Raw genomic sequence first — 56,211 nt, forward strand, 5'->3', positions numbered from 1 at the left:
TTTTGGACATGTCAGATGCTGCCTCTTCTGCTCTGGATCTGTTTTTGCCTGCTTTTTCGCAAGCTTCTGCTGAAAACCGGGAACGAATCAATCCCTCATGACGAATCTGATGCCGCTGCGTGACCCATTTGCGCCGAAAAAGTGTTAATTCCGGCTAAAGCTGGACCGCCCGCAGGCATCGCTTCGCAGCGGTTGCGCTAACATGGCGGTGGTTGCGCTAACTGTGACAAACCCTCCTGTTCACACACAAATTTGCCATGCTATCGCGTTTGAAGCGGGGCAGTCCCGCGGCGATTTCGGGAGAGGAAGCGAAATGGATCAAGGTCGCGTCGTTCCACGCATGACACTGGCAGAACAGGGCATCGCGGGTCTGAGCGAGGTCTATTACAACCTCTCCGAAGACGAACTGGTGAAGACCGCAGTCTCCCGCGGCGAAGGGACGCTCGGCAAGGGCGGCACGCTGCTGGTCACTACCGGCAAGTACACGGGCCGCTCGCCGCTCGACAAGCACGTGGTGCGCAGCGCGACCACGGAAGAGACGATCTGGTGGGACAACAACCGCCCAATGTCCGAAGCCGGGTTCGACGCGCTTCACGCCGACATGATCGCCCACATGGCCGGGGGGGACTTCTGGGTGCAGGACCTCTACGGCGGTGCCGATCCCGCGCACCGGCTGGATGTCCGCGTGGTGACCGAGCTCGCCTGGCACTCGCTGTTCATCCGGCACATGCTGCGCCGCCCGCCCGAGGACGAGCTCGAGGGGTTCACGCCGGACTTCACCATCATCAACTGCCCGTCCTTCAAGGCCGACCCCGAGCGGCATGATTGCCGGTCCGACACCGTCATCACGATCAACATCGACAAGAAGCTGATCCTGATCGCTGGCACCGAATACGCCGGCGAGAACAAGAAGTCGGTCTTCACCCTGCTGAACTACCTTCTGCCCGAGAAGGGCGTGATGGCGATGCACTGCTCCGCCAACCACGCCCGGGGCAACCCGGTCGACAGCGCCGTGTTCTTCGGCCTGTCGGGAACCGGCAAGACGACGCTCTCCGCCGACCCGGCCCGCACGCTGATCGGCGATGACGAGCACGGCTGGTCCGATCGCGGTATCTTCAACTTCGAGGGCGGGTGCTACGCCAAGACCATCGGCCTCGACCCCGAGGCCGAGCCGGAAATCTACGCGACCTGCTCGATGCCTGGCACCGTGATCGAGAATATGGTGTTCGACCCCGAGACGCTCGAGCTCGACTTCGAGGACGACAGCCTGACCGCCAACATGCGTTGCGCTTACCCGCTCGAGGCGATCCCAAACGCGTCCGAGACGGCGCTCGGCGGGCATCCGAAGAACATCATCATGCTGACCTGCGACGCATTCGGGGTGTTGCCGCCGATCTCGCGCCTCACGCCGGCGCAGGCGATGTACCACTTCCTGTCGGGGTTCACCGCCAAGGTCGCCGGGACCGAGCGCGGCGTGACCGAACCGACGCCGACCTTCTCCACCTGTTTCGGTGCGCCCTTCATGCCGCGCCGACCGGAAGTCTACGGCAACCTGCTGCGCGAGAAGATCGCGCGGCACGGCGCGACCTGCTGGCTGGTGAACACTGGCTGGACAGGCGGAGCCTTCGGCACGGGATCGCGGATGCCGATCCGGGCCACCCGTGCGCTGCTGACTGCCGCACTGGATGGTTCGCTCGCAGAGGGACAGTTCCGCAAGGATCCGCACTTCGGCTTCGACGTGCCGGTGATGGTCGACGGTGTCGACGAAACCCTGCTGGACCCACGTCAGACGTGGGCCGATCCGGATGCCTATGACAAGGCCGCGCGGCGGCTCGTGGAAATGTTCGCCGAAAACTTTGCGCAGTATGTTCCGTTCATCGACGAAGATGTGAAGGCGATCGCAATAGGTTAGAAGCGACCTTTCGAAGACGGCAGATGGTTCCACCAAATCCCGTACTTTTTTTGGCGGAACTCCGCCGAAAAACCCGTTGTTGGGCGTTCAGAAGTTCAACAAATCGGGAGTTTGAACATGAGTACGTCCGGCAAGGCACTGCGCCTGACCACGGCGACTGCGCTTACCCTCAGCATGGCGTCAGTCGCCTCGGCGCAGACGACCATCCGTCTCAACGACGACGTGGTCGCAAACCTGTCCTCGGAATGCCAGGACCTCGCGGGAGAGGTTGAAGCAGCCGGGAACACCATCCCCGAAGATATCGGGCAAGATGTGATCGCTGCGCTGAACGCCGACGACGCTCAGGCCTGTGACAACTTCCGCGTGACGCTGACCGAGGGCGAGAGCACCGGTGGCGAAGACAGCACCGACCAGGCGAATGCCTCGGACGAGGCCTCCGACGCCACAGCGGAAGAAGGGGCGACCGAAGAAGCTGACGCGTCCGGTGACATGACCGACGAAGAGTCGACCGAAGAGGCCGACGCTTCGGGGGACATGGCCGAGCAAGAGCCGACCGAAGAAGCCGACGCTTCTGGCGACATGACCGACGAAGAGGCGACCGAAGAAGCCGGCGCGTCTGGTGACATGGTCGAAGAAGAGCCAACCGAAGAAGCCGACGCTTCCGGTGACATGGCCGAAGAAGAGCCGACCGAGGAAGCCGAAGCGTCCGGTGACATGACCGACGAAGAAGCGACCGAAGAAGCCGACGCTTCCGGCGACATGTCCGACGAAGAAGCGACCGAAGAAGCCGACGCTTCCGACGACATGACCGACGAAGAGGCGACCGAAGAAGCCGACGCCTCCGGTGACATGACCGAAGAAGAGCCGACCGAAGAGGCCAGCGCTTCCGACACCGACACTGCGACAGACAGCGAGACCGAGTCCGCCGAAGTCACCGAAGAAGTTGAGGTCGCCGAGGAAGCCGTGATCGAAGGCGAAGCCGTCGTCCGCGTGCCCCAGCCGGAAGTCGACGTTCAGGTGCCGCCGGCAGAGGTCACCGTGTCGACCGAACATCCGTCGGTCAGCGTCAACCAGCAGCCTTCGCAAATCGAGGTTCGCCAGGAACAGCCGACGATCTCCGTCGAAATCCCCGAACTGATCGTCCGCGTGGAGATCCCCGCTCCGACGATCTACGTTCAGACGCCCGATCCCGAGGTGAACGTCCAAAGCACACAGCCGAACGTCGAAGTGTCGCAGGGCGAGCCCGAAGTCACCGTGCGCCAGCCGGCGCCCGAGCTTGACGTCGATCTTGGTGTAGCCGAGGCCGATAACGCCGACGCGACCGAAGAAGAGCAGCCGACTGCCGAAGCGGACGCCTCGGAAAACGGCTCCAGCGCAGCGACCGAAGTTACCGGCGATGTCGAGACGCAGGACGACGGCGAAGGCCCGCAGGTGGTGTTCGAGCAGGCCGAGGGCGAGCCGGAGATCGAAATGACCTCCGCCGATCCCGAGGTGACCTATTCGGGTGCCGAGCCGAACATCAACGTGACCTTCACCGAGGACCCCTCGGTCGAGATCGCCAATGTCGGTGAAGCGAACGTCGTCTACGAAACGGCGGAAGAGCGTGAGCAGCGCCGTCAGCAGGACGCCAGCGCCACCGGAACCGAAGAGGGTGAAGCCGCGTCCGGCGAGAGCGAGGCTGCCGATGCCGGGTCGGAGGCTGAAGGTCAGTCCGACGTCACCATCGCCGACCTGATGGGCAAGGAAGTCATGTCGGCCGAAGGCGAAAGCCTCGGCGAGGCGCAGGACTTCGTGGCCTATGAAGGTCAGGTGCTGATGATCCTCGGCGACGGCGAAGCGCTCGGCATGTCCGGCTCCAACGTCGGCATTCCGCTCGGCTCCGTCATCTACGGCGAGGAAGAGCTGACGCTCACCGAGCTCGATGAAGAGGCGATGCAGATCGCCGAATCCTACGAGTACGACGAAGCGGATGCGGTCGATCCGTCGACCAGCGTTCAGCCGCAGTAATCACGACTGCTTCGAGATGAATACGGGCGGGCGCTTCGGCGCCCGCCCCTTTTTCGTGCGTGCCATTGGCGTTCACTTTCGGCCCGATTTCCCGAGAGGCGATTGACATGCAGGGCGGGGATGGCAGGCTTCGGCCAGCCGTCCCCGCCCGTCGCATTCCAGAGGTCGCCATGCTCCACCTTCGTGCCCTGCTTCTTCTGGCGTTGCCGGTGCCTGTGCTTGCGCAGGAAGCGGAGTCACCGCTCACGGTCGGGCCGATGATACGCTCCGCCAAGATCGGCATCTTCTGCGCGCCGGAAATTTTCGAGACGACCCCTGCACCGGACACGATCGCCGGAACCACGAATGTGGTCGTCGACGAGGTCCCGTTCCTGTCGGACTCCCACATCGTGCCGGCGGTCCTCGACGTCGGGTTCGGGATCAAGTCCTACGCGAAGGGGGACGTCGAGCTGACCGGTGTGACCGTGATCGTTACCCATCCGCCCGTCGGACCCGACGGCGTGCAACGCGAAAGCTACCAGACCACGATCTTCAGCTCCCGCGTCTCGCAGACGCTGTTCCAGTTCGATTATGAGTACGAGCTGGTCACCGGCCCCTGGACCCTCGAAGCGATCCACCAGGGGGAGACCCTTTTCAGCGCGACGTTTGAGGTGGTGGAGCCCGGGATGGTCCCCGAGCTTGCCGAGGCCTGCAACTACGCCAGCCTGCTCAGCTGAGGGTCAGCCCAGCAGACCGCGGCGGACGAGGTTCAGCCCTGCGACGACGAGCACGACGAGTGTCACCTTGCGAAAAACGCTCTGATCGACGCGGTCGTGGAGCCTGAGCCCGATCCACATGCCGACCATCGCCGGCACGATCATGAAGAGTGACAGCGGCAGCGTCGCCGCGCTCAGGATGCCTGACTGCAGATGCGCGCCGAACAGCGCGACCGCGCCGAGACCGTAGATCACGCCCTGCACCCGCATCTGTTCCTGCTTGGGCGTGTCGAGCGCGGTGAGGTAGGCCACCGTCGGCGGCCCCCAGACGCCGGACATGCCGCCGACGAACCCGGCGAAAGCACCGATCCCGGCCTCCACCCGCATCGAGCGGTTTGCGAGCTTCGGCGACCACCCCGCCAGCAGCATGATCGCGAAAAGGCTGATCGGCACGCCGATCATCAGGAACAGCACGTGCTGCGGCAGGACGGCAACCAGCTGCGCGGACGCCACCAGGAGCACGAACCCGACGCCGAGGAACACCCGATACCGCCGGACGGAGGCCCAGGCCTCGCGCCAGCCTTGCCGCAGCGCCTGCACGCCGTTCGTCATCAGCGTCGGCAGGATCAGCGCCGCGAGTGCGAGGTCCGGCGCCATCACCGTGGAGAGGCCGGAAATCATGATCATCGGCATCGCGAAGCCGACCATCCCCTTGATCGTTCCCGCCAGCAGCCCGACGAGAATGGCGAGCGCAAAGGTCGCTGGGGGAAGTGAGACGAGCCAGTCCATCGCTCTGCCTTTCGCAAATCGTCCCCACGCGGGACGCCCTGCGTCATGGATCATTCCGCGGCGGGGATCAAACCTCGATCAAGCGGCGTCCGGCGCCAGCATCGTCGCCGTTCACGAAAAAGAATGCGCCCGGCACCCTGCCGGACGTTGCGAATTCCGGCCCAAGGCTACAGTCTCCGCCGGCGGGAGAACTTTAATGCGTTTCATCTTGATACTTTCGATACTTCTCGGGCTGTCGGCCTGCGGGCGACGCGCGGAGCCGATCGCCCCGGTCCAATATTGGCAGCTCGCCAGCATCGGGGGTGTGCCGTTCGCGGCACCGGCAACGCTCGGTCTCGGCATCGACAGCTATACCGGTCGCGGCCCCTGCAACAGCTTCTCGGGGGCGCTGTCGCGCACGCCCTTCCCGACGCTCACCTTCTCCCCGCCCGAGACGACCCGCGCGTCCTGCGCGTCGCTGGCGTTGGAGCAGCTTTACCTGGGCCACCTGCAGCAGGTGAATTCGACCATTGTCCGGCCGAACGAACTGGTGCTTGTGACGTCGACGGGCGTGCAGCTGCGCTTCGTTCAGGTCGCCGGCGCTCCCTAACGGGCCAGCAGTCCGACCAGTCGTTCACGCACCGCCGGAACGGGCCGGTCGCCCAGCGCCGGCGCCAGCCAATGTTCCAGAAAATGCCCGGTGGTTCTCAGTCCGTCCAGGATCTCGTCGTCCGGCGCGGGCCCCTCGCCCCGGAGGGCGGCCGGAAGGGGCAGCAACCGCGACTTCCACTCCCCTGCCCCGGCCCGGCTCACCGCCCGGCCCGTGCGCGGAGACACGAACGCCAGGTCGGTCACCTCTCCCGTCGCCGCACAGCTCGTCAGGTCCAGCCCGAAGCCGAGCTCTTCCAGCAGCGCGAGCTCCCAATGCAGATAGGCCAGAGGCCATGCATCCGTCCGGCCCAGCAGGTCGAGGAGGGTGATCGAGCGTTCGTAGAGCGGTTCGTGCGCTTCGCGCTCCGGCAGGGCGAAGGCGAGAAGACCACAGATGGCATTTAGTCCGGCGAGGCTCAGGCGGTCGCCCATCACCATCGCGGCACGGCTGCGGATCGGCTCGACCCGGTAGGCACCGAGATGCTCTTCCAGCCGCGCGGTCCATGTCACGTCGATCTGTGCACCCGGTTGCAGAACGGGGGCGAGCTTCTGGCTCACCCCGCCGCGGACCAGCCCGGCGTGCCGGCCGTGCTCTTCGGTGAAGACTTCGATGATGACGCCGTTCTCGCCGTGGGACCGTCTGGACAGAAGGACGCCGCTGTCACGCCATTGCATGCCGGTTCACCCTTCGCCCTTCGGTGGCGTCCCCTTGTTGTCGACGCCCGCTGAACGGCGAGTGGGGCGATGCCGCAGGCGAGCGCCGAGCGGCGGGCTCAGAGCCGATCCGCGAGGTGCGCATCCAGATCATCAAGCCGGTCGTGTCCCCAGAACCGCTGATCGCTGTCGGTCGCGATATAGAAGGGAGAGCCGAACGCGCCGGCATTCACCGCATCCTCGAGATTGGCGGCATAGGTCTCCGCACCCGAAAGCAGACCGCTGTCGGCGAGCGACGCCTCGAACCCGGCATCGGTGAGGCAGGCGCGGATCACCTCGTCCTCCGCGATGTTCTTCTCTTCCGCCCAGCAGGCACGAAGGAGGCCGTGCGCGAGCGCGCCGAGGTCGCCGCCCCCCGCCGATTGCGCCGCGATCACCGCATAGGACGCCGGTGCGGCGTTGGTCGGCCAGTGCGCCGGTCGCAGGTTGAACCGCTTGCCCGACTTCTTCGCCGCCCGCTCGAGGTCCTGCGCCCGGTATTCCAGGCGACTCGGATGACGTTCGCCGACCGGTGTGCCCCCGGTCCTCTGGAACAGTGCCATGATGTCGAGCGGTTTGTAGCTGACCGTCGCGCCGTGCTTCGCCGCGATCTCCTCCAGCCGGGTCCCGGCGAGGTAGGTGAACGGAGAGATCAAAGAGAAATAGTAGTCGATATGTGCCATCGGATGTCGTTCTCCCTCTCCGTGCTTGCGCAAGCGTAGGTCTGTGCTAGGCGGTGTCAACGTCACAGGACCGTCATGTCTCGCCCCGAGGACCCAGCAGATATGCCCAATATCGTCGAGCCGAAACTCATTTCCGGCAACGCCAACCTTCCCCTCGCCAAGGCGGTCGCCCGCCGGATGTCCATGCACCGCGGCATGTCCGTCGGGCTGGTCGATGCCAGGGTTGAAAGGTTCAACGATGCCGAGATCTTCGTCGAGGTTTACGAGAATGTCCGTGGCGAGGACATGTTCATCATTCAGCCGACCTCGCGCCCTGCGAACGACAACCTGATGGAGCTGCTCATCATCGCCGACGCGCTCCGACGGTCCTCCGCCGCGCGGATCACGGCGGTGATTCCCTACTTCGGCTACGCCCGCCAGGATCGGCGCACCAAGGCGCGCACGCCGATCTCGGCCAAACTGGTCGCGAACCTGATCCACGAGGCGGGAATCGAGCGCGTTCTGACGATGGACCTGCACGCCGCGCAGATTCAGGGCTTCTTCGACATCCCGGTCGACAACCTCTACGCCGCACCGATCTACGCGCTCGACATCCTGCACCACTTCAAGGACGTCTCCGACGTGATGGTCGTCAGCCCCGACGTCGGCGGTGTGACCCGTGCGCGGGAGCTCGCGACCCGGATCAACGCTCCCCTCGCCATCGTAGACAAGCGCCGCGAGCGGGCGGGCGAAGTGGCCGAGATGACGGTGATCGGCGACGTCACCGGCAAGCGCTGCATCATCGTCGACGACATCTGCGACACGGCCGGCACGCTCTGCAAAGCCGCCGAAGTCCTGATGAGCAAGGGCGCGACCGAGGTCCACGCCTACACGACTCACGGCGTCCTGTCCGGCCCCGCTGTCGAGCGTGTCTCGAACTCGGTCCTCAAGTCGCTCGTCATCACCGACAGCATAGAGCCGACTGCGGAGATCAAGGCCTGCCCCAACATCCGCATCGTCCCCACCGCCCCGATGTTCGCGCAGGCCATCCTCAACATCTGGAACGGCACGTCGGTGTCGTCCCTGTTCGAGCGCGAGACGCTCGGCCCGATCTACGAGGGGATGTACTCGGCCGCGTAGGGGGAGGTTAAGGCTGTAGGCGCGCCGCTCGATAGGTCGGGCGGCATTCTCCTTGCGCATCACTCGACAACGAAGCTGTCCGTCAGGACGGCGAACCTATGCAACAAATCGTTGATGTCGACGCCTTCATGGTCGTACCGTGTCCCCGAGACGCGGTAGCTGTAGCCCCCGTCAATGAATTTGCAGCTTATGTACGAATCGCTACTCCTGTCGCACTCCGGCGGACGATCCTCCAAGGTCGATGCCGTGATCTCGAACCTGAGATCCTCACCATCGCGGGTATCACCGCCCGGTGTCAGACCATGTACCGATGATTTGATGACGAAACCGGTCCCTCCGGGAGCCTGCTCTCCGTCTCGAGGATCGTAGCGCCACGGTATCTCGTATTGCTGGTCACCAATCCAGTAGCTCTGGTGATAATCAAACTGCACGTATCGCGCGCCAAATTGGGCGCATGCGATCAGAATGGGTGAAAGAACAAGAACGATGGCCACTTTTTCTCGGCGCGAGATGAACGCGAATGCCACCAGCGGAGAAATTATGGCGAGAGCAGCGAATACGTATGAGTACCGGCAGCCGACAGTCGCCATGCAGAAGTTGGGGGCGTAGAAGTAAGTGACCGCATTCATAATTACTCGAAAACCAAACCAAAGCGCGGACAGCAGAGCACTCACGATCGCCGCAGCGACCCACGGAGATGGCTCGTAATACGGTGGTTCGACTGGTTCCGCCGATGGCTTGGCGTCCCTCATCCACGGCGGGTGACGATCCTCGGATCGTCGTTCAGCGACTGACTTGGCGCCCCTCAGCTGCGCTTCTTCCGGAAATTTTCGGCCCATCACGCCTCTACTCGTCAATCCGCGACAACGTACACCTGCACAACAAAAAGGGCGCCGCGAAGGCGCCCTTTCCATACTTGCTATCCCGATTCTACTCCGCAGCCGTCGCTTTCGGCGCATCCGGCCATGCGGTCGGGTCGGTATCGAGGTCGGGGAACTTCGCCGGGTCGAAGACCGGCTTCTCGATCCCTGCGGCAAGCTGGGAACGGAAGTCCTGGATGATCCTCAGCGCGATCGGGAACAGCATCATCAGCGCCAGCAGGTTCACCACCGCGAGGATCCCCATCATCGGGTCGGAGAAGTTGAAGACCGCCGTCGCGCCCGGCGCCACCGCGCCGAGGAACACGATACCGATGATGACGATCCGCAGGATGTGGAACGCCATCGGCGAGTCGGTCATGAAGCTCAGTGCGTTCTCGCCGAGGTAGTAGTTGTACATGATCGACGAGAAGCTGAAGAGCAGGATCGCAACGGTCAGGAAGTACTGCGCCCAGCCACCGACGTGGTCCACCATGCTCTGCTGGGTGAGCGCCACGCCGTCCACGCCTTCCGCGCCGGGCTGGTAGACATCGCCGAGCAGGATGACGAAGGCCGTGCAGGAGCAGATCAGGATCGTGTCGATGAAGACGGAGAAGCTCTGCGTGATACCCTGGCTCACCGGGTGCTTCACGTAGGCCGTGGCCGCCACGTTCGGAGCGGAGCCGAGGCCCGCCTCGTTCGAGAACAGCCCGCGCCGCAGACCCTGTGCGATGGCCGCGCCCATGCCGCCGGCGACCGCCTCGCGGAAGCCGAAGGCGTTGGCGAAGATGTCCCACAGGACACCGGGGAGACCGGTGATGTTGAGCAGGATGATCAGCAGCGCCATCCCGATATAGCCGAAGGCCATCACGGGGATGATGATGTCCGCCGCCTTGGCGATCCGGTGAATACCGCCGTAGACAATGAAGCCCGTGGCGATGGCGAGGACCGCGCCGGTCCAGACCCGCTGGATGCCCATCGAGTCGAGCGCCGCCCCGGCAACAGTATTGCCCTGGAACGCGTTGAAGCCGATGGCGAAGGAGGCAATGAGGCACACCGCGTAGACGATGGCGAGCCAGCGGTAGTTTGCGCCGAGCCCGTGGATGATCGCCCGCGCCGGGCCGCCGCGATAGTTTCCGTCGGGCTCCGTGCGCTTGTAGAGCTGGGCCAGCGTCGCCTCGACCAGCGCCGAGCACATGCCGATCAGCGCGATCGCCCACATCCAGAAGACCGCGCCCGGACCACCGGCCGTGATCGCAACGGCGACGCCGGCGATATTGCCGCCCCCGACCCGTCCCCCGACGGAGACGAACAGCGCTTCTCGTGCGCTGATCTTGGTGGGATCGTTATCCTCGTCGGTGCCCGTCAGGACGCCGAACATCCGCTTGAAGAAGCGGAACTGGACGAAGCCGCTGGCGACGGTGAAGAAGACGCCGAGCACGACGAGGAAGGGGATGAGCGCCCATCCCCAGGTCAGGTCGTTGACCGCGTTGAAGATCGTATCGAAGAAGCCCACGAGATGTCCCTCTCTTGCTAGTCAGGGGGCGTCGGGCAATGCCCGGATCGCCTTGGCGATCCTCGGACCCGTTCGCTCAGGTCGCTTCTGTCGGCCCCACCATTGGTCGATCAGGCCCCAAAGCGACATCGAATGCACCCCTTTTTTGCCATGCCCGTTGAGAAAATGAGATTTATCAACCTGATGGGGATTTCATGTGCAGGCCGCCCACGGGCGGTCCTGCGGTTGTCTCCGCCGCTGGAAAAGCTCCGCGCGTGCGCATCAGGTGCCGCGCGGCTTGGCACGCAGTGTCGGGTCCGCCTTGGTCGGGTCTTCTGGCCAGGGGTGTTTCGGGTACTGCCCGCGCATGTCCTTGCGCACGTCGGCGTAGGAGGTCGCCCAGAATCCCGGCAGGTCGGTCGTCACCTGTACCGGCCGGCGCGCCGGGGACAGAAGCGTGATCCGCAGCGCCCGCCCGGCGACGACAGGGTGTGAGGTCTGGCCGAACAGTTCCTGAAGCCGGACTTCGATCGAGGGGTGGTCACCGGCGTAGTCGATCGGGATCTCCCGGCCGAGCGGGGTCCGGAACTTGCCGGGGGCGAGGCGGTCGAGACGCTGGACCTGGTCCCAGTCCAGCATGGCGCGGAGCACGGGCAGCGCGTCGAACCCCTTCCATTGGTCGACGGTCACCACGCCGGCGAGGTATGGCGCCAGCCACGTCTCGAGGCTGCCGTAGAGGACCTCGTCCGTCATTTCAGGCATGTCTTCCCCTGCGCTGCGGAGAAGTTCGACACGTGTCCGGAACCGGTCAGCCGCAGCGCCGAAGCCGAGGCCCAGATCGCGGATACCGTCGCACATCGCGCGCGACAGCTGTTCGGGATCGGCATCGCGCCAGGGCCGGTCGTCGAGCACCAGCGCGCCGAGCCGCTCCTGCTGGCGGGCCAGAACGCGGCGGTCGCGGCGCGACCATGTGCAAAGGGTCTCAAGCGTGATGCGCTCCGCCGCGATCTCGCGGAGCTCGTCCTCGCTCAGAGGCAGGGCCAGCCGAATCTTCGCCTCCCGCGTGTCGCCGTCGAGGTCGAGCGCGACGAGGAACCGCTGCCCGGCAAGGGGGTCCACGTCGCCCATCACGGCGCCCTTCCCGCCCGAGAGCACGTAGCGCGGGGCCTCACCGGGCCGGCGCATGGCGATCCGGTCGGGATAGGCCAGCGCGGCCATCTGGCCGTCGCTCAGGTCACCGGCGGGCGGCGCGAGCTTCGCCAGCCGCTTCGACTCGCGTCTGATCCGGTCGAGCACCGCCTTGTTCGCCCGACTGTCGCGATCCCCGCCGCGCAGTGCGGCAAGACGGATCGTGGCATCGGATGAGGTGCCACGCATCGGGTCGCGCTCCGACAGCAGCGCGGCCAGCGGCGCGGCGCTTCGCCCGGCCTTCAGCAGCATGTGCGCGATCCTCGGGTGCGCGGGGAGCGCGGTCATCTCTCGGCCATGCGGCGTGATCCGCCCTTCGGCGTCGAGCGCGCCGAGATCGGTCAGCAACGCGCGGGCCTCGGCCAGCGGGCCGGGCGGTGGCAGCGTCAGGAACGACAGGTCGTCCGAGCCCCACGCCGCGAGCTCCAGCGCCAGACCGGCGAGATCGGCGGCCTCGATCTCTGCCGGGGCGTGGGCCCGCATCGCCCCCTCCGCCGCCTTCGGCCAGAGCCGGTAGCAGACGCCCGGCGCCACGCGACCGGCGCGGCCAGCGCGCTGCGTCGCCTCCGCGCGGGTTGCGCGTTCAGTGACAAGGCGGGACATCCCCGAGTTCGGATCGAAGCGGGACCGGCGCGCGCGACCGGAATCGACCACGACGCGGATGTCCTCGATGGTGAGCGACGTCTCGGCGATCGACGTGGCGAGCACGATCTTGCGGCCAGACGGCTCCGGCCGGATCGCCGCGCGCTGCTCGGCGAAGGGCATCGCTCCGAAGAGCGGACGGAGATGGCAGCTCTTCGGGAGGCGCCCCTCCAGACGCGCGGCAACGCGGCGGATCTCACCCTCGCCGGGCAGAAAGACGAGCACGCCGCCCTCCGTCTCGGCGACCGCCTCCTCGACCAGCGCCGCGACCGAAGCCTCGAGGCGCAGCGACGGGTCGGGGCCCCGCGCGAGCCAGCGCAGATCGACCGGAAAGCTCCGCCCGTCGGATGTGATGACCGGCGCGTCGTCGAGCATCTCGGACACTGGGCCAGCGTCGAGCGTGGCGGACATGACAAGCAGCCAGAGGTCGTCGCGCAGCGCACCGCGCACCTCCCACGTGAGGGCAAGGCCGAGGTCCGCGTCGAGCGAGCGCTCGTGAAATTCGTCGAAGATGATCGCCGAGATGCCGGGCAGGCTCGGGTCGGATTGCAGCATTCGGGTCAGGATGCCTTCGGTAACGACTTCGATCCGGCGGCCCGGCACCGACTCTCCGCGCATTCGGTAGCCCACGCGCTGGCCCGTCGTCTCGCCGAGCCCTTCGGCCAGCCGCTCGGCCGCGGCGCGGACAGCGAGGCGGCGCGGCTCCAGCATCAGGATCAGGCCGGGCACCTCGTCGAGCAGCGCCAGCGGCACGCGCGTCGTCTTGCCCGCGCCCGGCGGCGCCTGCAGCACAGCCCGGCCCTTCTCGCGCAGCGCGGCGACAAGCGAGGGCAGCACCTCGTCGATGGGCAGGGACCGGTCCATCCCGTCTGGTCTCCCGACACCGCCGTGCCGTCAAGGGCTCTGGACAGGAGCGGCGAACCCGGCGATCCCTCGGACATGACCGGGACCGACCTCCTCCAGCGCCTTGCCTCGGGCGACCGCCGTGCGCTTGCCCGCGCGATCACGCTGGTCGAGAGCGGCCGCGCCGACCACCGGGCGGAGGCGGAAGCACTGCTCGATGCGCTGCCGCCGAAGCCGGATACGCTGCGGATCGGGCTGTCCGGCACGCCCGGCGTCGGCAAGTCGACCTTCATCGAGACATTCGGGCTGATGCTCACCGGCCTTGGCCACAAGGTCGCGGTGCTGGCGGTGGATCCGTCGTCGTCCCGGTCCGGCGGTTCGATCCTTGGCGACAAGACCCGGATGGAGCGGCTGGCCCGCGATCCGAACGCTTACATCCGACCCTCACCCGCGCAGACGCAGCTCGGCGGGGTGGCCCGGCGCACGCGCGAGGCGATGGTGCTGTGCGAGGCGGCGGGCTTCGACATCGTGCTGGTGGAGACGGTCGGCGTCGGCCAGTCGGAGACCGAAGTCGCGTGGATGACCGACCTCTTCCTGTTGCTGCTCGCGCCCGCCGGCGGGGATGAGCTTCAGGGAGTGAAGCGCGGCATCATGGAGATCGCTGACCTCGTGCTTGTGAACAAGGCGGACGGGGATCTGGCGGCGCAGGCTACCCGGACATGCGCGGACTACGCAGGGGCGCTGCGCCTGCTGCGACGGCGCCCGCAGGATCCGGACGGCTTTCCCAAGGCGATGACCGTTTCGGCGCTCGAATCGACGGGTGTCGCCGAGGCTTGGGAGCAGATTCGCACGCTGTCCGGCTGGCGGCGGGAGGCCGGCATCCTCGAAGGGCGCCGCGCCGAGCAGGCCCGCCACTGGTTCGAGGAGGAAGTGCGGCGTGCGCTGCTGTCCCGGCTCGACCGGGAACCGGCCAAGGGGTTGATGCGTCAGCTTGCTGAGCGGGTCGGGGCGGGCGATCTGTCCCCCGCCGGCGCCGCGTCGGACCTTCTCGACGCGCTGCTCGGCAATCGGCCGGGTTGAGCCGCCGGGGCCCTTGACGCAACAGGGCGATCCGCCTATGGACAGCCGACCAGATTTCGGGCGCCGCAGCCGCGGTGCCTTTCTACATTGGCGAAACCGTCATTTCGCCCGAATCGAATGAGGATGAACCATGTCGCGTAAATGCGAACTGACCGGAAAAGGGCCGATGACGGGCAATAACGTCAGCCACGCCCACAACAAGACCCGCCGCCGCTTCCTGCCGAACCTGCAGGACGTGACGCTCCAGTCCGAGACTCTCGGCCGTTCCTTCAAATTCCGCGTATCCAGTGCTGCCCTGCGTACTGTCGACCACCGCGGTGGCCTCGACGCCTTCATGGCGCGCGCCAAGGAAGCGGACCTTTCGGCCGACGCGCTGAAAGTGAAGAAAGAGATCGCGAAGGCCGCCGCCTCCGCCTGATCCGTCTTCACGGACAAATTTCGAAAAGCCCGGCCCCTGTGGCCGGGCTTTTTCGTTGCGGCGTCCCCTCCACTTGCAATCGTCGCAATGGGCGGTATTGGTCAAAGAGCTTTACCAATATCGACCCGGAGGACCGCTCATGCCTGTCATCACCTCGATCGCGGACCTCAAGCGACTTCACCGCCGCCGCACGCCGAAGATGTTCTACGACTACGCCGAGTCGGGCAGTTGGACGGAGCAGACCTTTCGCGAGAACACGACCGACTTCGAACAGATCCGGCTGCGCCAGCGCGTGGCGGTCGACATGACCAACCGCACCCTGCGCACGCAGATGGTGGGAGAGGACGTGGCGATGCCGGTGGCGCTCGCGCCCGTGGGTATGACGGGGATGCAGGCCGCCGACGGCGAGATCAAGGCAGCCAAGGCGGCCGAGGCTTTCGGTGTGCCCTTCACGCTGTCGACGATGTCGATCTGCTCGATCGAGGACGTGGCCGAGAACACGACGAAACCGTTCTGGTTCCAGCTCTACGTGATGAAGGACGAGGAGTTCGTCGACAACCTGATCGAGCGTGCCCGCGCCGCCGGCTGTTCGGCACTGGTGCTGACGCTGGACCTGCAGATTCTCGGGCAGCGGCACAAGGATCTGAAGAACGGCCTGTCCGCGCCGCCCAAGCCGACGCCGCGCACGGTGGCCGACCTCGCCTTCCGCTGGCGCTGGGGGCTCGAGATGCTTCAGACGCAGCGGCGCACGTTCCGCAATATCGTCGGTCACGCCAAGAACGTCGGCGACGTGCGCTCGCTCATGTCGTGGACGGCGGAACAGTTCGATCCGAAGCTCGACTGGGAGAAGGTCCGACGCATCAAGGACAAGTGGGGCGGGAAATTGATCCTGAAGGGCATTCTCGACGCGGAAGACGCGAAGAAAGCCGTCGAAGTCGGCGCCGACGCGATCATCGTGTCCAACCACGGCGGGCGCCAGCTCGACGGGGCGCTGTCCTCCATCCGTGTGCTGCCGTCGGTAGTGCGTGCGGTCGGCGATCAGATCGAGGTTTGGGTCGACGGTGGCATCCGCTCCGGTCAGGACGTGCTGAAGGCCGTCGCGATGGGTGCGAAGGGGACCATGATCGGCAGGTCCTACATCTATGGCCTCGGCGCGATGGGACAGGCTGGCGTCACCAAGTCGCTCGAGATCATCCACAAGGAGATGGACATCTCGATGGCTTTCTGCGGCAAGCGGGACATCAAGGATGTCGACCGGAACATCCTGCTGATCCCCGAGGATTTCGAAGGACGTTGGCAGGCCTGATTTCCAGGCCATTTCCCCTTCCCAAACACGTAGAATCCCGCTAAGGGCACGGCTTCTGAACCGGGCGCACCTGTCGGCTGCGTCCATGTCGAAAAGTAGGCCCCGAACAGAACACGGGGTGTGCGAACTAGAAGGACTACCGAAATGGCTGGAGAGATCCCCGATCTCGTCGCTGAAGCGCGTGAGCGCACCGGCAAGGGCGGCGCCCGCGAAGCTCGTCGCAACGGCATGGTGCCGGGCATCGTCTACGGTGGCGGCGTCGATCCGCTTCCGATCAACCTCGAGTTCAACGCGCTGCTGACCCGCCTGCGCAAGGGCCGGTTCCTGTCGACGCTCTTCAACCTGAAGGTCGAAGGCCAGGAAGACGTCCGCATCATCTGCCGTAACGTGCAGCGTGACGTGGTGAAGGACCTGCCGACGCACGTCGACTTCATGCGCCTGCGCCGGACCTCGAAGATCAACCTCTTCATCCCGGTCGAGTTCGTGAACCACGAAGCCGCTCCGGGCATCAAGCGCGGCGGCGTGCTGACCGTCATCCGGAACGAAGTTGAACTCATCGTCACCGCCGGCGACATCCCCGAGAAGATCGTCGTCGACCTGACCGGGCTCGAGATCAACGACACCGTCACGATCTCGTCCGTCACGCTGCCGGAAGGCGCGAAGCCGACGATCGACCGCGACTTCGTCATCGCCAACATCTCCGCTCCGTCCGGGCTGCGCGCCTCCGACGACGAGGATGAAGGCGGCGAAGGTGAAGACGGCGAAACGACCGAAGAGACCACCGAAGAGTGATCTCCTTCGCGATCTGACGGATCAGGGGCCCCTCGCGGGTCCCTTTTCATTTGGCGTGCCGCCCCTTCCCCCGGCTCGCATCCCGCGCTAACTGACGGGCATGCAGCTTTTTGTCGGCCTCGGAAATCCCGGCGCGAAATACGCGCACAACCGCCACAACATCGGCTTCATGGCGCTCGACCGGATTGCCGCCGATCATGGCTTCCCACCGTTTCGCGCCAAGTTTCAGGGCGAGGTGAGCGAGGGGCGGCTTGGCTCGGAACGGGTCGTGCTGTTGAAGCCGACGACGTTCATGAACCTCTCCGGCCAGTCGGTGGGCGAGGCGATGCGCTTCTACAAGCTCGAGTCGACCGATGTCACCGTCTTCCACGACGAGATCGACCTCGCGCCAGGCAAGTTGCGGCTGAAGGCCGGCGGCGGGCATGCCGGTCACAATGGCCTGCGCTCCATCCATCAGCACATCGGGCCGCATTACGACCGTGTTCGCCTCGGCGTCGGTCATCCGGGCCGCAAGGAAGCAGTGCCCGGCTACGTGCTGCACGACTTCCCGAAAGCGGATGAGGCGTGGCTCGACGACATGATGCGGGGCATCTCCGACGGTGCCGCCGATCTCGCCGCCGGGGACGGAGGCCGGTTCCAGAATGCCGTCGCACTTCGGCTGAACCCGCCCCGACCGTCGACGGGCAAGCAGCCCCGACCGGCCGCTGACCCTGCGCCGCAGGAGAAGCCTGAAGCCGGGACCTCAGAGCCGGACAAGCCCGCCGAAGTAGAGGACACCCGCAGCCCACTCCAGAAGCTGAAGGACCGGTTCAGTTGATCGAGGACGACGGGCGGCTGCGCACCGCGTTCGAGATGCAGTCGAAGGCTTGTCACGCGCTTGGCTCGCCCTTCATGGGCCGGCTGATGTCCCTCTTCGCGGAACGCTACCAGCCGGGCACACCGATCGCTGACCGGCTTTTCGCATGGCCCGGCGTTGTGCACTACGGCGCGGCGTCCCTGCCTTTGCGACTGGCCGGGGCTCTGCACACGCTGAAACGACGGGGCAATCCGACACTCGAAGCAGTCTATCCGCCGCACGAGGTGGACGACGACACGCTTTGGACCGCCGTGACCTCCGTCCTCGTCGACCATGCGGGTGAGATAGACCCGATCCTCGACAGTTCGCCCCAGACCAACGAAGTGCGCCGCTCGACCGCGCTGCTGGCCGCGGCGCACTGGCTCACCGGGCGCTACGACATGCCGTTCACGCTCAGCGAGCTTGGCGCGAGCGCTGGCCTGAACCTGATGTTCGACCGGTTCGCGATGGAGACGCCTGCCCGGCAACTCGGGGCGTCGGACCCTGCCCTCGTGCTGACCCCCGAGTGGACCGGCGATGTGCCGGACGGCCCTGCCCCGAGAGTTGTGGAGCGACGTGGTGTTGATCTGCGCCCCGTCGATCTGGAGACGGAGACGTGGCGGCTGCTCGCGTATCTGTGGCCCGACCAACACGACCGGCTGGCGCGGACCGAAGCCGCGATCGCGATCGCCGAAGGGATCGTCGACCAGGGTGACGCTGCCGACTGGATCGAGGACCGGCTGTCGCGCCCGTGGCGCGGCATCCATATGATCTACCACACGATCGCCTGGCAATATTTCCCGGACGAGACGCAGGCGCGGGCTACCGCCGCGATCGAAGCCGCCGGAGCGCGGGCGACGGACGAGGCGCCGCTGTTCTGGCTTTCGGTCGAAAATGACGGCGACGGCGGTGCGCCCATCGTGGCGCGGCTCTGGCCCGGTGACAGTCATTACATGCTCGGGCGCATGGATGCGCATGGTCGCAAGATCACATGGACCGGCAGCCCGCTTTGATCCCCGGACGCCCCGCGTTAGGTTCGGGGAAGGAGGACAGCGACATGACACCCGATCCGTCCCTGAACGTTCACGGCGATGCGCTCGCCCCCTGCTCTACTGATCCGCTGACCGGCTTTTTCCGCAACGGGTCCTGCGATACCTGCCGCGAAGATCGAGGCAGCCACACGGTCTGTGCCGAGATGACCGCCGAATTCCTCGCCTTCTCGAAGTACGTCGGGAATGACCTGTCGACCCCGCGCCCGGAGTTCGGGTTCGCCGGTCTGAAGCCCGGCGATCAATGGTGCCTCTGCGCCGCGAGGTTTCTACAGGCCCATGAAGAGGGCTGTGCGCCCAAGGTGAACCTGTCGGCGACCCACATGGCCGCGCTCGAGATCGTGGCACTGGACATCCTCGAGGAGAACGCCGCCACCGGCGCGGGATGACGACGTGAAAAGGGGACCGACATTTCTGTCGATCCCCTGAAGACTGCGCGTGATGCGCAATCACATGTCGTCGGAGCTTTCCATCATGGAATCGCCTTCCATCATGGAGTCGTCCTCCATCATCGTGCCGCTTTCCATGCCGTCCATCGTGTCCATCTCGCTCATGCCGTCCATGGTGTCGGCGTTCTGAGCGGGCTCGGCCATACCGGGCGCGGGAGCGGCGGTGACCTGCGCCTCGGCGAGCGTGATGGTGCCGTCGTCGTCACCATCCAGCTGATCGATCACGCTGGCGGCGCCCTCGGGGCCGACAACCGCTGCCAGCTCCTCTTGGGTGAGGATGTCGTCACCGTTGGAGTCGACGTCGGCAAACTGCACGGTCTGGGCGATTGCGCCAGCGGCAGCGAAGGACAGGGCGGTGGTCAGTACGAGAGTGCGTTTCATGAGAAACCTCCGTTTTGGTTTTGGCGGCGGCCGATCTCGCGGCGCGCCATCCAAGTGCACAATGACCGCTGTGCCCCGATGTTCCATACGGCGCCACGCGCAGCCCTTAAGTGCTCATGTTCCTGCTCAGACGGCCGATTGTCTGATCTGATTTTCGCCTAGTATCGGGGGCTTGTCGGTTTGTCGCCGACGCTGTGCACGGCTTTTGCAGGGATGCGCCTGCCGGATGCGACAAGACCCCGCGTTCCTCACGCGGGGTCTTGAACAAAGTTCGATCCGACCGTCTGGCGGGGCGGTCGACGAGTCGCGTTACTCGATGTCCCAGCCAAGGGCACGGGCGACCGTGAAGATGTCCTTATCGCCCCGGCCGCACATGTTCATGATGATGATGTGGTCCGAGGGCAGTTCCGGCGCGATCTTCATCACGTGGGCCAGTGCGTGCGACGGTTCGAGTGCGGGGATGATCCCCTCGCATTCGCAGCAGAACTGGAACGCCTCGAGCGCCTCCTTGTCGGTGATGGAAACGTACTCGGCGCGTCCGATGTCGTGCAGCCAGGCGTGTTCCGGTCCGATCCCGGGGTAATCGAGGCCTGCGGAGATCGAGAACCCTTCAAGGATCTGACCCTCGTCGTCCTGAAGCAGGTAGGTGCGGTTGCCATGCAGCACACCCGGACGCCCGCCGGTGAGCGAGGCGCAGTGCTCCATCTTCTCATTCACGCCCTTGCCACCGGCCTCGACCCCGATGATGTTGACCGACTTGTCGTCGAGGAACGGGAAGAACAGGCCCATCGCGTTCGAGCCGCCGCCGATCGCAGCGATGATCGTATCGGGGAGACGACCTTCGGCCTCGTTCAGCTGCTCCTTCGCCTCCTTGCCGATGATCGACTGGAAGTCCCGGACCATAGCCGGATAGGGGTGCGGACCGGCCACGGTGCCGATGCAGTAGAAGGTATCGCGGACGTTGGTCACCCAGTCCCGCAGCGCGTCGTTCATCGCGTCCTTCAGCGTGCCACGACCGGAGGTGACCGGCACGACCTCGGCGCCAAGCAGCTTCATCCGGAAGACGTTGGGGGCCTGACGCTCGACGTCGTGTGCGCCCATGTAGACGACGCACTTGAGGCCGAACTTGGCGCAGACGGTCGCCGTCGCGACGCCGTGCTGACCGGCACCGGTTTCGGCGATGATGCGGGTCTTGCCCATGCGCCGGGCGAGAATGATCTGGCCGAGCACGTTGTTGATCTTGTGCGCGCCGGTGTGGTTCAGCTCGTCCCGCTTCAGATAGATTTTCGCGCCACCGAGACGTTCGGTCATGCGCTCGGCGAGGTAAAGCGGCGAAGGCCGGCCGACGTAATGCGTCCAGAGATCATTCATCTCGTCCCAGAAGCTCTGGTCCGTCTTGGCGCGCTCGTATTCCGCCTCGAGTTCGAGGATCAGGGGCATCAGCGTTTCGGACACGAAACGTCCGCCGAAGTCGCCGAAGCGGCCCTTCTCGTCGGGGCCGGTCATGAAGCTGTTGAGCAGATCGTCTGGCATGGCATCCTCCCCGGATGAAGATCAGTCTCAGGCCGTATAGCACGGCTTGCGCGTGGTAAAGTGGGTGGGATGACCCCGCGCCGCGAAGCGGTCTCTAAAGCCCTCAGCGCACCCTTCGCATCGGTCGGTAATGTCCGTTGGAGCGCGCGCGGGCATGGACGATCCTGCCGCTCTCGCAGAGGATGGGCTAGGCCTCCACCGCTGCGAGGAAGTCCCGGATCAGACCGATATCCTTCTCGCCCCGCGACCGCTCCACCGCCGAGGATACATCGACCTGGCGTGCTCCGGTCAGTCGGATGGCCTCACCGACGTTCTCTGCGGTCAGCCCACCGGCGAGCATCCAGGGCACGGACCAGCGACGACCCGACAAAAGGCTCCAATCGAAGGACGTGCCGTTGCCGCCGGGCAAGGCGCCCTTGGGGGCCTTGGCCTCGACCAGCAACTGGTCGGCGACCTGGCTGTACGCGTCGAGACTGGCGAGGTCGCCTTCGGACTCGATCCCCACCGACTTCATCACGGGCAACCCGGTCCGGCTGCGGACCTCCGCGATCCGCTCGGCCGTCTCCTTGCCGTGCAGCTGGATCATGTCGAGCGGTACGCCCTCCACGATCTCGTCAAGCAGCGCGTCGTCGGGGTCCACGACAAGCGCGACCTTCGCCACGCCGGGCGGTGCGGCCAGCGCGGCCTTCTGCGCTTCGGCGATCGACACGGCACGCGGGGACTTCGGAAAGAACACGAAGCCGACATAGCGCGCGCCGGCCTCTGCGGCCGCCTCGACCATCTCCGGCGTCTTCAGACCGCAGATCTTGGTTCTGATGCCCGAGGGCATGCCGCTACTCAAGGAGCGCGAGGACCTCGTCCTTGCCCTCGTGCTTTTCGGCTTTCAGGCGGTCGACCTCGCGCTGAAGCGCCTTGGCCTCGCGGTCCTTGCGGCTGACGGCGGCGCGGTGCTTGTACTCGCGGATCCACTCCCAGATCAGGCCGATCACGAGGCCAAGCGCGACACCCAGCAGGATCGCGACGAAGAGCGGGATTTGAACCGTCGGCGAAACGCCGGCCAGATCGGCGAGAGCGGACGGCAGAGCCTGCAGTTCCACCAGCTCGCGGTTGGCGAGGCTGAGGACGATGAGGCAGAGACCGACGATGGCCCAGAAGGCGTAACGGATATAGCGCATGTGGAAGTTCTACTTCCCGTTCAGCCGGTCCCGCAAGAGCTTGCCGGTCTTGAAAAATGGAACGTGCTTCTCTTCCACCTCAACGCTTTCGCCAGTGCGTGGATTTCGACCGACGCGCGCATCGCGTTTCTTGACGGAAAAGGCACCAAATCCGCGCAATTCGACACGATCGCCGCGGGACATGGCTGCGGTGATCTCTTCAAAGACCGTATTCACGATTTTTTCGACGTCGCGCTGGTACAGGTGCGGGTTCTCATCGGCGATCTTCTGGATGAGTTCAGACCGGATCATTCATATTCCTCCCCAGGGTCACGACGCTGTTATCTCTGACGAAGTCACCCTGAAGACTATAGGCGAAGTTCGCCAGAACTGGATAGCAACTTTCCCAAAATTACGGGGAATTTCGGGGCTTTGCAGGTGCAGAACCGGCTGGAAGCTGCCCGATCCGGGGCTCTCGCGGGGTCAAGGCAGTCGGCAAGTGCATCGAATTGTCAACGCAACCCGTCACTGTTTCGACGCGGCGCCGGTGCGATTCGCAGCCGCTTAAGCGCTGCCTGCCCGGTCTTGCCCGCCTCCATCCCGACGACTGACGACAGCAAACAGGCAAAGAAAAAGCGCCCCCGCCGTGAGGCGGGAGCGCTGTCATTCCGTCCGAAGACAGAAGTCTTTATTCGTCGTCGCCGCCCTTCAGGGCTGCGCCGAGAATGTCGCCGAGCGACGCACCGGAGTCGGACGACCCGTACTGCTGCACGGCTTCCTTCTCTTCGGCGATCTCGCGGGCCTTGATCGACAGGCCGAGGCGACGGGTCTTCTGGTCCACGTTGGTGACGCGAACATCGACGTGGTCGCCCGGCTGGAAGCGCTCGGGGCGCTGCTCGGAGCGGTCACGCGACAGGTCGGAGCGACGGATGAAGGACTTCATGCCCTCATACTCGACCTCGATGCCGCCGTCCTCGATCTTGGTGACCGTGACGGTGATGATCGAGCCGCGCTTCACGCCGCCGACGGCTTCCGCGAACGGATCGCTGTCGAGCGCCTTGATGGAGAGCGAGATGCGCTCCTTCTCGGTGTCGACCTCGAGGACCTTGGCCTTGACCATGTCACCCTTGCGATAGTCGCCGATCACGTCCTCGCCACGACCTTCCCAGGTCAGGTCGGAGAGGTGAACCATGCCGTCGATGTCGCCGTCGAGACCAACGAACAGACCGAACTCGGTGATGTTCTTGACCTCGCCCTCGACCTCGGTGCCTTCCGGATGGGTCTCGGCGAAGACTTCCCACGGGTTGCGCATGGTCTGCTTGAGACCCAGCGAAACGCGTCGCTTGGCTTCGTCGATCTCCAGCACCATGACGTCGACCTCTTGCGAGGTGGAGACGATCTTGCCGGGGTGAACGTTCTTCTTGGTCCAGGACATCTCGGACACGTGGACGAGACCTTCGACACCCGGCTCCAGTTCGACGAACGCACCGTAGTCGGTGATGTTGGTCACGCGGCCCTGATGCACGGAGCCCAGCGGGAACTTCGCGGTCACCGTATCCCACGGATCGTCCTGCAGCTGCTTCATGCCGAGGGAGATACGATGGGTCTCCTTGTTGATCTTGATGACCTGGACCTTCACGGTCTCGCCGATCGACAGGATCTCGGAGGGGTGGTTCACGCGACGCCATGCCATGTCGGTGACGTGCAGCAGACCGTCCACACCGCCGAGGTCGACGAACGCGCCGTACTCGGTGATGTTCTTGACCACGCCGTCGACCGCCTGGCCTTCGGTGAGGTTGCCGATGACTTCGGCACGCTGTTCGGCACGGCTCTCTTCAAGGATGGCACGGCGGGAGACGACGATGTTGCCCCGGCGGCGGTCCATCTTGAGGATCTGGAACGGCTGCTTGAGACCCATGAGCGGGCCCGCATCCCGGACGGGACGCACATCGACCTGCGAGCCGGGCAGGAACGCCACGGCGCCGCCGAGGTCGACGGTGAAGCCGCCCTTGACGCGGCCGAAGATGGCACCTTCGACGCGCTCTTCGTCGGCATAGGCCTTCTCCAGGCGGTCCCACGCCTCTTCACGGCGGGCCATCTCGCGGGAGATGACGGCTTCGCCACGGGCGTTCTCGACGTTGCGGAGATAGACTTCGACCTCGTCGCCAACGCCGATTTCGGGCGCTTCGCCGGGGTTCGCGAATTCTTTCAGATCAACGCGGCCTTCCATCTTGTAGCCGACGTCGATGATGGCTTGTCCCGCCTCGACGGCGATGACACGGCCTTTGACAACCGAACCTTCGTTCGGCGTGTCCATTTCGAGGCTTTCATTAAGGAGGGCCTCGAATTCCTCCATGGATGCGTTTTGCGCCATGTGGCTATGGGTGTCCTTTATTGGTCGCTATTCTGGCCGGGCGGTTGTCTCCGCCGGTCTTGAACGGAAAATTGGTCACGGTGTCCGAACAGCAGTTCCGGGAAAACAAAGAGGGCCGGTTGACCGGCCCTGCTCAATGATCTCGGTCGTGGCTGTTCCGCCACTTCGACGCGCGCGATATACGAAACGACAGGCCGGCAATCAAGGTGTTTCCTCAGGCGTGCCGGGCCTCCACTGCCCGGACGGCCTGTGCGATCGCCTCTTCGATGGACATCTCGGTCGTGTCGATCACGACCGCATCCTCCGCCGGACGCAGTGGCGCGACCGCCCGTTCGCTGTCGCGCGCATCCCGCGCCCGCACGTCGGCGAGGACCGATCCGCGATCGACGTCGAAGCCCCGCTCCGCCAGTTCGAGATAGCGCCGCTCGGCCCGGCATTCGGCACTCGCGGTAACGAACAGCTTGGCCTCGGCATCCGGGCAGATCACCGTTCCGATGTCGCGCCCGTCGAGAACGGCGCCGCCGGCACGTCGCGCGAAGGCGCGCTGGAAATCGACCAGTGCGGCACGAACCTCTTTGATAACAGCGACTTTGCTGGCGGCCTCGGCGACCTCCGCGGTGCGCAGGCGGTTCTCGTCGATCTCCTCGGCACGCAAGGCCAGCGCGGCTTCCACAGCGTCCTCACCGGACAGCAGCCGGGCGCCGACCGCGCGGTAGAGCAGGCCTGTGTCGAGATGCGCGAATCCGAAATGACGTGCGACGGCCTTGCTGATCGTGCCCTTGCCCGCGGCGGCGGGTCCGTCGATCGCGATCGTGAACGATTGCGCCATCGTCCCCTCCTCAGAACCGGGGGCCGGTGCCGACCCACATTTCAAACAGCCGGATCGCCGCGAGAAGCGCGAAGACCGCGATGACGATCCTCGCGCGCCAGGGCGATTTCGGCTGATCCGCCATCACACGCGCTCCAGCTTGGCGCCGAGCGTTGCCATCAGCGATTCGAAAATCGGGAAGGACGTCGCGATCGGCGAGGCATCGTCGATCCGCACCGGCTGTTCCGTGGCGAAACCCAGCACCGCGAAGGACATGGCGATCCGGTGGTCGAGCCGGCTTTCCACCGTCACGCCGCCCGGCACGTCACCGAAACCGCGACCTTCGACGATCCACCAGTCCTCGCCTTCCTCGACCGTGACGCCGGCGGCGCGAAGCCCCTGCGCCATCGCGTCGATCCGGTCGCTTTCCTTCACGCGGAGCTCCTTCACGCCGCGCATGATCGTGCGACCCCGCGCGAAGGCGGCCACGACGGACAGAACCGGGTATTCGTCGATCATCGAGGCTGCACGCTCCGGCGGGACCTCGATCCCCTCGAGATCGGGAGAGAACTTTGCCCGAAGGTCCGCGACAGGTTCACCGCCTTCGTCGCGCGGGTTCTCATAAGACAGGTCCGCCCCCATGTCGCGCAGCGTCTCGAAGAGCCCGGCACGAGTGGGGTTGAGGCCGATGTTCGGTACGAGAACGTCCGAGCCTTCGGTGATCAGCGCAGCGCAAACCGGGAAGGCGGCACTGGACGGATCGCGCGGCACGACAATGGTCTGCGGCTTCAGCTCCGGCCGGCCTTTCAGGGTGATGACGCGCCCCTCGTTGGTCTGCTCGGCCGAGACCTCGGCGCCGAAACCGGTCAGCATGCGCTCGGTATGATCGCGCGTGGGCTCGGGCTCGATCACGACGGTTTCGCCCGGCGCGTTCAGTCCGGCGAGCAGAACGGCGGATTTCACCTGGGCGGAGGGCATCGGCAGAAGATACCTAACCGGTACCGGATCGGCGGCACCGACCAGCGTGAGCGGCAACCGCCCGCCCGTCCGGCCATAGGCGCGTGCCCCGAATTCGGCCAGCGGATCGGTGATCCGTCCCATGGGGCGCGAGCGCAGCGAGGCATCCCCGGTAAAGGTTGCCGTCACGGGCGACGTCCCCATCGCACCCATGATCAGCCGGACGCCCGTGCCGGAGTTGCCGCAGTCGATGACATTGTCCGGCTCGGCGAACCCGCCCACGCCAACACCGTGGACGGACCAGGTGCCGTCGACTTCGGTCACTTCCGCGCCGAAAGCACGCATCGCCTTCGCGGTGTCCAGAACGTCTTCGCCGGCGAGCAGACCGGTGATCTTCGTCTCGCCGATCGCCAATGCGCCGAGGATCAGCGACCGGTGCGAGATCGACTTGTCCCCGGGCACGTTCGCCTCGCCGGTCAGCGGGCCGCTCTTGCTGGAGACCATGGGAACTGGTGTGCCGTGTCCGGACATGCGCGGCCTTTCTGCGAAACGTCGGGGCCTGATAGCGCGACTTCGGAGGACAATCCAGAAGGCCGGAGCAGCAACCGCTTCGGCGTCATCTGGCCGGAAATACCTCTCGGGGGTGAACGGGCCGCAGGCCTGGAGGGGGCAGACAGCCCCCTGACCCGTCCGCCCGTAGGGCGGGCAGGACCTGCGCGTGCGTCAGCACGCCCCGCGAGGTCAGGCCCGGATCAGCCGGGGCGACGCCGCTCGATCGCGTCCCATATCAGGCCCGCGCCGTTGGTGCCGTCAAACCTTTCGAGCTCCTGCAGACCGGTCGGCGAGGTCACGTTGATCTCGGTCAGCCATTCACCGATCACGTCGATGCCGACGAAGATCTGTCCCTTCTCCCGCAGGAGTGGGCCGATCGCGGCGCAAATCTCGCGGTCGCGGTCGGTCAGTTCGACCTTCTCGGCGCGCCCGCCGACATGCATGTTCGACCGGGTCTCGCCCTTCTGGGGGACGCGGTTGATGGCGCCGATCGGCTCGCCATCGACGAGGATCACGCGCTTGTCGCCCTTGCTCACCGCGGGCAGGAATTTCTGGGCGATCAGCGGCTCGCGGCTGAAGGTCGAGAAGAGCTCGTGCAGCGAGGCGAGGTTGCCGTCGTCCTTGTTCAGCTTGAATACCCCGGCGCCGCCGTTGCCGTAGAGCGGCTTGAGGATGATGTCGCCGTGCCGCTCGCGGAAGCGCCGAAGTTCGGCGAGGTCGCGGGCGATCATCGTCGGCGGCGTGAGGTCCGGGAAGTTCAGCACCAGCAGCTTCTCGGGGTAGTTGCGCACCCAGAAAGGGTCGTTGACGACCAATGTCGTCTCCGCCAGTCGATCGAGCAGGTGCGTCGTCGTGATATAGCTCATGTCGAACGGCGGATCCTGCCGTAGCCAGACCACATCGAAGTCGGAGAGATCGACGAGCTGTTCTTCGCCGGCCGTGAAGTGGTTGCCCACTTCGCGCCGAAGCACGAGCGGCCAGCCCCGCGCGACAATCCGGCCCTCATCGAAGGTGAGCCGGCCGGGGGTGTAGTAGAACAGTTCATGCCCGCGATCCTGCGCCTCGATCGCGATGCGGAACGTGCTGTCGGCTTTGATGTCGATGGGTCCGAGCGGATCCATCTGGATGGCTACTTTGAGCGGCATGTTCCGTCCCTGTGTCTGCTTGCGACCCTAGATGGCGCAGCAAGTGGGCCGAGACAATGGGGCGTCCGGTGCATCAGGGCGAACGACACCCGCCTCTGACGCGCAGGACCTTAGCGGACGATAGGCCGATCAGTACCCGGCAAACGCGTTTTCGACGATCCGGACTTCACCGTGCGCATCGACCGTCGCGATGTCGAACCGCATCGCGGTGAGCAGGCCCTTCGGCATGGCACCGACGAACTCCGTCGCGGCATCCATGATACGTTGCGCCTGTCGCCGGGTGACCCGCCAGAGCGCGGCATCGTGGGTTTGCGCCTTCTTCACCTCGACGAAGACCAGCCCGTCGCCATCCGCGGCAATCAGGTCGATTTCACCGCCCCGGCCGCGCCAGCGACGTCCGACCACCGGGAGTCCGTTTCGACCGTAGTGACGTTCGACGGCCGTTTCGGCGGACAGGCCCGCCATGTAGTTTGTTCGTCCACGCTCGCGTCGCTGGTCTGTCGGCATTGGCATCCCTCGGCATCATCACCTCGTTCTGCCACCGAACTACCAACACTTTCCTAATCCCGCTTCATCTCCAGCGCCTTTTGGTAAACGTCGCGTCTGGGCAGACCCAGCGCTCCGGCGACGGCCGTCGCGGCATCCTTGATCCGCATCGTCTCCATCGCTTTCCTGAGCGCCCCCTCGACATCCACCTCGTCCGCCTCGCCCGCGACGGGCGGACCGACCAGCATCACGATCTCGCCCTTCAGGACGGCGCTTTCCAGCCGCACGGACATCTCCCCCAAGGGTGCCTCGATGACTTCCTCGAACTTCTTCGTCAGCTCACGGCAGACGGCGGCAGGGCGTGCGGGGCCGAGGACTTCGGCAAGGTCGGCGACCAGCGCTTCGATCCGCTTCGGGCTTTCGTAGAAGACGAGGGTCGCAGGGACGGAGCCGAGCTCGGCGATGGCAGTCCGGCGCGCACTCTGCGCCGGCGGCAGGAAACCGGCGAACAGGAAACGGTCGGTCGGCATACCGCCGACGGCGAGCGCGGAGAGCAGCGCGGAGGCCCCCGGAACGGCCGTCACCACGCCCCCTTCCGCACGGACGTCGCGGGCGAGCCGGAAGCCCGGATCGGCAAGCAGCGGCGTCCCGGCCTCGGAGACGTAGGCGACCGAGCCGGCAAGCGCCGCATCAACGAGCCGGGACCGGTCCGCGGGGCCGCTGTGATCGTGGTAGGCCACCACGTGCCGGCCGTTGAGCGGGACGCCGTGGATCTCGAGCAGGCGGCGCGCCGTCCGCGTGTCCTCGGCAGCAATCGTCGTGGCCGCGGCCAGCACGTCGAGCGCCCGCAGCGTGATGTCGCGCGCGTTCCCGATCGGCGTGGAGACAAGGTACAGGCCGGGGTCGAGGGGACGTGCTTCGAAATTCATCCCTAGATCCTCCGGCTTCGGCCACTATGATGCCGGCGTTTACGAGGGTTCGTTTGAACAGCCTCACACCGACATATCAAGAGGGGGTCCCCAGTCCCATGTCCAGCCCGGTCCGCTTCGCGGCGCGCCTGTTCGCGCTTCTGTCGCTCGTCGTCCTGTCCGCCTGCGGGAACCTCCCCGTGCCGGGCGGCGCGTCCGGCGGTCCCCGAATCGATCCGTCGCAACCGGTTCAGGTGGCGCTGCTCGTTCCCGGCGGCTCGCAGATCGGCGGCGACGACCTGATCGCCCGCGATCTCGAGAACGCCGCGCGCATGGCGGTCTCCGACCTGCAGGGCGCCCAGATCGACCTCCGCGTCTATAACACCGGTGCGTCGCCGCAACAGGCGTCGACCGTGACCAGCCAGGCCGTGGCGGACGGTGCGAAGATCATCCTCGGGCCGCTCCGGGCCGATGCCGCCGTCGCCGCAAGCGCCGCCGCGGCAGCCCAGAACGTGAACGTGCTGGCCTTCACCAACACGACCTCCGTCGCGGGCGGTAACCTCTTCATCCTCGGGCCGACCTTCGAGAACACGGCGCGCCGTCTTGTCGGGTTCGGCCGGAACCAGGGCCTCGACCGCTATCTCGTCGTCTATGGCGACGATGCGCAGGGCACTGCCGGGCGCGATGCGATTTCCCGCGCCGTGCAGACCTTCGGCGGCACGCTGCTGGGCATGGAATCCTACCCGATGACGTCGCAGCAGTCGGTGATGGAAGCCGCGCCGCGCATCGCGTCGGCCGCACAGGCCAACGGCGCGCAGGCGATCTTCCTGACGGGCGGCGTGAATGCCGACCTTCCGATCATCGCCACCGCCCTGCCCGAGGCCGGCCTCTCCAACTCCGACGCGACCTTCATGGGGCTGACCCGCTGGGATGCCGTCCCCGAGGCGCTCAGCCTCGGTGGGCTTCAGGGTGGCTACTTCGCCCGCCCCGACACTGACGCCCTCGCCGCCTTCGAAGCCCGTTACAGCGCGACCTACGGGTCCGATCCGCACCCGCTTGCCGGGCTCGCCTATGACGGTGTCGCGGCGGTCGGCGCCCTCGTCGCCGCCGGCAATGCCAACGCCCTCACCGGCGGTGCCCTGACGCAGCGCTCCGGCTTCCAGGGCACGTCGGGTATCTTCCGTTTCCGGTCCGACGGCACGAACGAACGTGCCCTCTCGGTCGCCCAGATCCGCAACAATCAGGTGGTCATCGTTGACCCAGCCCCATCCAGCTTCGCCGCTGCAGGCCTCTGAGGCCGGCTCTCCCGGCGAAGACGTCAAGACCCCGCTTCCTGAAGCGCTGATCTGCCCGGCCGGGGATATCCTCGACCGGGCAGAGCTCGAATCCCGGATCTCCGCGCTGCTCGACGCGGCGGAGGACGTCCGTGCCGCGCGGCCCGAAATCGTCGCCGCGCTGAACGCCGCACGCACGCACGGGATGGAAGTGATCGCCGCCGCGTTCACCGAGAAACCCTTCGAGTCGCGCAAGGCGAAGCACTCCTACACCTGGCTGGTCGATCAGCTGGTCACGATCATCTTCGACATCGCCTCGCGCCGGATGCATCCGCTCGCCAACCCGACCGGGGCCGAGCGGCTCTCCCTGATCGCCGTCGGCGGTTACGGTCGGGGCGAGATGGCTGCGTTCTCGGACGTCGACCTTCTGTTCCTGACTCCATGGAAGATCACGCCGTGGGCGGAGAGCGTCATCGAATCGATGCTCTACATGATGTGGGACCTGAAGCTGAAAGTCGGCCATTCCAGCCGGACGGTGAAGGACTGCATCCGGCTGTCGAAGCAGGATTTCACGATCCGCACCTCGCTGGTGGAGTTCCGGCATCTCGACGGAGACCGCAAGCTAGCGGAAGAGCTCGGCACGCGGCTCTGGAAGGAGCTGTTCCAGAACTCGGCCTCGGAATTCATTGAAGCCAAGCTGAACGAGCGCGCCGACCGGCACCAGAAGCAGGGCGGGCAGCGCTACGTCGTCGAACCCAACGTCAAGGAGGGCAAGGGAGGTCTGCGGGACCTCCAGTCTCTCTTCTGGATCGGCAAGTACATCTATGGCGTTCGCGACGCGGCCGAACTGGTCGATTTGGGTCTCTTCACCGCCGAGGAGTACGCGACCTTCCTGAAGGCCGAGGATTTCCTCTGGGCGGTGCGCATACACCTCCACCTGATCGCCAACCGCGCCGCCGACCTCCTGACCTTCGACGTGCAGATCGAGGTGGCAGAGCGGATGGGCTACAAGGACCGCGCCGGCCGGCGCGGGGTCGAGTGGTTCATGCAGCGCTACTTCCGCGAGGCGACCCGTGTGGGTGAGCTGACGCGCATCTTCCTGACCGCGCTCGAGGCCAGTCACACCAAGGCGGAGCCGATGCTGACGCGCATCCTGTCGCGCCGTCGGACAGCGCGCCCGCCCTACGCGATCAAGCAGAACCGCCTGACGGTCGCCGACGAGGCAGCGTTCCTGTCGGACAAGCTGAACATGCTGCGGATATTCGAGGAATCGATCCGGACCGGCAACCTGCTGCACCCCGATGCGATGCGCCTGCTGTCGAGCAACCTGAAACTGATCGACGACGAGGTCCGCAAGAGCCCGGTCGCCGCGAAGGTCTTCTTCGACACGCTGCTGAAGCATGCCAACCCCGAGCGCGCGTTGCGCCGGATGAACGAACTTGGCGTGCTGGCCGCCTACATCCCCGAGTTCGAGCCGATCGTCGCGATGATGCAGTTCAACATGTATCACAGCTACACGGTGGACGAGCACACCATCCAGTGCATCTCGGCCCTCGCCCAGATCGAGCGGGGCGAGCTTCAGGAAGAGCTGCCGGTCGCGAGTTCGATCCTGAAGGACGGCGTGAACCGGAAGGTTCTCTATACCGCGATGCTGCTGCACGACATCGGCAAGGGCCGCGAAGAGGATCACGCCGTGCTCGGCGCGCGGATGGCGCGGACGATCTGCCCCCGCCTCGGTCTCAAGAAGAAGGAGACGGAGACGGTCGAGTGGCTGATCCGCTACCACCTCCTGATGTCGGACATGGCGCAGAAGCGCGACATCGCCGACCCGCAGACGGTCAACGATTTCGCCAAGGCGGTGAAGACCCGCGAACGGCTGGATCTGCTATGCGTCCTGACGGTCTGCGACATCCGCGGCGTCGGGCCGAACGTCTGGAACAACTGGAAAGCCGCGCTGCTGCGCGCGCTCTATCGCCAGACCCGGCGCGGGCTCGAGGACGGGCTGGAAGCGCTGAACCGCGAGGAGCGCGAAGTGCAGGCCCGCAAGAACCTGCGCGAGGCGCTGTCGGACTGGGACGAGCGCGCCCTCCGCGCGGAGACGGGCCGGCATTACGCGCCGTATTGGCAGGGTCTGCACGTCACTGCGCATGTCGATTTCGCCAACCTGCTGAAAGGCGGGATCGAGGCCGACGAGGTTCGGTTCGAGATCACTCCGGACCGGGAACGCGACGCGACGCGGATCTGCCTCGTCATGCAGGACCACCCCGGCGCGTTCAGCCGCATGTGCGGCGCGCTGTCGCTCGCGCAGGCCAACGTCAAGGATGGCCGGACCTTCATCACCAAGGACGGCTACGCCACCGCCGCCTTCTGGATTCAGGACAACGAAGGCCACCCCTACGATACTGATCGCCTGCCAAAGCTCAGGGCGATGATCGGCAAGACGCTTCGTGGTGAAGTCGTGGCGCGGGATGCCTTCAAGGACCGCGACCGGCTCAAGAAGCGGGAAGCCGCGTTCCGGGTGCCCACATCGATCACTTTCGACAACGATGGTTCGGAAATCTACACGATCATCGAAGTCGACACGCGCGACCGCCCCGGACTGCTCTACGACCTGACACGGACGCTGGCGGGCCTAAACGTCTACATCGCCTCCGCGGTGATCGCGACCTATGGCGAGCAGGTGGTGGACGCCTTCTATGTGAAGGACATGTTCGGGCTGAAGTTCTACTCCGAATCCAAGCGCAAGTCGCTGGAAGCGAAGCTGCGCGAGGCGATCGACCGGGGTGCGGAACGGGCGCGGCAGTAGGCCGCCGCGCTCCTCGGTTTCCTCAGCGCACCGGATCGGTGAGGGCGAACCCTTCGTCGATCCAGCCGGTCACGCCGCCGATCATCTCCTTCACCGGCCGGCCCATCCGGGCCAGCCGCACCGCCGCCTTGTTGGCGCCGTTGCAATGCGGCCCGGCGCAGTAGACGACGAAGAGCGTATCTTCGGACCACTTCGCCATCCGCCGCTCGGTCATCTTGCCGTGCGGCAGGTTGATCGCGCCCGGAACGTGGCCGGCTTCGAACAGCGCGGGCGCGCGAACGTCGAGCAGCACGAAATCGTCCGCCCCGTTCGACAGCGACTCGTGGGTGTCCCAGCAATCCGTCTCGAACCGCAGCCGGGCTTCGAAGTGGGCCAGCGCCTCGTCGGACGGGGCGGCGGCAATGGCGGCGACGGCACTGGGCATGGACGGCTCCGTATGTTGGGTCACCGGGGCATCTTGGCAAAATCGTCCTGTGAGCCATACTGGCAGGATGGACAACCTCCGGTCAGAAACCGCCAAAGCGCCACTCGTCTGCATCCTCGCCTACGACGGGCTCGCGATGTTCGAGTTCGGCATCGCGCTCGAGATCTTCGCCCTGCCCCGGCCCGAGTTTCCCGCGTGGTATCGCCACAAGGTCATCGCAGCGGAGCCCGGCCCGATGCGAGCGACCGGCGGGATCGACGTCGTCGCCGAGCATGACCTTGCTGCCTTGTCGCAGGCGGACCTGATCCTCGTGCCCGGCTGGCGCGGCATGGACGCGCCGGTGCTGCAGCCGCTGATCGACGCGCTACAGGCGGCGAGCGGGAACGGCGCACGTATCGCGTCGATCTGTTCGGGCGTCTTCGTGCTTGCCGCCGCCGGCCTGTTGAACGGTCGGCGGGCGACGACGCACTGGCGCTACACCGACGTGCTGGCGAAGCGGTTTCCCGAGGTCGACGTACAACCGGACGTGCTGTTCATCGACAACGGGCCGGTGCTGACCTCGGCAGGCTCCGCCGCCGGGATCGACCTTTGCCTGCACCTTGTCCGGCAGGATTTCGGCGCGGCCCACGCCAATATCGTGGCCAAACGCCTCGTCATGGCCCCGATGCGGGAAGGCGGTCAGTCGCAGTTCATCCCCGCGCCCGTGCCGCGCGAGCGCGGCGGCACCATCGCGCCGCTGCTCGATCGTGTGCGCTCGTCGATCGATCGGCCCTGGACCGTCGGCGACATGGCTCGCGAGGCGGGCATGAGCGAGCGCACTCTGATGCGCCGGATGGTGGAGGCGACAGGCGAGACGCCGCAGAAGTGGCTCGCCCGCCAGCGCGTCGCCTACGCCGCCGATCTGCTGGAGACGACGACCGCGAGCCTCGACGACATCGCCGCGACCGCCGGCTTCCAGAGCCCGGAGACCTTCCGCCGCCTGTTCCGGACGATCCGGGGCATCTCCCCGTCCCAGCACCGGAAATCCTTCGCGGCGACCGAGCGCGTATAAGCAAGAGCTGCGAAAGAGCCCTCCTTCCCACGCGTTCGTGAACCGGCTAGATCCGGCGCAATAACAAACCCCGGGGCGCAGTTTTCCGACATGAAACCGATCAAGCTCATCACCGGCTTCCTGACTGTCGGAGTCTGGACCCTGCTCAGCCGCGTTCTCGGCTTCGTGCGTGACATCATGATCGCGTCGAGTCTCGGCGCAGGGCCCGTGGCCGAAGCCTTCCTCGTCGCGTTCTCGCTGCCCAACATGTTCCGCCGCTTCTTCGCGGAGGGGGCCTTCAACATGGCCTTCATCCCCATCTTCTCGAAGAAGCTGGAAAACGACGAGGACGCCCGGACCTTCGCCAACGACGCCTTCACCGGCCTTGCCACCGTGCTGATCGCCTTCTCGACGCTGGCGATCGCGCTGATGCCCTGGCTGGTCTTTGCGATGGCGAGCGGCTTCGTCGGGGACGAGCGTTTCGAACTGTCGGTCGCCTATGGCCGGGTTGCCTTCCCCTACATCCTTTTCATCTCGCTCGCTGCGTTACTGTCGGGTGTCCTGAACTCCACCGGGCGCTTCGTGGCCGCTGCCGCGGCGCCGGTCGTGCTGAACGTGATGTTCGTCGGCGCACTGATCCTTGCGGAAACGCTCGGCTGGGCGCCCGGTGACACGTTGGTCTGGACCGTGCCGCTTGCCGGCATCGCGCAACTTGTCCTCGTCTGGGTCGCCGCAGCCCGCGCCGGGTTCCGGCTGCGCTTCAGGATGCCGCGCCTGACTCCGGACCTGAAACGCCTGGCCCGGATCGCCGGGCCCGCGATGCTGGCCGGTGGCGTCGTGCAGATCAACCTGCTGATCGGCAGGCAGGTCGGCAGCTTCTTCGACGGCGCGATCGCCTGGCTGTCCTATGCCGACCGGCTCTACCAATTGCCGCTCGGCGTGGTCGGGATCGCGGTCGGCGTCGTCCTGCTGCCGGAGCTGTCCCGCCGTCTTGCTGCAGGTGACGAGACCGGGGGCCGCGAGGCCTTCAACCGCGCCTGCGAGTTCTCGCTTGCGATGACCGTGCCTGCCGCCATCGCGCTGATCGCGATCCCCATGCCGCTCGTCTCCGTGCTGTTCGGGCGCGGCGCGTTCGAACAGAGCGACGTCGTTGCCACCGCCATCGCCGTCGCGATCTATGGCGCGGGGCTGCCGGCCTTCGTACTGCAGAAGACGCTTCAGCCGCTCTACTTCGCGCGGGAGGACACGCGCAGCCCGTTCCGCTTCGCCGTCTGGTCGATGGTGGTGAACGCCGCGGTCGCCATCGGGCTGGCACCGTTCATCGGCTTCGCCGCCGCGGCGCTCGGCACCACGCTCGCCGGCTGGTCGATGGTCTGGCAGCTGTGGAGCGGTGTTCGCGGCATGGGCGCCGCGGCGAGTGTCGATGACCGCTTCCGCCGCCGGGGCTGGCGTATCCTTGCCGCCGCGCTCAGCATGGGGGTGGTGCTTTGGGTCGCGGCGCAGTTGCTGTCCGGCGCGCTCGAAACGCCGACGCTGCGCTACATTGCACTCATGGGCCTCGTCGCGCTCGGCATCGTCAGCTACTTCGGTATCGGACACCTGATCGGTGCCTTCCGGCTGTCCGAATTCTCGCGCGCGATGAAGCGGAGCAACGCGACCTAGCGGGTTCGCAGCTTCGCCAGCAACGCCGACCAGCCGCCGGGCAACAGGATCGGGGTGACGCAGAAGCCGACGATGAAGCCCGGCACCTCGGCGATCCAGCGGCTGCTTGCACCGAAAATAGCGGTGTAGACGATCTGCAGCGCCAGCAGGAAACCGATCAGCCGGAACGCCGCAATCTGCCGCTCCCCCCTCCTGCGCAGGTAGATCCAGAGGATGTAGGTGTAAGCCCCGATGAGCCCGTAGGCCGGCGCGTAGCCGCTGAAGAGCCAGGCCCCGTCGGGCGCGACGAGCCCGAAGATGATCGCCGGCAGGATCGTGCAGGCAATGTAGAGGATCGCCATGGCGGAATCCCGCATCACTTCACCCACGAATTTGCCGATCGCCAGCGTGATGACGATCGCGAAAGCCGCATCGGTGAAGGAGGCGTGGATGAAAGCGTAAGTCACGAACCGCTTGAGCACGTCGAACTGGTCGACGCCCGGCGCGAATAGGAACGGCATGAAAGCGGGAGAGAAGCCGTAATCCTCCCACGCCGCGATACGCCAGCCGATGCCTTCACGGCCACCGATCAGGGCCTGGCCGGAGAGCGAGAGCACGACCTCGACCGCGAACATGATGCCCGTGACGATCAGGATCACCGGCGGAATGGTGTTGAACGGCGACTCTTCCTGCACGTGCTGGTCTCCTTGACGCTGTCAGGGCGCATGGGTAAGCGAGGAAGTCCTTGAAAACCAGACCCGCGGGTGTCCCATGTCCGAGACCAAATTCGCTCCCCGTGTCTTCTCCGGCATCAAGCCGTCCGGGGGACTGACGCTTGGCAATTACCTTGGTGCCATCAAGCGTTGGGTTGAGATGCAGGGCGAGAGTTACGAGACGATCTATTGCGTCGTCGACCTGCACGCGATCACGGTCTGGCAGGACCCGAAGGAGCTCGCCCGTGCGACGCGCGAAGTCGCGGCGGGGATGCTGGCCAGCGGCATCGACCCGGAGAAGTCGGTCCTCTTCAACCAGAGCCAGGTCGCGCAGCACGCCGAGCTTGCGTGGATCTTCAATTGCGTCGCCCGCGTCGGCTGGATGGACCGGATGACCCAGTTCAAGGAGAAGGCCGGCAAGAACGCCGAGAAGTCGTCGCTCGGCCTCTACGCCTATCCGTCCCTCATGGCGGCGGACATCCTGCTCTACCACGCCACCCATGTGCCGGTGGGCGAGGACCAGAAGCAGCATGTCGAGCTGACGCGCGACATCGCGACGAAGTTCAACCATGACTTCGGCGAGGAGTTCTTCCCGCTGACCGAGCCGGTCATTGAAGGCCCCGCGATGCGCGTAATGAACCTGCGCGACGGGTCGAAGAAGATGTCGAAGTCGGGTGAGTCGGACATGGAGCGGATCAACATGACCGACGATGCCGACACGATCGCCAAGAAGTTCAAGAAGGCGCGCACGGACCCCGAGCCCCTGCCCGAGACGCTCGACGGGCTGAAGGATCGCGCCGAAGCGAGGAACCTCGTCGACATCTACGCATCGCTGTCGAACCAGAGCTCCGAGGCGGTCATCGCCGAATATGCCGGTGCGGGTTGGGGCAAGTTCAAGCCCGCGCTCGCCGACCTTGCGGTCGAGAAGCTGTCGCCGATCGCCACCGACATGAAACGCCTGATGGACGACCCGGCCGAGATCGACCGGCTGCTCGGGCGCGGTGCGGAACGCGCGCGGGAAATCGCGAGCCCGATCCTCGACCGGACACACGAGATCGTCGGCCTTATCCGTAGCTGACTTCGCTTTTCCGCACAGGATCTGCGATTTTTGGAGCCTTCTGCGCGGCTTTCCACGCGACTATCTAAAGTTGCGAAAAGGAGAGCCGCGCCATGACATACGTCGCACCAGCTGCCACCAAGGTGGGCCACATCCACCTCAAGGTCTCCGACCTGGAGAAATCCATCGCCTTCTACTCCGGCGTCCTCGGCTTCGAGGTCATGCAGTACTATGGCAAGCAGGCCGCGTTCCTGTCGGCGGGCGGCTATCACCACCACATCGGTCTGAATACCTGGGAGAGCCTCGGCGCCACGCCACCTCCTGCCGGACACACCGGACTTTATCACACCGCGTTTCTCTACCCGGACCGCGCGTCGCTGGCCCGCGTGCTGAAGCAGGTTGTCGATGCCGGTATCCCGTTGGACGGCGCGGCGGACCACGGAGTGAGCGAAGCGCTCTACTTGCGCGATCCGGACCAGAACGGGGTCGAGCTGTATCGCGACCGTGCAGAGTCAGAGTGGCCGCGCGATGCGGACGGCAAGCTGAAGATGGTCAATGCGCCGATCGACTTGCGAGAACTGCTGACGCACGCCTGACCGTCACAAATCGGAATCCGAATCCCGTCACGCTGATCGTGCCGGGGCAGGATTGTCCGTCCTCCACTCCGGTCACCCGGCCATAGCCGGGCCATCGGCCCGTCCCTGCCGATGCTCCCCTGGCGCCCGGGCCGCCCCGCCCGGGCGCCATTTTGTTCGGGCGTTCCCATGTATGCGGCCACCGCCCCGCGATCGGGCAACTAATTGACAGCACTCGACAAAAGAAAACCCCCGGAGAAACTCCGGGGGCTGTCCGACCTTGTGGGTCGTGCGGAGGGCAGATGCCCTCCGCTGTTCCGGTTGGAACGGCTGATTACATCATGCCGCCCATGCCGCCCATGCCGCCCATGTCGGGGGCGCCACCGGCACCCTCTTTCTGCGGCTTGTCGGCGATCATCGCTTCGGTGGTGACCAGCAGGCCGGCAACCGAGGCAGCGTCCTCGAGAGCGGTGCGGACCACCTTGGCGGGGTCGATGACACCGAACTTGAACATGTCGCCATATTCTTCGGTCTGGGCGTTGAAGCCGAACTTCAGGTCGTCGCTTTCGCGGATCTTGCCCGCAACGACGGAACCGTCGACACCGGCGTTCTCGGCGATCTGGCGCAGCGGAGCTTCCAGCGCGCGGCGGACGATGGCGATGCCGGCGTCCTGATCGCTGTTGGCACCGGTCAGGCCGTCGAGAGCCTTCGCACCCTGGACGAGCGCGACGCCGCCGCCGACCACGATGCCTTCCTGAACGGCAGCACGGGTGGCGTTCAGCGCGTCATCGACGCGGTCCTTGCGCTCTTTCACTTCGACTTCGGTCATGCCGCCGACGCGGATGACGGCAACACCGCCGGCCAGCTTGGCGACGCGCTCCTGCAGCTTCTCCTTGTCGTAGTCCGAGGTGGTTTCCTCGATCTGCGTGCGGATCTGGCTGACGCGGGCTTCGATCTCGGCCTTCTCGCCGTGACCGTCGACGATCGTGGTCTCGTCCTTGGTGATGTTGACCGTCTTGGCGGTGCCGAGCATGTCCATCGTGACATTCTCGAGCTTCATGCCGAGGTCTTCCGAGATCACCTGGCCGCCGGTCAGGATCGCGATGTCCTGCAGCATGGCCTTGCGGCGGTCACCGAAGCCCGGAGCCTTGACGGCAGCGATCTTGAGGCCACCACGCAGCTTGTTGACGACGAGCGTGGCGAGAGCTTCGCCTTCGACGTCTTCCGCGATGATCAGAAGCGGCTTCTGGGACTGGATGACCTGCTCGAGCAGCGGAACGAGCGGCTGCAGCGAGGAGAGTTTCTTCTCGTGCAGGAGGATCATGCAGTCATCGAGCTCGGCGATCATCTTGTCCGAGTTCGTGACGAAGTAGGGGGACAGGTAGCCGCGGTCGAACTGCATGCCTTCGACGACATCGGTCTCGGTCTCGAGACCTTTGTTCTCTTCGACGGTGATGACACCTTCGTTGCCGACTTTCTGCATCGCGTCGGCGATCTGACGGCCGATTTCGGCTTCGCCGTTGGCGGAGATGGTGCCGACCTGCGCGACTTCGTCGGAGTTCTCGACGGTGCGGGCAGCGTCCTTGATGGCCTGAACGACCTTGGAGGTCGCCATGTCGATGCCGCGCTTGAGGTCCATCGGGTTCATGCCGGCGGCAACGGCTTTCAGGCCGTCCTTGACGATCGCCTGGGCGAGAACCGTGGCGGTCGTGGTGCCGTCACCGGCTTCGTCGTTGGTGCGGGAAGCGACTTCCTTCACCATCTGGGCGCCCATGTTCTCGAACTTGTCTTCCAGTTCGATTTCCTTGGCGACCGAAACACCGTCCTTCGTGATGCGCGGGGCACCGAAGGATTTCTCGATGACCACGTTGCGGCCTTTCGGGCCGAGGGTCACTTTCACCGCGTCGGCAAGGATGTTGACACCCTTGAGCATACGGTTGCGGGCGTCGGTTTCGAAACGTACGTCCTTAGCAGCCATGTTGGGCTTCTCCTGGATCTGTCGTTAATGTTGTCAGGCGTAGGATGGGTCACCGGGACCCATCGCGGGCTCAGGCAGCCTTGGCAGTGGCGGAATCCCCTATGATGCCGAGGATGTCGCTCTCTTTCATGATCAGCAGCTCTTCGCCGTCGACCGAGATCTCGGTGCCGGACCACTTGCCGAAGAGGATGCGGTCGCCTTCCTTGACGTCCATGGCGATACGTTCGCCGTCCTCGTCACGCGCACCGGCGCCGACGGCGACGATCATGCCCTCTGCGGGCTTTTCCTTGGCGCTGTCGGGGATGATCAGGCCACCTTTGGTCTTCTCGTCAGATTCGACGCGGCGGACCAGGACACGGTCGTGAAGCGGTGTGAAAGCCATCTGTCGTAGCTCCTCAGTTGAACAGGTTTAGCACTCACCCCTCGTGAGTGCTAATGACGCCGAACTAGGTACAGAAAGAAGGCCTGTCAACACGAGCCGGTGGAGATTTTTGCGGTCGCGCCCAACGCCAGAGTGCAAATGGGCAACAAGCCGCACAGGCCGGCAGGAAAGCCTTGCCAGACTCGGTCCGCCCGTCTATCCGGTCGGCACCTGTTCTTCAAGCGGGGAGGTTTACACATGCTTCGGATCAGTCGTTTTAAGGCCTGAGAGGCCCTTCCGAACCGCCCGGCGGACCACGTCTGCGGGCAACTCCTCCTACATCGCCGATTTTCCTGAACAGGTGCCCCATGCATATTCTGTTGACCCCGGTCCCTGAGCGGACCGTGCCGCACGATCCCCGTCCCATGCCCGCCCGTTCGGCCATGGTCCGATCCCATCCGACCCGGCTGTCTTTCGACCGCCGCGCCATCGGACAGACACCTGTCCGACTGGCGGCCACCGACGACACCCGTCGCATCCACGCTGTCCTGGCCGGCCTTGCCGGCTTCGCAGCGCGATGTGGCGCACATGCGTTCGGCAACGGCGGTTGGCGAGGCCTGCGCCTCATCGGGGCGCGGACGGCCTGACGGGCCCACGCGACCCAGCAAGACCGGTCTCTTTGCGGCGACCAAATCCATTTCAATCAAGCAAAACAGGTGCCCGAAATGCATCCTCCATTCCATGTGCCGCCATCGCGGCCTTCACCATACGACCACAGACCCAAACCCGCCCGGCAGGTCCGGCAGCGCAATGCGCCGGAGCGTCTGGACTTCGTTCTTGCCCCCATGCCGGTGCCTTTGTTGCCGGAGCCCCCGGCATGGCCGCTCGAACCCAAGGTGACACCACGCCGGTACTCCGTCCGTTCGCGTGTCGGCCACTTCCTGATCCGGATCGGCGAAATGCTCGTCGATCCGCCCCGTCCGGCCTGATGGCCGGGCGGTTCACGGCTTTGCTTGTTGAGCGCGGCGGCTGCCGGGGCTAGGTTCCGGCAGCCTGACCGAACGCGCGGAGCCCCCATGCGCCAGACATTCGCCGCCCTCGCACTCGCCGGTCTCACAGCCGGCGCAGCCGATGCGCAATGCGGCGGGACCAGCCTGTTCGACACCCTGACCGCCGAAGAGGCGGCCTACCTCACCGATGCTGCCGCGAAGACGCCGCACGCCAACGGGCTGTACTGGTCCGCGCAGGACGGCGACACCACGGCAATCATCGTTGGCACGATCCATGTCGCCGATCCGCGCCTCGACCCGATGATCGCGGCGATCGGGCCGCTCGTGTCGGAGGTCGATGAACTCTACCTCGAAGCGACGCCGGTCGAAGAAAACGAGATGGAGCAGGCGCTGATCGCCGATCCCGGCCAGTTGCTGATAACCGAGGGCCCCACCCTGCCCGAAATGCTGGACGAGGAGACCTGGCAGACCCTCGCCGCCGCGGCTTCCGCCCGGCAGGTGCCGCCATTCATGGCCTCGCAGATGAAGCCCTGGTACCTGTCGATGGCGCTTGGCACACCGTCCTGCATGATCGAGCTTCTGGCGAGCGGGGAGCGCGGGCTCGACCACATGCTGATGGCCGAAGCCGAGGCTGCCGGCACGCCGATGCGCGCGCTAGAGCCCTGGAACACGCTGATCCGCCTCTTCGACGAGAGCCCGATCGACGTGCAGCTCGATCTGCTGCGCTTCAGCACGGTGCCCGACGACCTCGCCGAGCAATCCATGGTTGCGATGATGGACGGTTACTTCGAGGGCCGGACCGCCGAGATCTGGGAACTGTCGGCCATCGTCTCGAAGCGCCTCAATCAAGGCGACGACGCGGAGGCAAAGGCGATCTTCGATCTCTACGAGACGGAGCTCCTCGAGACGCGCAACCGCAACTGGGTCGACGTCTTGGAAAAGGCCGGTCCCGGCAACATCATGGTCGCCGTGGGCGCTGGACACCTGCCTGGCGACACTGGCCTGCTGCGTTTGCTCGAACAGGCTGGCTGGACCGTGGAGCCTTACGAGGGCTGATCGTCGCCATAGTCGGCGAGGCCGCGCCGCCCCGCTTCCGTCAGGCCGTAGGTGCCGTGCGCGACCCGCTCGAACCAGCCGTAGTGATTGTCCGACATGATGCGCCGCGCGGCCGGAACTTCGGCCCATTCCGCGACGCGCGCGCCGCGCGATGGACCGTGGACCGCAAGGAAGCGCGCGCAGGCAAGCGCATCCTGCCGGTAGCCGGTGACGATGCCGTGCCGCGTCGCACCGCCGGAGTTGGGGTCGCCACGCAGACGCTCGAACGCCCGCAGCAGGCGGTCAGCCTTCTTCGGTGACTTGCGCGGCTGGAACGGTCCGGGGTCGCAGTGCACCTCCACCAGCTCGTCCCGGTCGCGCACCGTGATGACGCCGAGCCCCAACCTCCGGGCTAGCGCGAGGTTGCGCTTCAGCCCGTCGCGCTTGGGTCGGGCGACGGCGATATAGACCTCGTCCGTGATCGCCTGCCGCGCGATCGCCTGATGGAACAGGGCGAGCGAGAAGCCCAGTTTCAACTCGACCACGACCGGCGGCTCGTCGCCGCGACGGGCGACGACATCCGCGGGCCCCACTTCGCCCTTCACCTCGTAGCCCAGCGCTTCGAGGTGGCGTTTGATCGGTGGATAGAGGTCGGCTTCGCGCATGATCGTCCCGGGTGGTGCCCGGCCGGAGTAGGCCCCGGCCGGGCACCCGGTTTCAAGTCACCGCTGGCCGGGCCGGCGCGGGATCTTTCCCGGCTTCATCTGCGCGGTGATGCGGGATGGCCATCCCTGGCCCTTGCGCGGCACCGGCTTCTTATGCGGCGCGACACGCGGTTTCGTCTCTCCAGACAGGGCGGCACGCCCCTCCGGCAGAAAGGGTGGAATGGATTTCTTCGGCATGAGACTGCCTTTCGTCGAGCATGGAGACAGACCGCTCGGGCGGTCGCGATTGCCCGCAGGAAACGGGCGCTCAGACGTGAAGGATCATAGGCAGGGTACTCCCCGGCAGGTGTATCTTTCAGGACGGGCGGTGGCTCAGGCCGTCTGACGGATCATTGCCAAGATACTCCTCTTGTTGCCGACCAGCATATCACCGGGGCTCGAAGCTGTCCAATCCGGTGGCGACAGGCGCGGGTGACAAGGCGGAGCCGCGCCCCTATAACGCCCGCGATTCAAACCCACGTGACACACAGGTTTCCCGACACATGACCACGCTCGTTTTCGGCCACAAGGCACCCGACACCGACTCCACCGGCGCGCCCCTCATCTGGGCCTGGTACCTGACCGAACATCATGGCGAAGCTGCCGAGGCGCGGCTTCTCGGCGAACCGAACACCGAGGCGAAGTTCGTCGCAGACCGCTGGGGCTTCGAGCTGCCGCCGGTTTTGGACGATGTCGAGGACGGCCAGCCGGTCGTGATCGTCGACACCAACAACCCCGCTGAGCTGCCCGCCAATATCAACGGCGCGGACATCAAGGCGATCATCGACCACCACAAGCTGACCGGCGGGATCGAGACGACGAGCCCGATCGACATCACGATCCGCCCGCTCGCCTGCACGGTCACCGTCATGCACCAGATCATGGGCGAGCGCGCCGAGACGATGCCCGACGGGATCAAGGGCCTCATGCTGTCCTGCATCCTGTCCGACACGCTGGAATTCCGCTCCCCCACCACGACCGAGACCGACAAGGCGCTCGCCGTGAAACTCGCCGGTGACCTCGGCGTCTCCATCCCCGAGTTCGCGGCCGAGATGTTCGCCGCGAAGTCCGACGTCTCCGCCTTCTCAGATGCGGAGCTGCTGCGGATGGACTCCAAGGAATATGCCACCGGCGGCACCAAGTTCCGGGTCTCCGTGCTCGAGACGACCGCGCCGCAGATGGTCCTCGACCGGAAGGCATCGCTGATGGAAACCATGTCGACCGTCGCCGCCGAAGACGGTGTCGACCAGGTGCTGCTGTTCGTCGTCGACATCCTGAAGGAAGAGGCCACGCTGCTGGTCCCGAACGACCTGACCAAGACGGTCGCCGAGAAGAGCTTTGGCGCGACAGTCACCGGTGACAGCGTCGTCCTCCCCGGCATCATGAGCCGGAAGAAACAGATCATTCCCGCGCTCGCGGTCTGATCAGGGCTGAAGCACCCGGACTTCGTGCTCGTTGAGGCAGCGTCGCGCGGTATCGCCGTAGCTGCCGACATTGGTGCGGAGTTCGGGAAACAGGCGGAAGAGCTCTTCCCGCGCGGCGGCCTCGATCGAGGTCACGGCGACCTGACCTGGATGAAAGCTCTCCGCCGCCGCGCCCTCGGCGTAGACGATCTCGTGCTCGTCGAACATGATGTGATGGTAGGTCACCTCGGGCCGCGTCTCCTCCAGCACCTGGGTGCCATCGACGAGATGGCGCGCCGTCACCAGCACTTCGCTGTCGCCGTAGAGAAGTTCGGCCCGGTATCCGTGGATCAGCATCCGGTGCTGCGGCGACACCACGATGTCCTCCGACTGTCCGACAAGCGTGCCCGTACGAAACCGGATTGGGGCCAGAGCGCCGATTCCGGGCACTGTGCGCGAGCCGACCCAGCGGATCGGGCGCAAGCCGTGGTCGCTTGTGATGACGAGGTCACCGGGGCAGAGATCTTCGATCGGCCGGGCGCCGCGTGCCGTCGCGATCCTTGTCCCGGCGGCGAAACAGATCACCGACTCGATTTCCGGAAATTCCAGGAGCGTTCCGTCGTCCAGCCGGATCAGGCCGGTCTCGTCCCCCGGATAGGACAGGGAGGAGAGGTCGGCGATGCGGTCCGCCCCGAGGTCCGTCCAGTCCCGAAGGCGGACCGGGGACCGCTCCGGCTCTTGCTGAGGCGCAGCTACGGGCGGACGCGCTTCGTCATCGCACACCCACTCTTCCCCGTCGCCGCCGGTCAGCATGTGAAACTGATCGAAGGACGCGCCGTCGCCAAGGCAGGCATCCTGAAGCGGTCGGGCCGACATGCCGCCAACGTAGAACTTGGAACCGCCGTCGGAGAGGTAGAGGCAGTCCGCCTGGGGATCGAGCGCAACGAAGAACTCCGGTCCGAGCGCCGAGAAATCGAGGACATGGCCGGTCCCGATCGGGCAGACAGTCGACCAGAAGGTCGGGGAGTTCCAGTTCGAGGCGTCGATCCAGTAGGTCGTCATCATCCCTTCCCGGCACCGCCAGTCGGGGCAAGGCGGCACGTCTCATTCTGCTGTCATACACGTGCGGAAGACCCAGAATGGGGTCCCAATAGGGTAAAACAGTGAAATTCCATTAAGTGAACACCGGGAATGTCACGCCGAATGCATTGAATTGTTGGCAAATTTCTCGAAATCTGCTTGTTGAAAAATCAACTCGAGATTTTCCGATCCTAACTCTTTTCAAACTGTTCGCGGCGATTATAGTGCCCGCCATGAAGTCCGAGCGTCATATCCTTCCCGCAGCCATCCTTGGCCTGCCGCGCCTCGGCCTTCGCCTGCTCCTTAGTCGCCTCTGAGCGTGCCCTCATCGGCGCGACCGCTCAGGGGAGGACCAGCGCCGAAGAGACATAGCAGACGAAGGACCAGACATGACCACCGATCCCAACCGAGTATTGATCTTCGACACCACCCTGCGTGACGGAGAGCAGTCCCCCGGCGCCACCATGACCCATGCCGAGAAGCTGGAAATCGCCCAGCTGCTCGACGAGATGGGCGTCGACATCATCGAAGCCGGCTTCCCGATCGCCTCCGAGGGCGACTTCCGCGCGGTGAAGGAGATCTCAGAACGCGCGCAGAATGCGACGATCTGCGGCCTCGCCCGCGCGAACTTCAAGGACATCGACCGGGCGTGGGAGGCCGTGCGCCCCGCCAAGAGCCCGCGCATCCACACCTTCATCGGCACCTCGCCGCTGCACCGGGCCATTCCGAACCTCGACATGGACCAGATGGCGGAGCGGATCCACGATACGGTGACCCATGCCCGCAACCTCTGCGACAACATCCAGTGGTCGCCGATGGACGCGACCCGGACGGAGTGGGATTACCTCTGCCGAGTTATCGAGATCGCCATCAAGGCCGGTGCGACGACGATCAACATCCCCGACACGGTTGGCTATACCGCGCCGGGTGAAAGCGCCGACCTGATCCGCCGCCTGATCGCGACCGTTCCCGGCGCCGACGAGGTGGTGTTCGCGACGCACTGTCACAACGACCTCGGCATGGCGACGGCGAACTCGCTGGCGGCGGTCGAGGGCGGCGCCCGCCAGATCGAATGCACGATCAACGGTCTGGGCGAGCGGGCCGGCAACACGGCGCTGGAAGAAGTCGTGATGGCGCTCAGGGTGCGCAATGACATCATGCCGTACTCGACCAGCATCGACACGACGAAGATCATGAATATCTCTCGCCGCGTCGCGACCGTTTCGGGCTTCGCCGTGCAGTTCAACAAGGCGATCGTCGGCAAGAACGCCTTCGCCCACGAGAGCGGCATTCACCAGGACGGGATGCTCAAGAACGCCGAGACGTTCGAGATCATGCGCCCCGCCGACGTCGGCCTGTCCGAGACCTCGCTGGTCATGGGCAAACACTCTGGCCGGGCCGCGCTGCGGGCGAAGCTGAAGGACCTCGGCTTGGAACTGGCCGACAACCAGCTGAACGACGTGTTCGTCCGGTTCAAGGACCTCGCCGACCGCAAGAAGGAAGTCTACGACGAGGACATCGTCGCGCTGGTTCGCCAGAACGAGGGCGCCGAGGATCACCTGAAGCTCGTCTCACTGCGTGTCGTCTGCGGCACCGCCGGCCCGGCGGAGGCTGAAATGGCGATCAGCGTCGATGGCGCGGAGCAGACGGTCTCCGCGACGGGTGACGGCCCGGTCGATTCCGCCTTCAACGCCGTGAAGTCGGTGTTCCCCCATGGCGCGCGGCTGGCGCTCTACCAGGTGCATGCGGTGACCGAAGGCACGGACGCGCAGGCGACCGTGACCGTCCGGCTCGAGGAAGAGGGGCGCATCGCGACCGGCATGTCGGCGGACACCGACACGGTCGTCGCCTCGACGAAGGCCTACATCAACGCGCTGAACCGGCTGATCGTGCGCCGCCAGAAGACGGCGCCCGGCGTGGACACGAAGGAAGTGTCCTACAAGGACGCTGGCGAGTGATCGACGAGGCGGGCGCGGTGACGACATCGCGCCCGCCCCTGAAGCAGACATCCGACGCGCCCGAAACAAAGGCGATTTGTCACCGCCAACGGTTCTCTGACAGCCTGAACACCGCGCCATGGGGTGCAGGAACGAGGACCGGACGGGCTTGTGGGGTGCGGGCTTACCCACTGCGGCGGAAACGCGCCGGACCCTTCGGAAACTACCCTTTCACCTTAGCCTGCAGGATCCTATAAGCCCGCAGTCTGCCTCCCATTCGGGAGAATCGCGGACATTGGGGCAATGGAGCGGATAACGAATGCTGGGTTACCTGACAGGGCTGTTTTCCTCCGACATGGCGATCGACCTAGGGACCGCGAATACGCTGGTCTACGTGAAGGGGCGCGGCGTGATCCTTTCGGAGCCGTCCGTGGTCGCCTACCACGTGAAGGACGGCGTCAAGAAGGTGCTGGCCGTAGGCGAGGACGCCAAGCTGATGCTTGGACGGACGCCCGGCTCGATCGAAGCGATCCGGCCGATGCGCGAAGGCGTTATCGCCGATTTCGACGTCGCCGAGGAGATGATCAAGCACTTCATCCGCAAGGTTCACAAGCGCTCCACCTTCTCCAAGCCCAAGATCATCGTCTGCGTGCCGCACGGCGCGACGCCGGTCGAGAAGCGCGCGATCCGCACGTCCGTGCTGTCTGCCGGTGCCCGACGCGCCGGTCTGATCGCAGAGCCGATCGCGGCCGCCATCGGGGCCGGGATGCCGATCACCGACCCGACGGGCTCCATGGTCGTCGACATCGGCGGCGGCACGACCGAAGTCGCGGTGCTGTCACTCGGCGACATCGTCTACGCCCGCTCGGTGCGCGTCGGCGGCGATCGCATGGACGAGGCGATCGTCTCCTACCTGCGGCGCCAGCATAACCTGCTGATCGGCGAATCCACGGCGGAGCGGATCAAGACCTCCATCGGCACCGCGCGGATGCCCGACGACGGCCGTGGCCAGTCGATGCACATTCGTGGCCGCGACTTGCTGAACGGTGTCCCGAAGGAGACCGAGATCAGCCAGGCGCAGGTTGCCGAAGCGCTCGCGGAGCCGGTCCAGCAGATCTGCGAGGCGGTGATGACCGCGCTCGAAGCGACTCCGCCGGACCTCGCCGCCGACATCGTCGACCGTGGCGTGATGCTGACGGGTGGCGGGGCGCTGCTCGGCGAACTCGACCTCGCGCTTCGCGAACAGACGGGCCTCGCGATCAGCGTGGCAGACGAGTCACTGAATTGTGTCGCTTTGGGCACGGGCAAGGCGCTAGAATACGAGCGCCAGCTTCGGCACGTCATAGACTACGACAGCTGACACCGGCCTGGCCGGACCCTGGGACAGAGTTAACTTGGCCAAGGAGAAACAGACCACCGACTTCGTGGGACCGATCCGGCGCTTGCTGATCGGTGTGCTCGTTGTTGTGCTCTTTGGCCTGTTTCTCTTCTGGCGCATCGACTCGCCGCGGGTGGAGCGCTACCGCGCTATGGTCATCGACCGCGTCGTGCCGTCCTTCGACTGGGCGCTGGCGCCTGTGACGGGTGTCATCAACCTCGTCCACGACTTCCAGTCCTACCAGCGGCTCGCCCAGCAGAACACGGAGCTGCGTCGCGAACTCCAGCAGATGAAGGCGTGGCGCGAGGCCGCGCTTCAGCTGGAACAGGAGAACGCGAAGCTGCGCGACCTCAACCAGGTGAACCTCGACCCCGAGCTCACCTGGATCACCGGTGTCGTGCTGGCCGACAGCGGCTCGCCCTTCCGGCAGTCGGTGCTGCTGAACGTCGGAAGCCGCGACGGCATACTCGACGGCTGGCCGGTCATGGACGGCATTGGCCTTGTCGGACGGATCAGCGGCGTCGGGCGCGACACGTCGCGCGTCATGCTGCTGACCGACACCTCGAGCCGCATCCCGATCACCATTCAGCCCTCCGGGCAGAAGGCGGTTCTGGTGGGCGACAACTCCATGAACCCGCCGATCGAGTTCCTCGAGAACGACGAGGTCGTCCGACCGGGCGACCGCGTGATCTCGTCCGGCGACGGCGGCGTGTTCCCGGCCGACCTGCTGCTCGGCCAAGTCGCGCTCGGCACCGACCGGCGCCTTCGGGTGCGGCTCGCTGCCGACTATGAGCGGCTCGAATTCCTGCGTGTCATGCGCTCCCAGCCGGCAGAGCGGATCACCGAATCCGGCGCGTTGATCGCGCCGGTCGAAGTACCGGATCCCGACGCGATCGAAGAACCGGACCCGCTGGTCGTGCAGGACCCGGAAGAGGAGCTCGCCAGTTCGGAGGGCGCCGATGGCTGAAGCCAACCCTGTTGCCCAGACATGGATCGGCCGTGGCATCTACGTCGCGATCGTCTTGTTCCTGATCTTCGTCCACCTGCTGCCGCTCGACACGATGACCCGTACGTGGGCGCCGCCGGACATGATGCTGGCCGTCACCTTCGCGTGGGCCGCGCGACGGCCGGACTACGTTCCGGCACTGCTGATCGCGTCCGCTTTCGTCCTGACGGACATCCTGTTTCACCGCCCGCCGGGCCTCTGGGCCGGGATCGTGCTGATCGGGTCGGAAGTGCTGCGGCACCGCTCTCCCGACCTGCGCGCCGTCGCGTTCCCGCTGGAATGGCTGACCGTCTCGCTGGTCGTCGTCGGCGCGGTGATGGCGAACCGGCTGGCGCTCGCGCTCGCCATGGCGCCGCAGGCACCGCTGCCGCTGGTCATGTTTCAAATGGTTGCGACCGTGATGGTCTATCCTGTCGTGACCCTGCTCTCCTATTATATCGCTGGCGTCGACCGCCCCGCGCCGGGGGCCGTCGATTCTCTGGGGCACCGCATATGAAGCGTCCGACGAAGGATATTCAGCGCAGCGCGCGCACCGTAACCCGCCGGGGTCTCGTCCTCGGCGCGGCACAGCTCGGCCTGATGAGTGTGCTGGGCTGGCGGATGCATTCGATGCAGGTGGATCAGGCGGACGAATTCCGGCTGCTCGCCGAGGAAAACCGGGTGAACCTGCGCCTCGTTCCGCCGGCCCGCGGCCTGATCTTCGATCGCAACGGTCAGAAGCTGGCAGAGAACGAGCAGAACTATCGCATCGTCATCGTCCGCGAGGATGCCGGCGACGTGGATGAGGCGCTCGCCCGGCTCGCCCGGATCATCCCGCTGGAGCAGGATGCCATCGACCGCGCTAAAGAAGAGATGGCCCGCCGCTCGCCCTTCGTTCCGGTGACCATCATGGAACGCGTTCCGTGGGAAGACGTGGCCCGTGTCACCGTCAACACCCCTGCCCTGCCCGGCATCAGTGCCGAGGTCGGCCTGTCGCGCTTCTACGGGCGCGGCGGCGACATGGCGCATGTGGTGGGCTACGTCGGCCCGGTATCGGACTACGACCTGACGCGCGGCTACCTTGCCGAGGACGAGGATCCGCTGCTCGAGATCCCGCGCTTCCAGGTCGGCAAGACCGGCGTCGAGGCCAGACTCGAGCATACGTTGCGCGGCACCGCCGGCACCAAGCGGATCGAGGTGAACGCCGTCGGCCGCGTGATGCGCGAGCTGGGCCGTCAGGACGGCGACAAGGGCAAGGACATCCAGCTCACCATCGACGCGAACCTGCAGGAATACCTGCACGCGCGGCTCGACGGTGAAAGCGCGAGCGCCGTCGTGCTCGACCTCGAGGACGGCGACATCCGGGCGATCGGCTCGACCCCGTCGTTCGATCCGAACCTGTTCGTGCGCGGCATCTCCGTCGCCGACTGGTCCGCGCTGAACGAGGATACGTACCGCCCTCTCGCCTCCAAGGCGGTGCAGGACGCCTATCCGCCCGGGTCCACCTTCAAGATGGTCACCGCGCTCGCCGCCCTCGAAGCGGGCGAGATCGATACCGAGGAGACGGTCTACTGCCCCGGGCACCTCGACGTCAGCGACGTGCGCTTCCACTGCTGGCGGCGCGGCGGGCACGGCAACATCAACCTCCACGAGAGCCTGAAGCAATCCTGCGACGTCTATTACTACGATGTCGGCCAGCGGGTCGGCATCGACAAGATCGCGGAGATGGCGAAGAAGCTCGGCCTCGGCATGCGCCACGAGATCCCGATGTCCGCCGTGACCGAGGGGATCGCTCCGAACAAGGAATGGAAACGCGGCTTCAACGGTGAGGAATGGCGGATCGGCGACACGGTCAACGCCTCCATCGGGCAGGGCTATGTCCTGACCTCTCCGGTGCAACTCGCCGTCATGGTCGGCCGCATCGCGACGGGCCGCGCACTTACCCCGCGCCTGATCCGCACCATCGACGGCGTGCCGCAACCCTCGGGCGCGGGTGAACCGCTCGGCCTGAACGAGAACAACCTCCGCCGCGTTCGGGAGTCGATGAATGCCGTCGTAAACCACTCGCGCGGGACGGCCTACAGCAGCCGCATCCTCGCCGACGAGTTCCAGATGTCGGGCAAGACCGGCACCAGTCAGGTCCGCCGCATCACGGCCGAAGAACGCGCCGCCGGGGTCACGAGCAACGCCGACCTGCCGTGGGAGCGTCGGGACCACGGGCTGTTCGTCTGCTTCGCCCCGGCCAACAATCCGAAATACGCCGTGGCCGTTGTCGTCGAACACGGCGGCGGTGGTGGCGCGGCCTCGCCGCTCGCGCGGGACATCATGCTTCAGGCGCTCTACAACGGCACGCCGCCGCTGGAGGCCTACCCCTCCGCCGTGCGCGGTCGCATTCATGAGCAGCAGGAGCAGATGGAACAGCGGGCCGCCGCGCGTAACGGCAACGACAGGGCGTAACGCGGGATGAGTTACCTAGAGTATCAGGTCAAATATACGCCCTCCGGCTTCCGGAAGCTGCTGTATCTCAACTGGCCGATCATCTTCCTTCTGACTGCCGTCGCCTGTGCCGGGTTCCTGATGCTCTACTCCGTGGCCGGCGGGAACCTGTCGATCTGGGCGGAGCCGCAGATGAAGCGCTTCGGCGTCGGGCTCGTGCTTATGATCGGCGCGGCCATGATCCCGATCTGGTTCTGGCGCAACGTCGCGGGGGTGGCCTATGCGGGCTCCCTGTTCCTGCTGATCCTCGTCGAGTTCTTCGGGACGGAAGGTAAAGGCGCGGTCCGCTGGATCGACATCGGCTTCATGCAGCTCCAGCCGTCCGAGCTGATGAAGATCGCGCTCGTGATGGCGCTCGCCGCCTATTACGACTGGCTGCCGATGAACCGCACCTCGCGGCCGCTCTGGCTGATCCCGCCGCTGATCCTGATCTTCGTGCCGACCTACCTCGTGCTGCGCCAGCCGGACCTCGGCACGTCGATCCTGCTGGTCGCGGGCGGTGGCACCATGATGTTCCTGGCGGGAGTCCACTGGGCCTATTTCGCGACGATCATCGCGGGCATCGGTGGCGCGGTCTTCGCCGTGTTCGAGAGCCGCGGCACACCGTGGCAGCTGCTCGAAAACTACCAGTACGCGCGGATCGACACATTCCTCGATCCGGCGGCGGACCCGCTCGGCGCAGGCTATCACATCACGCAGGCCAAGATCGCCTTCGGCTCCGGCGGGCTAACGGGCAAGGGGTTCATGCAGGGCACGCAGTCGCGCCTGAACTTCCTGCCAGAGAAGCAAACCGACTTCATCTTCAACACGCTGGCGGAGGAGTTCGGCTTCATGGGGGCGTTCACGCTTCTCGTGCTCTACGGGCTGATCATCTTCTTCTGTGTGGCCTCTGCGATCCAGAACACGAACCGCTTCGCATCGCTGCTCACCTTCGGTGTCGCGATGACGTTCTTCCTGTTCTTCGCGGTGAACATGTCGATGGTTATGGGCCTCGCCCCGGTTGTCGGTGTGCCGCTGCCGCTGGTCAGCTACGGCGGGTCGGCGATGCTCGTGTTGCTGCTGGCCTTCGGCCTTGTACAATCCGCCCACGTCCACCGTCCGCGCTAGGATGGGTTTGAAGGTCCTCTTCTCCGCGCCGCGCAGCCGGTGGGACGAGTGGCGCACGCCGCTGACCGACGCCTTCTCGGCGGAAGGGCTGGAGGTCGATCTTGCCACCGACCACCCGCCTGAGGACGTCGACTATATCGTCTACGCGCCGAACGGCTTCCTATCGGACTTCACGCCATACCAGCGCTGCAGGGCCGTATTCAGCCTATGGGCCGGGGTCGAGGCAATCGTCGGCAATGAGACCCTGACGATGCCGCTGACCCGGATGGTCGATCCGGGACTCGAACGCGGCATGGTCGAGTACGTTGCGGGCCATGTCCTGCGCCACCACCTCGGGATCGACCGGTTTCTCGGCACGCCGCAGGGCGAGTGGGAGCCGGTCGTGCCGCCGCTCGCCTCGGATCGGAAGATCACCGTTCTTGGCCTCGGAGCGCTCGGCGCGGCCTGTGCCACGACGCTGGCCGGCCTCGGCTTTGACGTGACTGGCTGGGCCCGGACGCAGAAGGACCTGCCCGACGTGCGCTGTCTTGGCGGGGCGGAGACGCTGGATCAGGCACTCACTGGGGCGGAAGGCGTGGTGCTGCTGCTGCCACTGACCGCCGAGACGGAGAACCTGCTCGACGCGCGGCGGCTGGCGTTGCTGGCGGACGGGGCCTTCGTCGTGAACCCCGGACGGGGGCCGTTGATCGACGATGACGCGCTGCTGGCGGCACTCGACTCGGGTGTACTCTCGCATGCGACGCTCGACGTGTTCCGTGAAGAACCGCTGCCGAAACCGCACCCCTTCTGGACCAACCCGAAGGTCACCGTGACGCCGCACATCGCGTCGGAGACCCGGCCGTCATCAGCCGCGAAAGTCGTGGCGGAGAATTTGCGCCGCGCCGAGGCGGGGGAGCCGCTGCTCTACCTCGTCGACCGGACGCTCGGCTACTAGCGCAGGCGCGGCGGCGCGTCGGGGTCGCTGCCCGGCGCCTTGCGTTCGGCCGGGCGCGCGCGCTCCGGGAGATCGAACCGCAGGCCCTGCCGCGCGAGTGCCTCGGTCATCGGATGGCCGGAGGCGAAGAAGGCGACGTCGAGCTCCCCCGCTTCGATGCCGGAGAACGACAGCGCCTCTCCGACGGCACCTGCAAGCGCGCCTTCCGCACCGGGGACAGCGTCGACGAAGCCGAGCAGATGGCCCTTGGTCCCACCGTCATACTCGACTGAGACAAGGTAGGCGTAGGGTGCCAGGCCGGTCGCCGTGGCGAGCTTGCGGTCGAGCGCAGGCAGCAGGACTTCCGGCAGCCCCGTCGGTGGAGAGATCGAGCGGATCCGCCCCTCGGCGGCCTCCGGAGCGCGGGCTGTGGTCCCGGCGAGCCAATCGACGGCCTCGGGCGGCAACAGCGAGGCCGCCGGTCCCATGTCGAGGTTGAGGCCGATCCCGATTCCCTGCCCTGC

General features: G+C 65.7%; 52 protein-coding genes (2 of these 52 only partly in view). 27 read left to right on the forward strand and 25 right to left on the reverse strand.

Annotated elements, in window-relative coordinates; translation table 11 throughout:
- Positions 1-10, reverse strand: partial view of a response regulator transcription factor gene (locus I8N54_RS16155; protein ID WP_140196318.1) — the 5' end (the start) only. 692 nt of this gene lie to the left of the window's left edge; 10 of the gene's 702 nt are visible here — the first part of the coding sequence; the start codon lies at positions 8-10; its stop codon lies off the left edge, out of view.
- 303 nt (positions 11-313) lie between these two features.
- On the opposite strand from I8N54_RS16155, the gene I8N54_RS16160 reads away from it, so the two are divergent.
- The 3 genes from I8N54_RS16160 (at position 314) to I8N54_RS16170 (ending at position 4,635) form a co-directional block, all read left to right on the forward strand.
- Positions 314-1,912 (forward strand): phosphoenolpyruvate carboxykinase, encoded by a 1,599-nt coding sequence (locus I8N54_RS16160; protein WP_140196320.1) that lies wholly within the window; start codon positions 314-316, stop codon positions 1,910-1,912.
- 117 nt (positions 1,913-2,029) lie between these two features.
- Positions 2,030-3,919, forward strand: coding sequence for a PRC-barrel domain-containing protein (locus tag I8N54_RS16165; RefSeq protein ID WP_140196322.1), 1,890 nt, complete (start codon positions 2,030-2,032; stop codon positions 3,917-3,919).
- A 170-nt stretch (positions 3,920-4,089) separates the two neighbouring features.
- Positions 4,090-4,635, forward strand: coding sequence for a DUF3859 domain-containing protein (locus tag I8N54_RS16170; RefSeq protein WP_197097638.1), 546 nt, complete (start codon positions 4,090-4,092; stop codon positions 4,633-4,635).
- Positions 4,636-4,638: 3 nt separating this feature from the next.
- Here the strand turns inward: I8N54_RS16170 and I8N54_RS16175 are convergent, their stop codons facing one another.
- Positions 4,639-5,403 carry a sulfite exporter TauE/SafE family protein gene (locus I8N54_RS16175; protein ID WP_140196326.1) on the reverse strand — a complete coding sequence of 255 codons (765 nt, stop codon included), beginning with the start codon at positions 5,401-5,403 and terminating at the stop codon, positions 4,639-4,641.
- A gap of 196 nt (positions 5,404-5,599) precedes the next feature.
- On the opposite strand from I8N54_RS16175, the gene I8N54_RS16180 reads away from it, so the two are divergent.
- Entirely contained in the window at positions 5,600-5,992 is a 393-nt protein-coding gene (locus tag I8N54_RS16180; RefSeq protein ID WP_197097639.1) for an META domain-containing protein, read from the forward strand.
- On the opposite strand, the gene recO is transcribed toward I8N54_RS16180, so the two are convergent.
- Both recO and I8N54_RS16190 read right to left on the reverse strand, forming a co-directional pair.
- Complete coding sequence (recO, locus tag I8N54_RS16185; RefSeq protein ID WP_140196330.1) at positions 5,989-6,708, reverse strand: DNA repair protein RecO; 720 nt, start codon at positions 6,706-6,708, stop codon at positions 5,989-5,991. The genes I8N54_RS16180 and recO overlap by 4 nt on opposite strands.
- Before the next feature lie 98 nt (positions 6,709-6,806).
- A complete protein-coding gene (locus tag I8N54_RS16190) occupies positions 6,807-7,409 on the reverse strand; it encodes a 2-hydroxychromene-2-carboxylate isomerase (protein WP_140196332.1) in 603 nt (200 codons plus the stop codon).
- A gap of 102 nt (positions 7,410-7,511) precedes the next feature.
- Between I8N54_RS16190 and I8N54_RS16195 the strand changes: the two genes are divergently transcribed.
- Entirely contained in the window at positions 7,512-8,528 is a 1,017-nt protein-coding gene (locus I8N54_RS16195) for a ribose-phosphate pyrophosphokinase (protein ID WP_140196334.1), read from the forward strand.
- Between the two features lie 59 nt (positions 8,529-8,587).
- On the opposite strand, the gene I8N54_RS16200 is transcribed toward I8N54_RS16195, so the two are convergent.
- The 3 genes from I8N54_RS16200 to hrpB form a co-directional block, all read right to left on the reverse strand.
- Positions 8,588-9,367 (reverse strand): hypothetical protein, encoded by a 780-nt coding sequence (locus I8N54_RS16200; RefSeq protein WP_232790406.1) that lies wholly within the window; start codon positions 9,365-9,367, stop codon positions 8,588-8,590.
- A 91-nt stretch (positions 9,368-9,458) separates the two neighbouring features.
- Positions 9,459-10,901 carry an alanine/glycine:cation symporter family protein gene (locus tag I8N54_RS16205; protein WP_140196338.1) on the reverse strand — a complete coding sequence of 481 codons (1,443 nt, stop codon included), beginning with the start codon at positions 10,899-10,901 and terminating at the stop codon, positions 9,459-9,461.
- A 261-nt stretch (positions 10,902-11,162) separates the two neighbouring features.
- Positions 11,163-13,574, reverse strand: a complete 2,412-nt coding sequence (hrpB, locus tag I8N54_RS16210) for an ATP-dependent helicase HrpB (RefSeq protein WP_140196340.1) — start codon at positions 13,572-13,574, stop codon at positions 11,163-11,165.
- A 75-nt stretch (positions 13,575-13,649) separates the two neighbouring features.
- On the opposite strand from hrpB, the gene meaB reads away from it, so the two are divergent.
- The 7 genes from meaB to I8N54_RS16245 all read left to right on the forward strand — a co-directional run bounded on the left by meaB (position 13,650) and on the right by I8N54_RS16245 (position 19,422).
- Positions 13,650-14,633: a methylmalonyl Co-A mutase-associated GTPase MeaB gene (gene meaB / locus I8N54_RS16215; RefSeq protein ID WP_140196342.1), complete on the forward strand. Its 984-nt coding sequence runs from the start codon at positions 13,650-13,652 to the stop codon at positions 14,631-14,633.
- A 130-nt stretch (positions 14,634-14,763) separates the two neighbouring features.
- Positions 14,764-15,051: a 50S ribosomal protein L28 gene (rpmB, locus tag I8N54_RS16220; protein ID WP_140196346.1), complete on the forward strand. Its 288-nt coding sequence runs from the start codon at positions 14,764-14,766 to the stop codon at positions 15,049-15,051.
- Between the two features lie 139 nt (positions 15,052-15,190).
- The gene (locus I8N54_RS16225) at positions 15,191-16,357 is read left to right on the forward strand and encodes an alpha-hydroxy acid oxidase (RefSeq protein ID WP_140196349.1); all 1,167 of its coding nucleotides are present in this window, start codon (positions 15,191-15,193) and stop codon (positions 16,355-16,357) included.
- Positions 16,358-16,501: 144 nt separating this feature from the next.
- A complete protein-coding gene (locus tag I8N54_RS16230; RefSeq protein ID WP_140196358.1) occupies positions 16,502-17,149 on the forward strand; it encodes a 50S ribosomal protein L25/general stress protein Ctc in 648 nt (215 codons plus the stop codon).
- Between the two features lie 100 nt (positions 17,150-17,249).
- Entirely contained in the window at positions 17,250-17,966 is a 717-nt protein-coding gene (gene pth, locus I8N54_RS16235; RefSeq protein WP_140196359.1) for an aminoacyl-tRNA hydrolase, read from the forward strand.
- Positions 17,963-18,997 (forward strand): DUF2332 domain-containing protein, encoded by a 1,035-nt coding sequence (locus tag I8N54_RS16240; RefSeq protein WP_231592701.1) that lies wholly within the window; start codon positions 17,963-17,965, stop codon positions 18,995-18,997. The genes pth and I8N54_RS16240 overlap by 4 nt, the downstream gene beginning before the upstream one ends.
- A gap of 44 nt (positions 18,998-19,041) precedes the next feature.
- Positions 19,042-19,422, forward strand: a complete 381-nt coding sequence (locus I8N54_RS16245) for a DUF2237 family protein (RefSeq protein WP_140196361.1) — start codon at positions 19,042-19,044, stop codon at positions 19,420-19,422.
- A gap of 60 nt (positions 19,423-19,482) precedes the next feature.
- Here I8N54_RS16245 and I8N54_RS16250 read toward each other — a convergent pair whose 3' ends face one another.
- The 11 genes from I8N54_RS16250 to rsmI all read right to left on the reverse strand — a co-directional run bounded on the left by I8N54_RS16250 (position 19,483) and on the right by rsmI (position 29,801).
- Positions 19,483-19,863, reverse strand: a complete 381-nt coding sequence (locus tag I8N54_RS16250) for a hypothetical protein (protein ID WP_140196363.1) — start codon at positions 19,861-19,863, stop codon at positions 19,483-19,485.
- A gap of 309 nt (positions 19,864-20,172) precedes the next feature.
- A complete protein-coding gene (trpB, locus tag I8N54_RS16255; RefSeq protein ID WP_140196364.1) occupies positions 20,173-21,396 on the reverse strand; it encodes a tryptophan synthase subunit beta in 1,224 nt (407 codons plus the stop codon).
- 187 nt (positions 21,397-21,583) lie between these two features.
- Complete coding sequence (locus I8N54_RS16260) at positions 21,584-22,225, reverse strand: phosphoribosylanthranilate isomerase (protein ID WP_140196365.1); 642 nt, start codon at positions 22,223-22,225, stop codon at positions 21,584-21,586.
- Between the two features lie 4 nt (positions 22,226-22,229).
- Positions 22,230-22,571 carry a LapA family protein gene (locus I8N54_RS16265; protein ID WP_140196366.1) on the reverse strand — a complete coding sequence of 114 codons (342 nt, stop codon included), beginning with the start codon at positions 22,569-22,571 and terminating at the stop codon, positions 22,230-22,232.
- A gap of 9 nt (positions 22,572-22,580) precedes the next feature.
- A complete protein-coding gene (gene ihfB, locus I8N54_RS16270; protein WP_140196367.1) occupies positions 22,581-22,862 on the reverse strand; it encodes an integration host factor subunit beta in 282 nt (93 codons plus the stop codon).
- Between the two features lie 376 nt (positions 22,863-23,238).
- Positions 23,239-24,924, reverse strand: a complete 1,686-nt coding sequence (gene rpsA / locus I8N54_RS16275) for a 30S ribosomal protein S1 (protein WP_140196369.1) — start codon at positions 24,922-24,924, stop codon at positions 23,239-23,241.
- A gap of 214 nt (positions 24,925-25,138) precedes the next feature.
- Entirely contained in the window at positions 25,139-25,753 is a 615-nt protein-coding gene (cmk, locus tag I8N54_RS16280; RefSeq protein ID WP_140196370.1) for a (d)CMP kinase, read from the reverse strand.
- Positions 25,754-25,876: 123 nt separating this feature from the next.
- A complete protein-coding gene (gene aroA / locus I8N54_RS16285; RefSeq protein ID WP_140196372.1) occupies positions 25,877-27,220 on the reverse strand; it encodes a 3-phosphoshikimate 1-carboxyvinyltransferase in 1,344 nt (447 codons plus the stop codon).
- Between the two features lie 221 nt (positions 27,221-27,441).
- Positions 27,442-28,386 (reverse strand): glutathione synthase, encoded by a 945-nt coding sequence (gene gshB, locus I8N54_RS16290; RefSeq protein ID WP_140196374.1) that lies wholly within the window; start codon positions 28,384-28,386, stop codon positions 27,442-27,444.
- A 129-nt stretch (positions 28,387-28,515) separates the two neighbouring features.
- Positions 28,516-28,893 carry a YraN family protein gene (locus tag I8N54_RS16295; protein ID WP_232790407.1) on the reverse strand — a complete coding sequence of 126 codons (378 nt, stop codon included), beginning with the start codon at positions 28,891-28,893 and terminating at the stop codon, positions 28,516-28,518.
- Positions 28,894-28,946: 53 nt separating this feature from the next.
- Entirely contained in the window at positions 28,947-29,801 is an 855-nt protein-coding gene (gene rsmI / locus I8N54_RS16300; protein ID WP_140196379.1) for a 16S rRNA (cytidine(1402)-2'-O)-methyltransferase, read from the reverse strand.
- A 98-nt stretch (positions 29,802-29,899) separates the two neighbouring features.
- Between rsmI and I8N54_RS16305 the strand changes: the two genes are divergently transcribed.
- Positions 29,900-31,075: a penicillin-binding protein activator gene (locus I8N54_RS16305; protein WP_140196381.1), complete on the forward strand. Its 1,176-nt coding sequence runs from the start codon at positions 29,900-29,902 to the stop codon at positions 31,073-31,075.
- On the forward strand, positions 31,035-33,860 hold the full coding sequence (locus tag I8N54_RS16310) for a [protein-PII] uridylyltransferase (RefSeq protein WP_140196383.1): 2,826 nt from the start codon (positions 31,035-31,037) through the stop codon (positions 33,858-33,860). The genes I8N54_RS16305 and I8N54_RS16310 overlap by 41 nt, the downstream gene beginning before the upstream one ends.
- 22 nt (positions 33,861-33,882) lie before the next feature.
- Here I8N54_RS16310 and I8N54_RS16315 read toward each other — a convergent pair whose 3' ends face one another.
- Positions 33,883-34,284 carry a rhodanese-like domain-containing protein gene (locus tag I8N54_RS16315; protein ID WP_140196385.1) on the reverse strand — a complete coding sequence of 134 codons (402 nt, stop codon included), beginning with the start codon at positions 34,282-34,284 and terminating at the stop codon, positions 33,883-33,885.
- Positions 34,285-34,351: 67 nt separating this feature from the next.
- On the opposite strand from I8N54_RS16315, the gene ftrA reads away from it, so the two are divergent.
- Both ftrA and murJ read left to right on the forward strand, forming a co-directional pair.
- Positions 34,352-35,335, forward strand: coding sequence for a transcriptional regulator FtrA (gene ftrA, locus I8N54_RS16320; RefSeq protein ID WP_231592702.1), 984 nt, complete (start codon positions 34,352-34,354; stop codon positions 35,333-35,335).
- Positions 35,336-35,425: 90 nt separating this feature from the next.
- Positions 35,426-36,976, forward strand: coding sequence for a murein biosynthesis integral membrane protein MurJ (gene murJ, locus I8N54_RS16325; protein WP_140196389.1), 1,551 nt, complete (start codon positions 35,426-35,428; stop codon positions 36,974-36,976).
- Here murJ and I8N54_RS16330 read toward each other — a convergent pair.
- Entirely contained in the window at positions 36,973-37,650 is a 678-nt protein-coding gene (locus I8N54_RS16330; RefSeq protein ID WP_231592703.1) for a rhomboid family intramembrane serine protease, read from the reverse strand. The two genes, murJ and I8N54_RS16330, sit on opposite strands and share 4 nt — an antisense overlap.
- Positions 37,651-37,726: 76 nt before the next feature.
- On the opposite strand from I8N54_RS16330, the gene trpS reads away from it, so the two are divergent.
- Both trpS and I8N54_RS16340 read left to right on the forward strand, forming a co-directional pair.
- A complete protein-coding gene (gene trpS, locus I8N54_RS16335) occupies positions 37,727-38,746 on the forward strand; it encodes a tryptophan--tRNA ligase (protein WP_140196391.1) in 1,020 nt (339 codons plus the stop codon).
- A gap of 92 nt (positions 38,747-38,838) precedes the next feature.
- Positions 38,839-39,321: a VOC family protein gene (locus I8N54_RS16340; RefSeq protein WP_140196393.1), complete on the forward strand. Its 483-nt coding sequence runs from the start codon at positions 38,839-38,841 to the stop codon at positions 39,319-39,321.
- 313 nt (positions 39,322-39,634) lie between these two features.
- On the opposite strand, the gene groL is transcribed toward I8N54_RS16340, so the two are convergent.
- Positions 39,635-41,278, reverse strand: a complete 1,644-nt coding sequence (gene groL / locus I8N54_RS16345; RefSeq protein WP_140196395.1) for a chaperonin GroEL — start codon at positions 41,276-41,278, stop codon at positions 39,635-39,637.
- Positions 41,279-41,348: 70 nt separating this feature from the next.
- Positions 41,349-41,660 carry a co-chaperone GroES gene (locus I8N54_RS16350; protein WP_140196397.1) on the reverse strand — a complete coding sequence of 104 codons (312 nt, stop codon included), beginning with the start codon at positions 41,658-41,660 and terminating at the stop codon, positions 41,349-41,351.
- A gap of 1,055 nt (positions 41,661-42,715) precedes the next feature.
- Here I8N54_RS16350 and I8N54_RS16355 point away from each other — a divergent pair.
- Positions 42,716-43,705 (forward strand): TraB/GumN family protein, encoded by a 990-nt coding sequence (locus I8N54_RS16355; protein ID WP_140196399.1) that lies wholly within the window; start codon positions 42,716-42,718, stop codon positions 43,703-43,705.
- Here the strand turns inward: I8N54_RS16355 and I8N54_RS16360 are convergent.
- Complete coding sequence (locus I8N54_RS16360) at positions 43,693-44,349, reverse strand: DUF2161 domain-containing phosphodiesterase (RefSeq protein WP_140196401.1); 657 nt, start codon at positions 44,347-44,349, stop codon at positions 43,693-43,695. The genes I8N54_RS16355 and I8N54_RS16360 overlap by 13 nt on opposite strands.
- 542 nt (positions 44,350-44,891) lie before the next feature.
- Between I8N54_RS16360 and I8N54_RS16365 the strand changes: the two genes are divergently transcribed.
- Positions 44,892-45,812, forward strand: coding sequence for a manganese-dependent inorganic pyrophosphatase (locus tag I8N54_RS16365; RefSeq protein ID WP_140196403.1), 921 nt, complete (start codon positions 44,892-44,894; stop codon positions 45,810-45,812).
- Here the strand turns inward: I8N54_RS16365 and I8N54_RS16370 are convergent, their stop codons facing one another.
- Positions 45,813-46,853: a Hint domain-containing protein gene (locus I8N54_RS16370; RefSeq protein ID WP_197097640.1), complete on the reverse strand. Its 1,041-nt coding sequence runs from the start codon at positions 46,851-46,853 to the stop codon at positions 45,813-45,815.
- A 407-nt stretch (positions 46,854-47,260) separates the two neighbouring features.
- Between I8N54_RS16370 and I8N54_RS16375 the strand changes: the two genes are divergently transcribed.
- The 7 genes from I8N54_RS16375 to I8N54_RS16405 all read left to right on the forward strand — a co-directional run bounded on the left by I8N54_RS16375 (position 47,261) and on the right by I8N54_RS16405 (position 55,708).
- Positions 47,261-48,829 (forward strand): 2-isopropylmalate synthase, encoded by a 1,569-nt coding sequence (locus I8N54_RS16375; RefSeq protein ID WP_140196407.1) that lies wholly within the window; start codon positions 47,261-47,263, stop codon positions 48,827-48,829.
- A 298-nt stretch (positions 48,830-49,127) separates the two neighbouring features.
- Positions 49,128-50,168, forward strand: coding sequence for a rod shape-determining protein (locus I8N54_RS16380; RefSeq protein WP_140196409.1), 1,041 nt, complete (start codon positions 49,128-49,130; stop codon positions 50,166-50,168).
- A gap of 34 nt (positions 50,169-50,202) precedes the next feature.
- Positions 50,203-51,153 carry a rod shape-determining protein MreC gene (gene mreC, locus I8N54_RS16385; RefSeq protein ID WP_140196411.1) on the forward strand — a complete coding sequence of 317 codons (951 nt, stop codon included), beginning with the start codon at positions 50,203-50,205 and terminating at the stop codon, positions 51,151-51,153.
- Positions 51,146-51,688: a rod shape-determining protein MreD gene (locus I8N54_RS16390; protein WP_140196413.1), complete on the forward strand. Its 543-nt coding sequence runs from the start codon at positions 51,146-51,148 to the stop codon at positions 51,686-51,688. Before mreC ends, I8N54_RS16390 begins: the two co-directional genes overlap by 8 nt.
- Positions 51,685-53,628, forward strand: a complete 1,944-nt coding sequence (gene mrdA / locus I8N54_RS16395) for a penicillin-binding protein 2 (RefSeq protein WP_140196415.1) — start codon at positions 51,685-51,687, stop codon at positions 53,626-53,628. Before I8N54_RS16390 ends, mrdA begins: the two co-directional genes overlap by 4 nt.
- A gap of 6 nt (positions 53,629-53,634) precedes the next feature.
- Positions 53,635-54,774 carry a rod shape-determining protein RodA gene (gene rodA / locus I8N54_RS16400; RefSeq protein ID WP_140196417.1) on the forward strand — a complete coding sequence of 380 codons (1,140 nt, stop codon included), beginning with the start codon at positions 53,635-53,637 and terminating at the stop codon, positions 54,772-54,774.
- A gap of 1 nt (position 54,775) precedes the next feature.
- The gene (locus tag I8N54_RS16405) at positions 54,776-55,708 is read left to right on the forward strand and encodes a 2-hydroxyacid dehydrogenase (protein ID WP_140196419.1); all 933 of its coding nucleotides are present in this window, start codon (positions 54,776-54,778) and stop codon (positions 55,706-55,708) included.
- Here I8N54_RS16405 and I8N54_RS16410 read toward each other — a convergent pair.
- On the reverse strand, positions 55,705-56,211 hold the 3' portion of the coding sequence (locus I8N54_RS16410) for an SseB family protein (RefSeq protein WP_140196421.1). It continues 276 nt past the right edge of the window; the window shows 507 of its 783 coding nt (coding positions 277-783); its start codon lies beyond the right edge, outside the window; its stop codon occupies positions 55,705-55,707. The two genes, I8N54_RS16405 and I8N54_RS16410, sit on opposite strands and share 4 nt — an antisense overlap.

Source organism: Pelagovum pacificum, assembly GCF_016134045.1.
In the GTDB taxonomy this organism is placed as follows: Bacteria; Pseudomonadota; Alphaproteobacteria; order Rhodobacterales; family Rhodobacteraceae; genus Oceanicola; species Oceanicola pacificus_A.

What these genes read in the sequence shown, in the direction of transcription:
- I8N54_RS16160 (WP_140196320.1), top strand. Translation starts at nt 314, where the DNA reads ATGGATCAAGGTCGCGTCGTTCCACGCATGACACTGGCAGAACAGGGC.
- I8N54_RS16165 (WP_140196322.1), top strand. Translation starts at nt 2,030, where the DNA reads ATGAGTACGTCCGGCAAGGCACTGCGCCTGACCACGGCGACTGCGCTT.
- I8N54_RS16170 (WP_197097638.1), top strand. Translation starts at nt 4,090, where the DNA reads ATGCTCCACCTTCGTGCCCTGCTTCTTCTGGCGTTGCCGGTGCCTGTG.
- I8N54_RS16175 (WP_140196326.1), bottom strand. Translation starts at nt 5,403, where the DNA reads ATGGACTGGCTCGTCTCACTTCCCCCAGCGACCTTTGCGCTCGCCATT.
- I8N54_RS16180 (WP_197097639.1), top strand. Translation starts at nt 5,600, where the DNA reads ATGCGTTTCATCTTGATACTTTCGATACTTCTCGGGCTGTCGGCCTGC.
- recO (WP_140196330.1), bottom strand. Translation starts at nt 6,708, where the DNA reads ATGCAATGGCGTGACAGCGGCGTCCTTCTGTCCAGACGGTCCCACGGC.
- I8N54_RS16190 (WP_140196332.1), bottom strand. Translation starts at nt 7,409, where the DNA reads ATGGCACATATCGACTACTATTTCTCTTTGATCTCTCCGTTCACCTAC.
- I8N54_RS16195 (WP_140196334.1), top strand. Translation starts at nt 7,512, where the DNA reads ATGCCCAATATCGTCGAGCCGAAACTCATTTCCGGCAACGCCAACCTT.
- I8N54_RS16200 (WP_232790406.1), bottom strand. Translation starts at nt 9,367, where the DNA reads ATGGGCCGAAAATTTCCGGAAGAAGCGCAGCTGAGGGGCGCCAAGTCA.
- hrpB (WP_140196340.1), bottom strand. Translation starts at nt 13,574, where the DNA reads ATGGACCGGTCCCTGCCCATCGACGAGGTGCTGCCCTCGCTTGTCGCC.
- meaB (WP_140196342.1), top strand. Translation starts at nt 13,650, where the DNA reads ATGACCGGGACCGACCTCCTCCAGCGCCTTGCCTCGGGCGACCGCCGT.
- rpmB (WP_140196346.1), top strand. Translation starts at nt 14,764, where the DNA reads ATGTCGCGTAAATGCGAACTGACCGGAAAAGGGCCGATGACGGGCAAT.
- I8N54_RS16225 (WP_140196349.1), top strand. Translation starts at nt 15,191, where the DNA reads ATGCCTGTCATCACCTCGATCGCGGACCTCAAGCGACTTCACCGCCGC.
- I8N54_RS16230 (WP_140196358.1), top strand. Translation starts at nt 16,502, where the DNA reads ATGGCTGGAGAGATCCCCGATCTCGTCGCTGAAGCGCGTGAGCGCACC.
- pth (WP_140196359.1), top strand. Translation starts at nt 17,250, where the DNA reads ATGCAGCTTTTTGTCGGCCTCGGAAATCCCGGCGCGAAATACGCGCAC.
- I8N54_RS16245 (WP_140196361.1), top strand. Translation starts at nt 19,042, where the DNA reads ATGACACCCGATCCGTCCCTGAACGTTCACGGCGATGCGCTCGCCCCC.
- I8N54_RS16250 (WP_140196363.1), bottom strand. Translation starts at nt 19,863, where the DNA reads ATGAAACGCACTCTCGTACTGACCACCGCCCTGTCCTTCGCTGCCGCT.
- trpB (WP_140196364.1), bottom strand. Translation starts at nt 21,396, where the DNA reads ATGCCAGACGATCTGCTCAACAGCTTCATGACCGGCCCCGACGAGAAG.
- I8N54_RS16260 (WP_140196365.1), bottom strand. Translation starts at nt 22,225, where the DNA reads ATGCCCTCGGGCATCAGAACCAAGATCTGCGGTCTGAAGACGCCGGAG.
- I8N54_RS16265 (WP_140196366.1), bottom strand. Translation starts at nt 22,571, where the DNA reads ATGCGCTATATCCGTTACGCCTTCTGGGCCATCGTCGGTCTCTGCCTC.
- ihfB (WP_140196367.1), bottom strand. Translation starts at nt 22,862, where the DNA reads ATGATCCGGTCTGAACTCATCCAGAAGATCGCCGATGAGAACCCGCAC.
- rpsA (WP_140196369.1), bottom strand. Translation starts at nt 24,924, where the DNA reads ATGGCGCAAAACGCATCCATGGAGGAATTCGAGGCCCTCCTTAATGAA.
- cmk (WP_140196370.1), bottom strand. Translation starts at nt 25,753, where the DNA reads ATGGCGCAATCGTTCACGATCGCGATCGACGGACCCGCCGCCGCGGGC.
- aroA (WP_140196372.1), bottom strand. Translation starts at nt 27,220, where the DNA reads ATGTCCGGACACGGCACACCAGTTCCCATGGTCTCCAGCAAGAGCGGC.
- gshB (WP_140196374.1), bottom strand. Translation starts at nt 28,386, where the DNA reads ATGCCGCTCAAAGTAGCCATCCAGATGGATCCGCTCGGACCCATCGAC.
- I8N54_RS16295 (WP_232790407.1), bottom strand. Translation starts at nt 28,893, where the DNA reads ATGCCGACAGACCAGCGACGCGAGCGTGGACGAACAAACTACATGGCG.
- rsmI (WP_140196379.1), bottom strand. Translation starts at nt 29,801, where the DNA reads ATGAATTTCGAAGCACGTCCCCTCGACCCCGGCCTGTACCTTGTCTCC.
- I8N54_RS16305 (WP_140196381.1), top strand. Translation starts at nt 29,900, where the DNA reads ATGTCCAGCCCGGTCCGCTTCGCGGCGCGCCTGTTCGCGCTTCTGTCG.
- I8N54_RS16315 (WP_140196385.1), bottom strand. Translation starts at nt 34,284, where the DNA reads ATGCCCAGTGCCGTCGCCGCCATTGCCGCCGCCCCGTCCGACGAGGCG.
- ftrA (WP_231592702.1), top strand. Translation starts at nt 34,352, where the DNA reads ATGGACAACCTCCGGTCAGAAACCGCCAAAGCGCCACTCGTCTGCATC.
- murJ (WP_140196389.1), top strand. Translation starts at nt 35,426, where the DNA reads ATGAAACCGATCAAGCTCATCACCGGCTTCCTGACTGTCGGAGTCTGG.
- trpS (WP_140196391.1), top strand. Translation starts at nt 37,727, where the DNA reads ATGTCCGAGACCAAATTCGCTCCCCGTGTCTTCTCCGGCATCAAGCCG.
- I8N54_RS16340 (WP_140196393.1), top strand. Translation starts at nt 38,839, where the DNA reads ATGACATACGTCGCACCAGCTGCCACCAAGGTGGGCCACATCCACCTC.
- groL (WP_140196395.1), bottom strand. Translation starts at nt 41,278, where the DNA reads ATGGCTGCTAAGGACGTACGTTTCGAAACCGACGCCCGCAACCGTATG.
- I8N54_RS16350 (WP_140196397.1), bottom strand. Translation starts at nt 41,660, where the DNA reads ATGGCTTTCACACCGCTTCACGACCGTGTCCTGGTCCGCCGCGTCGAA.
- I8N54_RS16355 (WP_140196399.1), top strand. Translation starts at nt 42,716, where the DNA reads ATGCGCCAGACATTCGCCGCCCTCGCACTCGCCGGTCTCACAGCCGGC.
- I8N54_RS16360 (WP_140196401.1), bottom strand. Translation starts at nt 44,349, where the DNA reads ATGCGCGAAGCCGACCTCTATCCACCGATCAAACGCCACCTCGAAGCG.
- I8N54_RS16365 (WP_140196403.1), top strand. Translation starts at nt 44,892, where the DNA reads ATGACCACGCTCGTTTTCGGCCACAAGGCACCCGACACCGACTCCACC.
- I8N54_RS16370 (WP_197097640.1), bottom strand. Translation starts at nt 46,853, where the DNA reads ATGACGACCTACTGGATCGACGCCTCGAACTGGAACTCCCCGACCTTC.
- I8N54_RS16375 (WP_140196407.1), top strand. Translation starts at nt 47,261, where the DNA reads ATGACCACCGATCCCAACCGAGTATTGATCTTCGACACCACCCTGCGT.
- I8N54_RS16380 (WP_140196409.1), top strand. Translation starts at nt 49,128, where the DNA reads ATGCTGGGTTACCTGACAGGGCTGTTTTCCTCCGACATGGCGATCGAC.
- I8N54_RS16390 (WP_140196413.1), top strand. Translation starts at nt 51,146, where the DNA reads ATGGCTGAAGCCAACCCTGTTGCCCAGACATGGATCGGCCGTGGCATC.
- mrdA (WP_140196415.1), top strand. Translation starts at nt 51,685, where the DNA reads ATGAAGCGTCCGACGAAGGATATTCAGCGCAGCGCGCGCACCGTAACC.
- rodA (WP_140196417.1), top strand. Translation starts at nt 53,635, where the DNA reads ATGAGTTACCTAGAGTATCAGGTCAAATATACGCCCTCCGGCTTCCGG.
- I8N54_RS16405 (WP_140196419.1), top strand. Translation starts at nt 54,776, where the DNA reads ATGGGTTTGAAGGTCCTCTTCTCCGCGCCGCGCAGCCGGTGGGACGAG.